The sequence below is a fragment of the Neobacillus camarae genome (assembly GCF_054950115.1).
This window is the reverse complement of sequence record NZ_JBUCKX010000005.1, coordinates 403,700-460,758: the sequence shown is the minus strand read 5'-3', so window position 1 is coordinate 460,758 and position 57,059 is coordinate 403,700. Positions and strand designations below refer to the sequence as shown.

The 57,059-nt window shown below is 42.6% G+C and carries 61 protein-coding genes, 1 tRNA gene and 1 other annotated feature (1 of these 63 cut by a window edge); of the genes, 38 read left to right on the top strand and 24 right to left on the bottom strand.

Translation table 11 applies throughout. The features are described from left to right. The 7 genes from ACY8D0_RS27135 to lepB all read left to right on the top strand — a co-directional run. A protein-coding gene (locus ACY8D0_RS27135; RefSeq protein WP_462413566.1) for a GGDEF domain-containing protein crosses the window boundary here: on the top strand, positions 1-965 show its 3' portion. 118 nt of this gene lie to the left of the window's left edge; only the last 965 of its 1,083 coding nucleotides appear in the window; its start codon lies off the left edge, out of view; its stop codon occupies positions 963-965. A gap of 245 nt (positions 966-1,210) precedes the next feature. Next, a complete protein-coding gene (locus tag ACY8D0_RS27130; protein WP_462413565.1) occupies positions 1,211-2,959 on the top strand; it encodes a DUF4153 domain-containing protein in 1,749 nt (582 codons plus the stop codon). Between the two features lie 496 nt (positions 2,960-3,455). Next, on the top strand, positions 3,456-5,555 hold the full coding sequence (locus ACY8D0_RS27125; protein ID WP_462413625.1) for a transglycosylase domain-containing protein: 2,100 nt from the start codon (positions 3,456-3,458) through the stop codon (positions 5,553-5,555). 119 nt (positions 5,556-5,674) lie between these two features. Continuing rightward, positions 5,675-6,592, top strand: a complete 918-nt coding sequence (locus tag ACY8D0_RS27120; RefSeq protein ID WP_462413564.1) for an aminoglycoside phosphotransferase family protein — start codon at positions 5,675-5,677, stop codon at positions 6,590-6,592. Positions 6,593-6,736: 144 nt separating this feature from the next. Continuing rightward, entirely contained in the window at positions 6,737-7,210 is a 474-nt protein-coding gene (locus ACY8D0_RS27115; protein WP_462413563.1) for a DUF2975 domain-containing protein, read from the top strand. 79 nt (positions 7,211-7,289) lie between these two features. After that, entirely contained in the window at positions 7,290-7,826 is a 537-nt protein-coding gene (locus ACY8D0_RS27110) for a hypothetical protein (protein ID WP_462413562.1), read from the top strand. A gap of 315 nt (positions 7,827-8,141) precedes the next feature. After that, positions 8,142-8,681: a signal peptidase I gene (gene lepB, locus ACY8D0_RS27105; RefSeq protein ID WP_462413561.1), complete on the top strand. Its 540-nt coding sequence runs from the start codon at positions 8,142-8,144 to the stop codon at positions 8,679-8,681. Positions 8,682-8,807: 126 nt separating this feature from the next. Here the strand turns inward: lepB and ACY8D0_RS27100 are convergent, their stop codons facing one another. Together ACY8D0_RS27100 and ACY8D0_RS27095 are read right to left on the bottom strand one after the other, a co-directional pair. Then, a complete protein-coding gene (locus ACY8D0_RS27100) occupies positions 8,808-8,975 on the bottom strand; it encodes a DUF8096 family protein (protein ID WP_462413560.1) in 168 nt (55 codons plus the stop codon). 120 nt (positions 8,976-9,095) lie between these two features. Further along, positions 9,096-9,230, bottom strand: coding sequence for a hypothetical protein (locus ACY8D0_RS27095; RefSeq protein WP_462413559.1), 135 nt, complete (start codon positions 9,228-9,230; stop codon positions 9,096-9,098). Positions 9,231-9,398: 168 nt separating this feature from the next. Between ACY8D0_RS27095 and ACY8D0_RS27090 the strand changes: the two genes are divergently transcribed. The 6 genes from ACY8D0_RS27090 (at position 9,399) to ACY8D0_RS27065 (ending at position 16,469) form a co-directional block, all read left to right on the top strand. After that, positions 9,399-10,427, top strand: coding sequence for a DUF3231 family protein (locus ACY8D0_RS27090; protein WP_462413558.1), 1,029 nt, complete (start codon positions 9,399-9,401; stop codon positions 10,425-10,427). Between the two features lie 224 nt (positions 10,428-10,651). Further along, complete coding sequence (locus ACY8D0_RS27085; RefSeq protein ID WP_462413624.1) at positions 10,652-11,827, top strand: cation:proton antiporter; 1,176 nt, start codon at positions 10,652-10,654, stop codon at positions 11,825-11,827. Between the two features lie 331 nt (positions 11,828-12,158). After that, on the top strand, positions 12,159-12,599 hold the full coding sequence (locus ACY8D0_RS27080) for a MarR family winged helix-turn-helix transcriptional regulator (RefSeq protein ID WP_462413557.1): 441 nt from the start codon (positions 12,159-12,161) through the stop codon (positions 12,597-12,599). 24 nt (positions 12,600-12,623) lie between these two features. Next, a complete protein-coding gene (locus ACY8D0_RS27075; RefSeq protein WP_462413556.1) occupies positions 12,624-13,151 on the top strand; it encodes a hypothetical protein in 528 nt (175 codons plus the stop codon). Positions 13,152-13,188: 37 nt separating this feature from the next. Further along, positions 13,189-13,914 carry a CPBP family intramembrane glutamic endopeptidase gene (locus ACY8D0_RS27070; RefSeq protein WP_462413555.1) on the top strand — a complete coding sequence of 242 codons (726 nt, stop codon included), beginning with the start codon at positions 13,189-13,191 and terminating at the stop codon, positions 13,912-13,914. A gap of 422 nt (positions 13,915-14,336) precedes the next feature. After that, positions 14,337-16,469 carry a heavy metal translocating P-type ATPase gene (locus ACY8D0_RS27065; protein WP_462413554.1) on the top strand — a complete coding sequence of 711 codons (2,133 nt, stop codon included), beginning with the start codon at positions 14,337-14,339 and terminating at the stop codon, positions 16,467-16,469. Positions 16,470-16,543: 74 nt separating this feature from the next. On the opposite strand, the gene ACY8D0_RS27060 is transcribed toward ACY8D0_RS27065, so the two are convergent. Then, positions 16,544-16,843 (bottom strand): BC1872 family protein, encoded by a 300-nt coding sequence (locus tag ACY8D0_RS27060; RefSeq protein WP_462413553.1) that lies wholly within the window; start codon positions 16,841-16,843, stop codon positions 16,544-16,546. Positions 16,844-17,237: 394 nt separating this feature from the next. Further along, positions 17,238-17,636, bottom strand: a complete 399-nt coding sequence (locus ACY8D0_RS27055) for a hypothetical protein (RefSeq protein ID WP_462413552.1) — start codon at positions 17,634-17,636, stop codon at positions 17,238-17,240. A gap of 684 nt (positions 17,637-18,320) precedes the next feature. Here ACY8D0_RS27055 and purT point away from each other — a divergent pair. Together purT and ACY8D0_RS27045 are read left to right on the top strand one after the other, a co-directional pair. Beyond that, positions 18,321-19,502, top strand: coding sequence for a formate-dependent phosphoribosylglycinamide formyltransferase (gene purT, locus ACY8D0_RS27050; protein ID WP_462413551.1), 1,182 nt, complete (start codon positions 18,321-18,323; stop codon positions 19,500-19,502). Between the two features lie 89 nt (positions 19,503-19,591). After that, complete coding sequence (locus ACY8D0_RS27045) at positions 19,592-19,855, top strand: hypothetical protein (RefSeq protein ID WP_462413550.1); 264 nt, start codon at positions 19,592-19,594, stop codon at positions 19,853-19,855. 51 nt (positions 19,856-19,906) lie between these two features. Here ACY8D0_RS27045 and ACY8D0_RS27040 read toward each other — a convergent pair whose 3' ends face one another. Beyond that, on the bottom strand, positions 19,907-20,956 hold the full coding sequence (locus tag ACY8D0_RS27040; protein ID WP_462413549.1) for an ATP-binding protein: 1,050 nt from the start codon (positions 20,954-20,956) through the stop codon (positions 19,907-19,909). Positions 20,957-21,202: 246 nt separating this feature from the next. On the opposite strand from ACY8D0_RS27040, the gene ACY8D0_RS27035 reads away from it, so the two are divergent. Both ACY8D0_RS27035 and ACY8D0_RS27030 read left to right on the top strand, forming a co-directional pair. After that, positions 21,203-22,072 carry a proline iminopeptidase-family hydrolase gene (locus ACY8D0_RS27035; protein ID WP_462413548.1) on the top strand — a complete coding sequence of 290 codons (870 nt, stop codon included), beginning with the start codon at positions 21,203-21,205 and terminating at the stop codon, positions 22,070-22,072. 2 nt (positions 22,073-22,074) lie between these two features. Continuing rightward, a complete protein-coding gene (locus tag ACY8D0_RS27030; protein ID WP_462413547.1) occupies positions 22,075-22,470 on the top strand; it encodes a VOC family protein in 396 nt (131 codons plus the stop codon). A gap of 42 nt (positions 22,471-22,512) precedes the next feature. Here ACY8D0_RS27030 and ACY8D0_RS27025 read toward each other — a convergent pair whose 3' ends face one another. Next, positions 22,513-24,468, bottom strand: a complete 1,956-nt coding sequence (locus tag ACY8D0_RS27025) for a GTP-binding protein (protein WP_462413546.1) — start codon at positions 24,466-24,468, stop codon at positions 22,513-22,515. A 184-nt stretch (positions 24,469-24,652) separates the two neighbouring features. Here ACY8D0_RS27025 and ACY8D0_RS27020 point away from each other — a divergent pair, with 184 nt between their 5' ends. After that, positions 24,653-25,645, top strand: coding sequence for a transglutaminase domain-containing protein (locus ACY8D0_RS27020; protein WP_462413545.1), 993 nt, complete (start codon positions 24,653-24,655; stop codon positions 25,643-25,645). Between the two features lie 260 nt (positions 25,646-25,905). Here the strand turns inward: ACY8D0_RS27020 and ACY8D0_RS27015 are convergent, their stop codons facing one another. The 3 genes from ACY8D0_RS27015 to ACY8D0_RS27005 all read right to left on the bottom strand — a co-directional run bounded on the left by ACY8D0_RS27015 (position 25,906) and on the right by ACY8D0_RS27005 (position 27,181). Further along, positions 25,906-26,334: a spore coat protein gene (locus tag ACY8D0_RS27015; RefSeq protein ID WP_462413544.1), complete on the bottom strand. Its 429-nt coding sequence runs from the start codon at positions 26,332-26,334 to the stop codon at positions 25,906-25,908. Between the two features lie 18 nt (positions 26,335-26,352). Then, on the bottom strand, positions 26,353-26,832 hold the full coding sequence (locus ACY8D0_RS27010) for a spore coat protein (RefSeq protein WP_462413543.1): 480 nt from the start codon (positions 26,830-26,832) through the stop codon (positions 26,353-26,355). 115 nt (positions 26,833-26,947) lie between these two features. Then, the gene (locus tag ACY8D0_RS27005) at positions 26,948-27,181 is read right to left on the bottom strand and encodes a spore coat protein (RefSeq protein WP_462413542.1); all 234 of its coding nucleotides are present in this window, start codon (positions 27,179-27,181) and stop codon (positions 26,948-26,950) included. Positions 27,182-27,341: 160 nt separating this feature from the next. On the opposite strand from ACY8D0_RS27005, the gene ACY8D0_RS27000 reads away from it, so the two are divergent. Further along, positions 27,342-28,571, top strand: coding sequence for an ATP-binding protein (locus ACY8D0_RS27000; RefSeq protein WP_462413541.1), 1,230 nt, complete (start codon positions 27,342-27,344; stop codon positions 28,569-28,571). 53 nt (positions 28,572-28,624) lie between these two features. Here the strand turns inward: ACY8D0_RS27000 and ACY8D0_RS26995 are convergent, their stop codons facing one another. Beyond that, positions 28,625-28,843 carry a PCI domain-containing protein gene (locus ACY8D0_RS26995; protein WP_462413540.1) on the bottom strand — a complete coding sequence of 73 codons (219 nt, stop codon included), beginning with the start codon at positions 28,841-28,843 and terminating at the stop codon, positions 28,625-28,627. Positions 28,844-29,010: 167 nt separating this feature from the next. On the opposite strand from ACY8D0_RS26995, the gene ACY8D0_RS26990 reads away from it, so the two are divergent. The 7 genes from ACY8D0_RS26990 (at position 29,011) to ACY8D0_RS26960 (ending at position 36,158) form a co-directional block, all read left to right on the top strand. Then, positions 29,011-29,841 (top strand): formate/nitrite transporter family protein, encoded by an 831-nt coding sequence (locus ACY8D0_RS26990; protein WP_462413539.1) that lies wholly within the window; start codon positions 29,011-29,013, stop codon positions 29,839-29,841. A 3-nt stretch (positions 29,842-29,844) separates the two neighbouring features. Then, positions 29,845-32,826: a formate dehydrogenase subunit alpha gene (gene fdhF, locus ACY8D0_RS26985; protein WP_462413538.1), complete on the top strand. Its 2,982-nt coding sequence runs from the start codon at positions 29,845-29,847 to the stop codon at positions 32,824-32,826. Then, positions 32,801-33,298 (top strand): helical membrane plugin domain-containing protein, encoded by a 498-nt coding sequence (locus ACY8D0_RS26980; RefSeq protein ID WP_462413537.1) that lies wholly within the window; start codon positions 32,801-32,803, stop codon positions 33,296-33,298. Before fdhF ends, ACY8D0_RS26980 begins: the two co-directional genes overlap by 26 nt. Before the next feature lie 17 nt (positions 33,299-33,315). Beyond that, positions 33,316-33,528 carry a heavy-metal-associated domain-containing protein gene (locus tag ACY8D0_RS26975; protein WP_462413536.1) on the top strand — a complete coding sequence of 71 codons (213 nt, stop codon included), beginning with the start codon at positions 33,316-33,318 and terminating at the stop codon, positions 33,526-33,528. A 33-nt stretch (positions 33,529-33,561) separates the two neighbouring features. Then, a complete protein-coding gene (locus ACY8D0_RS26970; protein ID WP_462413535.1) occupies positions 33,562-33,699 on the top strand; it encodes a hypothetical protein in 138 nt (45 codons plus the stop codon). Between the two features lie 257 nt (positions 33,700-33,956). Continuing rightward, positions 33,957-34,754: a formate dehydrogenase accessory sulfurtransferase FdhD gene (gene fdhD, locus ACY8D0_RS26965; RefSeq protein WP_462413534.1), complete on the top strand. Its 798-nt coding sequence runs from the start codon at positions 33,957-33,959 to the stop codon at positions 34,752-34,754. Positions 34,755-34,832: 78 nt separating this feature from the next. Next, positions 34,833-36,158, top strand: coding sequence for an MDR family MFS transporter (locus tag ACY8D0_RS26960; protein ID WP_462413533.1), 1,326 nt, complete (start codon positions 34,833-34,835; stop codon positions 36,156-36,158). Positions 36,159-36,209: 51 nt separating this feature from the next. On the opposite strand, the gene ACY8D0_RS26955 is transcribed toward ACY8D0_RS26960, so the two are convergent. Then, positions 36,210-36,587 (bottom strand): hypothetical protein, encoded by a 378-nt coding sequence (locus ACY8D0_RS26955; protein WP_462413532.1) that lies wholly within the window; start codon positions 36,585-36,587, stop codon positions 36,210-36,212. A 121-nt stretch (positions 36,588-36,708) separates the two neighbouring features. Between ACY8D0_RS26955 and ACY8D0_RS26950 the strand changes: the two genes are divergently transcribed. Continuing rightward, positions 36,709-36,855: a hypothetical protein gene (locus ACY8D0_RS26950; protein ID WP_462413531.1), complete on the top strand. Its 147-nt coding sequence runs from the start codon at positions 36,709-36,711 to the stop codon at positions 36,853-36,855. Positions 36,856-36,906: 51 nt separating this feature from the next. Here the strand turns inward: ACY8D0_RS26950 and ACY8D0_RS26945 are convergent, their stop codons facing one another. Then, on the bottom strand, positions 36,907-37,359 hold the full coding sequence (locus ACY8D0_RS26945) for a YndM family protein (protein ID WP_462413530.1): 453 nt from the start codon (positions 37,357-37,359) through the stop codon (positions 36,907-36,909). Between the two features lie 190 nt (positions 37,360-37,549). On the opposite strand from ACY8D0_RS26945, the gene ACY8D0_RS26940 reads away from it, so the two are divergent. Genes ACY8D0_RS26940 through ACY8D0_RS26930 form a run of 3 tightly spaced genes read left to right on the top strand, consistent with a single transcriptional unit; the run spans position 37,550 to position 40,122 of the window. Continuing rightward, positions 37,550-38,335: an ABC transporter ATP-binding protein gene (locus ACY8D0_RS26940; RefSeq protein ID WP_462413529.1), complete on the top strand. Its 786-nt coding sequence runs from the start codon at positions 37,550-37,552 to the stop codon at positions 38,333-38,335. Continuing rightward, positions 38,319-39,080 (top strand): ABC transporter permease, encoded by a 762-nt coding sequence (locus tag ACY8D0_RS26935; protein WP_462413528.1) that lies wholly within the window; start codon positions 38,319-38,321, stop codon positions 39,078-39,080. The genes ACY8D0_RS26940 and ACY8D0_RS26935 overlap by 17 nt, the downstream gene beginning before the upstream one ends. Before the next feature lie 34 nt (positions 39,081-39,114). Next, the gene (locus tag ACY8D0_RS26930; RefSeq protein WP_462413527.1) at positions 39,115-40,122 is read left to right on the top strand and encodes an ABC transporter substrate-binding protein; all 1,008 of its coding nucleotides are present in this window, start codon (positions 39,115-39,117) and stop codon (positions 40,120-40,122) included. A gap of 59 nt (positions 40,123-40,181) precedes the next feature. Here ACY8D0_RS26930 and ACY8D0_RS26925 read toward each other — a convergent pair whose 3' ends face one another. Then, a complete protein-coding gene (locus ACY8D0_RS26925) occupies positions 40,182-40,694 on the bottom strand; it encodes a gamma carbonic anhydrase family protein (RefSeq protein ID WP_462413526.1) in 513 nt (170 codons plus the stop codon). 243 nt (positions 40,695-40,937) lie between these two features. After that, positions 40,938-41,189: a binding site (T-box leader), on the top strand. Positions 41,190-41,268: 79 nt separating this feature from the next. Here ACY8D0_RS26925 and ilvA point away from each other — a divergent pair. Beyond that, positions 41,269-42,531, top strand: coding sequence for a threonine ammonia-lyase IlvA (ilvA, locus tag ACY8D0_RS26920; protein ID WP_462413525.1), 1,263 nt, complete (start codon positions 41,269-41,271; stop codon positions 42,529-42,531). 281 nt (positions 42,532-42,812) lie between these two features. On the opposite strand, the gene ACY8D0_RS26915 is transcribed toward ilvA, so the two are convergent. The 3 genes from ACY8D0_RS26915 to ACY8D0_RS26905 form a co-directional block, all read right to left on the bottom strand. Beyond that, positions 42,813-43,703: an IS3 family transposase gene (locus ACY8D0_RS26915; protein WP_462408623.1), complete on the bottom strand. Its 891-nt coding sequence runs from the start codon at positions 43,701-43,703 to the stop codon at positions 42,813-42,815. Beyond that, on the bottom strand, positions 43,700-43,993 hold the full coding sequence (locus ACY8D0_RS26910) for a transposase (protein ID WP_462408624.1): 294 nt from the start codon (positions 43,991-43,993) through the stop codon (positions 43,700-43,702). Before ACY8D0_RS26910 ends, ACY8D0_RS26915 begins: the two co-directional genes overlap by 4 nt. Positions 43,994-44,230: 237 nt before the next feature. After that, positions 44,231-44,743, bottom strand: coding sequence for a DUF3231 family protein (locus ACY8D0_RS26905; RefSeq protein ID WP_462413524.1), 513 nt, complete (start codon positions 44,741-44,743; stop codon positions 44,231-44,233). Between the two features lie 220 nt (positions 44,744-44,963). Between ACY8D0_RS26905 and ACY8D0_RS26900 the strand changes: the two genes are divergently transcribed. Then, positions 44,964-45,686, top strand: coding sequence for a YebC/PmpR family DNA-binding transcriptional regulator (locus ACY8D0_RS26900; protein WP_462413523.1), 723 nt, complete (start codon positions 44,964-44,966; stop codon positions 45,684-45,686). Positions 45,687-45,713: 27 nt separating this feature from the next. On the opposite strand, the gene ACY8D0_RS26895 is transcribed toward ACY8D0_RS26900, so the two are convergent. After that, positions 45,714-46,610: an EamA family transporter gene (locus ACY8D0_RS26895; RefSeq protein WP_462413623.1), complete on the bottom strand. Its 897-nt coding sequence runs from the start codon at positions 46,608-46,610 to the stop codon at positions 45,714-45,716. A 530-nt stretch (positions 46,611-47,140) separates the two neighbouring features. Continuing rightward, on the bottom strand, positions 47,141-47,932 hold the full coding sequence (locus tag ACY8D0_RS26890) for a GNAT family N-acetyltransferase (RefSeq protein WP_462413522.1): 792 nt from the start codon (positions 47,930-47,932) through the stop codon (positions 47,141-47,143). A gap of 331 nt (positions 47,933-48,263) precedes the next feature. Here ACY8D0_RS26890 and ACY8D0_RS26885 point away from each other — a divergent pair, with 331 nt between their 5' ends. Continuing rightward, on the top strand, positions 48,264-48,782 hold the full coding sequence (locus tag ACY8D0_RS26885; protein ID WP_462413521.1) for a YbaK/EbsC family protein: 519 nt from the start codon (positions 48,264-48,266) through the stop codon (positions 48,780-48,782). Between the two features lie 130 nt (positions 48,783-48,912). Then, positions 48,913-50,313: a MocR-like pyridoxine biosynthesis transcription factor PdxR gene (pdxR, locus tag ACY8D0_RS26880; protein ID WP_462413520.1), complete on the top strand. Its 1,401-nt coding sequence runs from the start codon at positions 48,913-48,915 to the stop codon at positions 50,311-50,313. 47 nt (positions 50,314-50,360) lie between these two features. On the opposite strand, the gene ACY8D0_RS26875 is transcribed toward pdxR, so the two are convergent. From ACY8D0_RS26875 to ACY8D0_RS26865, 3 genes are all read right to left on the bottom strand, one after another. Then, positions 50,361-50,861, bottom strand: a complete 501-nt coding sequence (locus ACY8D0_RS26875) for a GNAT family N-acetyltransferase (RefSeq protein WP_462413519.1) — start codon at positions 50,859-50,861, stop codon at positions 50,361-50,363. Further along, positions 50,861-51,757, bottom strand: a complete 897-nt coding sequence (locus ACY8D0_RS26870) for an alpha/beta hydrolase (protein ID WP_462413518.1) — start codon at positions 51,755-51,757, stop codon at positions 50,861-50,863. The genes ACY8D0_RS26875 and ACY8D0_RS26870 overlap by 1 nt, the downstream gene beginning before the upstream one ends. 132 nt (positions 51,758-51,889) lie before the next feature. Further along, positions 51,890-52,294 (bottom strand): hypothetical protein, encoded by a 405-nt coding sequence (locus ACY8D0_RS26865; protein ID WP_462413517.1) that lies wholly within the window; start codon positions 52,292-52,294, stop codon positions 51,890-51,892. 225 nt (positions 52,295-52,519) lie between these two features. On the opposite strand from ACY8D0_RS26865, the gene ACY8D0_RS26860 reads away from it, so the two are divergent. Continuing rightward, positions 52,520-53,068, top strand: a complete 549-nt coding sequence (locus ACY8D0_RS26860) for a cysteine hydrolase family protein (RefSeq protein WP_462413516.1) — start codon at positions 52,520-52,522, stop codon at positions 53,066-53,068. 94 nt (positions 53,069-53,162) lie between these two features. Here ACY8D0_RS26860 and ACY8D0_RS26855 read toward each other — a convergent pair. Next, positions 53,163-53,239, bottom strand: a tRNA-Pro gene (locus tag ACY8D0_RS26855). A gap of 197 nt (positions 53,240-53,436) precedes the next feature. Between ACY8D0_RS26855 and ACY8D0_RS26850 the strand changes: the two genes are divergently transcribed. The 3 genes from ACY8D0_RS26850 to ACY8D0_RS26840 all read left to right on the top strand — a co-directional run bounded on the left by ACY8D0_RS26850 (position 53,437) and on the right by ACY8D0_RS26840 (position 55,179). Further along, positions 53,437-53,874, top strand: a complete 438-nt coding sequence (locus ACY8D0_RS26850; protein ID WP_462413515.1) for a GNAT family N-acetyltransferase — start codon at positions 53,437-53,439, stop codon at positions 53,872-53,874. A gap of 132 nt (positions 53,875-54,006) precedes the next feature. Next, the gene (locus tag ACY8D0_RS26845; protein ID WP_462413514.1) at positions 54,007-54,693 is read left to right on the top strand and encodes a hypothetical protein; all 687 of its coding nucleotides are present in this window, start codon (positions 54,007-54,009) and stop codon (positions 54,691-54,693) included. Positions 54,694-54,876: 183 nt separating this feature from the next. Further along, the gene (locus ACY8D0_RS26840; protein WP_462413513.1) at positions 54,877-55,179 is read left to right on the top strand and encodes a GNAT family N-acetyltransferase; all 303 of its coding nucleotides are present in this window, start codon (positions 54,877-54,879) and stop codon (positions 55,177-55,179) included. 278 nt (positions 55,180-55,457) lie between these two features. Here the strand turns inward: ACY8D0_RS26840 and ACY8D0_RS26835 are convergent, their stop codons facing one another. Further along, on the bottom strand, positions 55,458-56,075 hold the full coding sequence (locus ACY8D0_RS26835; protein ID WP_462413512.1) for an RraA family protein: 618 nt from the start codon (positions 56,073-56,075) through the stop codon (positions 55,458-55,460). Positions 56,076-56,287: 212 nt separating this feature from the next. Further along, positions 56,288-56,965 (bottom strand): SOS response-associated peptidase, encoded by a 678-nt coding sequence (locus ACY8D0_RS26830; protein WP_462413511.1) that lies wholly within the window; start codon positions 56,963-56,965, stop codon positions 56,288-56,290. Positions 56,966-57,059 lie beyond the last annotated feature (94 nt).

The following is a 57,059-nucleotide window of genomic DNA, read 5'->3' as shown; positions in this document are numbered from 1 at the left end:
TATTATCAGGGATTTTGGGATCGGTTTTAATGATTTTCAGTATTCAGATTACGCCTGCGATTATTATGGACCTGCGGCATATTGCTGTTCTTCTCGCAGCTTACTTTGGCGGTTTTACAACGGCTATTATTTCCGTCATCATTATCAGCATTAGCCGGGTTGTGTTTTTTAACGGCACTGTTTCTACTTACATGGTTACGATCAGCATCATGTTCAGCATTGCAATTGTTTCAGCTTTGATCACGAAAAAATTTAAGGGCACAGACTTTATCAAATGGACGTTAATGGGCACCTACAGCTTAGCTGCCTTTACGCTAGGATTCCTCTATTTATTGGGCTTTTCGAGGCATGTATATAATTTGCTGTTTAATTACTGGCTGGTCACAACCATTGCCGGAATCTTAGTTTTTTTCTTGGCAGCCTATATTGTGCAATCCAATACGATGTTCAATGAGATGAAACTGCAATCCAAAATTGACTTTCTCACTGGTTTGAATAATGTCCGGCAATTTGATTTGGCCTTAAATGAGAGCATTAAAAAGGCCCATGACCAGAATGAAAAATTATCATTGCTGCTTATCGATATTGACCATTTTAAAAAGGTCAATGATACGCATGGCCATCAAGCAGGCGATGAAGTGCTGAGGCAATTAGGCGCGATTCTTTCAAGCTGCTCACGTTCACAGGATCTAGTGTCGCGGAATGGCGGGGAAGAATTTACCGTTTTATTACGGAATTGCCACTACTTGCAAGCATTGGAAGCAGCCGAGCGGATTCGTACCGCGGTAGAGAAACATCCGTTTATTTTGCCGAACGGGGATGCCATTAAGGTAACGGCCTCCATTGGTGTTTCTACCTACCTTGAAACTACTCAATCATCTTATGAATTTATCAAACAGGCCGATGATTCTTTATATAACGCGAAAAAGACAGGCCGGAATAAGGTTTGTTCTGCTTTCATTTAATACCAGCACTTGCACATGGAAATAAATAGGGCGATGGAGACCTAATCTTTAGGTTTCCGCCGCCCTTTTTTGGCTATTTATAGTTAGAAGGTCGTAATCCAAAATGATTATGGTATATGTAATTTGTTTCAAATGGTATAATTTGTATGAAGGGAAATGAATAAATTTAAAGTAAGAAATTTGAAACGGCAGTACGGTGTTCATAAGTTATCATGACTATATTATAGAACAGGGGATTGAAGATCATGAAATGGATGACCAAACTAACCCAAAGGCTTTCCGGTCTGTATAAGGCGGTTGCGCGCTTTCCGTTAACAACCCTCTTTCTTTTGGCCGCTGCCATCGTGAATGCAAATAATATCGGTTCAGGCAAGGACGTTTCGAAGTTCCTGTTAACTTGTGTGGTGGGTGCCATGCTAAGTGCCGTTGCACAGACTGTTTTTGAACGATTTTTTGCCAAGTGGTCCTCCCGTTTAAGTTTAATGACCATTGTGGTTTTGCTTACGGCCGGCTATTACCTCATCCTTATGAATGCCCCCAAACTCGGTATGGAAATAGACATAAAAACGGCTGTTGCCTTGTTTGCCCTGCTTATTTCGTTTATTTGGGTACCTGTTATCAAAAGTCCGATTAATTTTAATCAAAGTTTTATGATTAGCTTCAAATCCCTGTTTGTTTCCCTGTTTTTCTCCGGCGTGATTTTTGCTGGTGTCAGCATGATCCTTTTTGCGTTCGACCAGTTAATCACCACGATTGATCAAAACGCTTTTCCGCATGCCGCCAATCTCGTGTTCACCTTGTTTGCCCCGATGTATTTTCTCTCGCTTATTCCGGTGTATCACGGGAATAACCACTCAGAGGAAGTTGAAAAAGCATCATCAAGTCCTAAGTTTTTAACCATTTTAATCTCCTATATCGTAATTCCTTTAATTGCGGTGTTTACTTTGATTTTAGTGGCTTATATCGTAAAAAATATCGGGGGTAAGTTTTGGACTGATAATCTGTTAGAGCCGATGCTGGTTTCTTACTCCATTACTGTCATTCTTGTTTACATTTTAGCTAGTGAGATTGATAACAAGTTTACGCTATTGTTTAGGCGGGTATTTCCAAAACTGCTTGTTCCGATTGTCAGTTTTCAGATTGCTTCTTCTATCATATCGGTCACGGAGTCAGGAATCACGCATACCCGGTATTTCGTCATCCTGTTCGGCATTTTTGCGGTCATCACCGGAATTTTATTAAGCGTGATTCCGGTTCGGAAAAATGGACTGATCGCACCGATTCTATTAGTGTTTGCCTTGGTATCCATTTTACCTCCAGTGGACGCGTTTACTGTCAGTAGAATCAGTCAGAGCCGGATGCTCGAACAGGTGCTAGTGAAGAATGATATGCTAAAGGACAATCAGGTGGTTCCCAAGGACTCGATACCTGACCAAGACAAGAAGAAGATTACCAATGCTGTGCAATATTTGAATATGATGAATTACACTAAAAAGCTGGCCTTTTTGCCGAAGGATTTTAATTTTTACGAAGATTTCCGCGATACCTTTGGATTTGGGGAATATAATCAACCGGATAAATTTAATAACTACACTTTCATTGCTGTAAAGCAGCCGACTCCTTTACGAATTACCGGGCATGATTTCTTTATTCAAATGGATCTCTCCGGTACCTATAACAATGGTGATGAACGGTATGAGATAGAAAAGAGTGGGCAGGCATATATTTTATTAAAAGATGTCAGTGACGGAAAAGTGGATATCAAGTTATTAAGCAATGATAATAAAGAGGTTATTGTGTTTCACACGGATGAGATTTTTGATAAGTTTTCCGATTACCAGGGGGAAAATATCATTTCAACGGATGAAGCCACTTTTACCGAGGAAAACGGGCAGGCGAAACTGACTGTCTTTTTGCAATCGCTTGATTTTCAACGGGATACCCATACACCTGGCAAAAGCGCTATGGCGTATGTGTTTGTGCAGATAAAATAATATAAAGGTTACGCGGAGCCTCTAATTTTTCCATGCCGATGAAAAAAAGGCCTAGGGTCTTTATGTTACCCAACTAGGAGATAACAGGGTCTCATGGTAACGTAGACGGACTCTACGTGCCCCAAACCGAATAAAAAGCCGGGGTCAGGGTAGCGTAGACGGATTCTACGTTCCCCTGATCTTATAAAAAACCAGTGTAAAGTAACGTAAAAACAGGAACTGCATCACGATGTGCCATTATAATAATGTAAGTTTAATAAGGAAATAGGTTATGGTAAATATTAGTACCAAAACCAAGGCCTTTAAACCATGAGGATTGTTAGAAAAAGACTATCCAGTGCTGTCTGCATAAAATGTAAGTCTTATTCCTCATTGACTTTACAAGGTTTCGCTATAAAATAAATCAGTATGTATTAAATAGCAAACTAGAGTCATAGAGGTGGAATTAGACGTGGGAAGAGCAGAATTACGACAGCAACAAAGAGCGTCTAAACGGGTGTGGGGACAATTTTTATCAAAAGGCTGGATAAAAAAGCTTCTGTTGGCAGCCATCATTGCTGCAATATGCTGTCTTCTGATTGTCAATATTTTAATATGGAGAACCGATGTCAGCAAATTGAACACCCCAGCTCCACAGCCAACGATTATTTACGATCAAAAGGGCGAGATTGCCAGTAAAATCTCTATATCCAATATAGAAGGTGTCGGGTTCAAACAAATTCCTAAAAACATGGTAAACGCGGTGATATCAACCGAGGACCAGCGCTTTTACCAGCATGGCGGGATTAATTATGTTGCGATTGCCCGTGCGTTTATTAGAAACTTGTTTAGCGGACAGATTGTCGCCGGAGGCAGTACGGTTACCCAGCAGCTGGCTAAAAATGCCTTCTTGACACAAGAACGGACGTACACAAGAAAAATCAAAGAACTGATTATCACCAAAAAAATCGAACGTACCTATTCTAAAGATGAAATCATGGAAAGATACCTGAACCAAATTTATTTTGGCGAGGGTGCATGGGGAATCCAGCGGGCGGCCCAGACTTATTTTGGCAAGGACACTAGTGAATTGACGCTAAGCGAATCCGCCATGCTTGCCGGCTTAATCAAAGCCCCGTCGATTTTGTCGCCATTCAAGAATATGGACAAGGCGATTGAACGACGCAACGTGGTCTTATCCTTAATGAAACACGAAGGCTACATTACCCAAAAGGACGTAGAAAAAGCGAAGGATCAGACCATCGTCCTAAACAGTAAAAAATCGGATGACGAGTATGACGGCAAGTACCCGTATTATGTGGACAACATCATTCAGGAAGCCATGAAGAAGTATGGCCTGACCAAAAGTGAGGTTTTATCTGGGGGACTCCGTATTTACACGGAATTAAATCCTAAGCTCCAAACGGCGACAGAGCAGGTATATCAAAATGATAGTCTGTTTCCGGCAAGTCAGTCCGACCAACTGGTTCAAAGCGGGGCGATTTTTATCAATCCAAAAACGGGTGGGATTCAGGCACTTGTTGGCGGCAGGGGCGAGCATACCCTTTTAGGGTTTAACCGGGCCACCCAATTGGTACGGCAGCCAGGTTCGACGATGAAGCCATTGGCGGTATATACACCTGCGTTGGAACAAGGCTATGATATTTTTGACCAACTGGAAGATAAGCCAATCAATCTAAATGGTTATCAGCCGGAGAATTATGACAAGCAATACCGCGGAACGGTGACCATGTATGAGGCGGTCATTCATTCCTATAATATTCCTCCGGTATGGTTATTACATGAAATCGGGCTGGAAAAAGGCACAAAGGCGGTCGAACGCTTTGGCATTCCACTAGAGGAGGCAGACTACGATTACGGGATTGCCCTTGGCGGAATGAACAAGGGTACCTCGCCGTTAAAGATGGCGCAGGCCTACTCCACATTCGCCAATGATGGATTGATGGTGGAGGCCCATTCCATCCAAAAAATTGAAGATGCAGACGGTAAAGTAATTGGAAAATGGGCAAAAAACGCCAGAAAAGTCATCGACAAAGATATTGCCCAAAAAATCACCTTCATGCTAAAAGGCGTTATAGATGAAGGGACAGGGATCAAAGCGAAAATAGCAGGGGCTGATATCGCAGGAAAAACGGGGACCACTCAGTTTCCCTCTGCCAATAATGACGGTGCAAAAGACCATTGGTTCGTGGGCTATACCCCTAACCTAACGGCAGCGATTTGGTTAGGCTACGACAAAACCGATGAAAACCATTATCTTACCAATTCAAGCGGCGGAACGGCACCTGTCCTCTTTAAAGAAATACTCTCAAAAACCGGGTCAGAGTTTACCCAACAAAAATTTGAAGTATCGTCGATTACGAAAAAATATCAGGAAGAGCTTCAAAAGCGAAAAGAAGCCGAGCAAAAGGCAAAAGAAGAAGCAGAGAAAGCCAAAGAACAGGCAGAGAAGAAAGCCAAAGAACAAGCAGAAAAGGCCCAAAAAGAGGCGGAAAAGGCCAAACAAGAAGCCGTGAAAGCCCCAGGTAAAGGAAAAGGAAAGGGGCAGGAAAAGGAGAAAAAGGGAAAAGATAAAAAGAAAGATAAAGAAGATTAGGACGGGTAAGAAATAGGAAGCTGCCAAAATGGCAGCTTTCTTTTTTTGAAAAGGAATATAAAGAATAATCTCGAAATTAAAGAAACAAACCATTCAGCGAAAGGAAGATCTAAAGACCGATGTACATTCCAACTTCATTCGAACAAAAGATTGCCGGTGCCTTTGGAGAGGAAGGCAGAGACTGGCTGAAAACTTTGGAGTCAAGGGTTCAGACATGCGCAAATAAATGGGAGCTGAAGCTTAACGGACCGGTCCATAATCTATCATATCATTATGTGATAAAAGCAGTGGATGCAAAAGGTATTCCGGTCATATTAAAAATGGGTGTACCGAACTTTGATTTTCAAAACGAAATCATGACGCTGGAAGCATACAATGGGGAAGGTTGTGCGAGACTGATCAATTCCGACCCTATAACGGGAGCGATGGTTTTGGAACAGATGATTCCAGGAACTATGTTGTCAGACGAAGCAGACGAAAACCAAGCCATTATCCATTATGCAAAGGTTTGGAAAGCGATTCGCAGGCCATTACCGGTTAACTCCCATTATCCATCCATTCTTGATTGGGCTGCAGGACTTAAACGGTATCAAAATCAGTTTCCCAACGATCAAGGCCCAATCCCTAGTGAAATGGTACATATTGCCCAAGGCTGTTTTGACTTCCTAACAAAAACATCGGAGGGCAATGAACTGCTTCATGGAGATTTGCACCACGAGAACATTCTCTACTCGAAAAATCATGGCTGGATAGCCATTGATCCGAAGGGAGTAGCCGGCGACCGGTATTTTGATCTTATTTCCTTTTTAATCAATCAACTGCACCATCAGCCCAATCCAAAAGAAGTATTGAAGCAACGTATCGAATCATTAGTTGACCTGTTGGAACTGGAACGTGAAAGATTGCTGAAGGCTGGTATCGCCATGTCCATCCTTTCTGCCTGTTGGGGACTGGAGGATCAGTCAGAGTGGGAAGACACTTATCAATGCGCGCTATGGTTTTATGAGTTTCATAAAGGGTGTAAGTTTCACAATTAATTTATTTTATTAAAAAAGTCTGGCCCAATGAGGTCAGCTTTTTTTGATAAACAATAATTAAAATATAAAATATGATAAAAATTTATTGAAAAACGATAAATAAGATTGTAATATTAACATAACAAAGAAACAGTGAGGTGCTTTATGAAACGGGGATCCATCCTGACATTAAAATCAGCTATTTTTATTATTGGAATGATTGTACTTGCGTTTTGCTTATTTTTGCCCGGCTTGGCCGAGAAAGCGGCAGAGCTGAATCCGGAGTATGGCTATTTGCAAATTCCTGTTCTTGTCGGTATTTTCCTTACCGCGGTCCCCTTTTATTTTGCATTAGTTCAGGCGTTTAAGTTATTAAGGTACATAGAGGCTGACGATGCATTTTCTGAACCAGCCGTACAGTCCCTTGGAAAGATTAAGAATAGCGCGATAGTCATTTTGATTTTGTACGTGATCGGAATGGTCTTTCTGTCCTTTCTAAACGCCTTGCACCCCGGTATCGCCATTATGGGATTTGTCATCGTTTTTGTCAGTTTGGTCATCGCCTTGTTTACCGCCATTCTCCAGGAACTCGTCAGAAATGTGTTGAAATATAAAATTGAAAATGATTTGACCGTTTAAGCTGGTTCAATGGCAATGGCTGCCTCTATCGGTTTCATGCTGGCTAAAAGGGGAATCTTTTGAAAATGGGGGAACTTTCATGTCTTTGATATTTGTCATCGGGTTGTTCGGGATCATCACGGTCTTGTTTCTAAAAAAGCCTATAATCGGCATGCTTCAGGAGAATAATCGTATGCTCCAAATGCTGGGCCGTGCAAAATGGTATCAAAATCATTGGTTTGCCGGGGCCTTTTTATTTGGGATGAATGCGGCCCTTTTCGGTTTAACCATTCTGATTCTGCTTCTTTTAAGTTATTTCATCATCCCATTCGTTCATTTGCTGGTCCTATTTTTCGCCGTGTGGGGCAGCATCATGTTGTGGGTCATCATCAATAAATCCTGGCAAGGCACAAAACCCAATCGTTTGAAACTAGCCACGGTCGGCAGCAGCTTTTATGTCCTGGCGAATTTATCGTTTGTATATTGGCTGGTGACACTGGAGCCGGCCTATCCCGGTGAAGATACATTTATGAGATCAATAGGCTTGGTTTTGGCAATCGTAGTGACAGCCGTTGCATTTATTGCCTGTTTTATTTTCACGGGTTTTACTAAAAATCTAGGCTCTGTTAAACGATAAGGCTGATTTTTTAACTCTGTGATTGGAGCGGATAAGCTCGAATCCTGTCGGAGTACGGGGTTAGGGAGGCTTCCCGGCACGCCCGCGGGTTAGCTGAGTGTCTTTCACTGCCATCAACAGCCAAATTTAACACAGTCAAAATCTAAAAAACTAGTAAATATTCTTATTTTTTGTAACCTTATCATTGCGGGCGCCGTCCAATTCTATAACTACTGATTTCTTTCATTGATAGGCGAATCGTTTTACAATTTCCGGAAGGATTTTTGTTAATCAACAGAGAAATCTTAATAAAAGGAAATTTATGGAGTTGATGGGATGAGTTCGAAAGTCAAAAAGGAGTTATTTAGCTGGGGAAAATCACTGTTGGTTGCTTTAGGTATCGCATTTATTGTCAGGACCTTCGTATTTGCTCCCTACATCGTGGAAGGAGCTTCCATGGAACCGACATTACATAATCAAGAAAAGATTTTTGTAGCGAGATTACCAGTCACTGGCGGTATTGACCGGGGAGAAATCATTATTATTAAAGGGGAAGAAGAAAACTATGTAAAAAGAGTCATCGGACTTCCTGGAGACACCGTCGAAATGAAGAGTGACCAGTTGTTTATCAATGGAGAAGCAGTAAAAGAAAACTACCTTTCAGAGAATCGTGAAATCGCGAAACAAAAGGGAAGTCTTTTAACGGGTGATTTTGGGCCGTTAACGGTTCCGCAAGATAAATACTTTGTCATGGGAGATAACCGGCTATTCAGCAAGGACAGCCGCAACGGTTTAGGATTAATAAATAAAAGTGCGATTATCGGAAAAAGTGAATTTGTCTTCTATCCGTTTTCCGATATAAGAGATACAGAGTAATCAAAGGGCTGCTGCGGCAAGCCCTTTTTTGGCCGATAGGAAAGTAAGGCTTTCTTATCAGGCGTAAGTGCCGCTACGCCTCTGTCAAAAGCCCTCTGAGCTCGCCAATCGGCGAGTTTTCTTTATTCAAATTATTTTTTTCATTCCACATTGGCGGCACTCCCTGATAAAATTGCCTTCTTTGACCGATGATTTGAATAATGTGTTTCCGCAGTTGTCGCAGCGGCCGTCTTTTATATCGGGATTTTCTTTGTAATCATAGATTTGGTCTAAATCGTATTTTTTCTCTTCCAACTGTTATCACCTGCGAATTATTTTTTTCCTATTTCATCATAACAAGTTTGAGGCCATATGAAAAGTCAAAGTTCCATGAAAAACCGCACCGAACCAGCGTGGTCTTATGAATGAAAAGCTTTATGATTCATCGGTCTTCGCTTCGGCGGATTGTTCAGTCTCAGTCTCAGGGAACCCGTATTGTTTGTTAATTTCTTTGACCAATTCATTAAAAAATTCAGCCGTAAATAGGGGCATATTTTCTTCTGGCATCATGAGACCCTCCCAAATAGGTATTTTATATATAGTATTCTCTTTTAGGATATGAAACACACCAAAAAAATTGGGCCCAAGTAGAAAATGTTTCCTTTTTATAAACGATCAGGGAATATTATTTTCGAGTATTGGGAAAATAAAACCATATTATGCAAAGGATTGAATGATATGGACCCTACCCGAATTCGATTAACCGCCCCGGAAATTTCCAGTCTTTGGACACAATATATGTTTGAAACGATGTCTATTTGTTTTATTAAATATGCGCTCAAACATATAGAAGATCAGGATATCATTGAAATTTACCAAAAATCACTGGATCTCTCCGAGAGCCATATCCAAAGGGTGAAGGAATTCTTTAAGGGGGAGGATTTTCCGATTCCTATGGGTTTCACGGAGGAAGATGTCAATATTCATGCCCAAAGATTGTTCCAAGATCCTTTTTATTTGTACTACCTATATATTATGAATCTGCAAGGTCTCACCGGGTATGCGCTTTCTGTCAGTACCTCCATTCGGGCGGATCTGCGACAATATTTTATTACTGTGAATACCGAGACCATGATGCTTTATGAAAAAATCATGGATACGATGCTCAATAAAGGAATCTTCAATCGGCCGCCCGTTATCACTCCGTCCGAACAAATTGATTTTGTAAAACATAAGAGTTTTATAACCGGCTGGTTTGGAGAGCGCCGCCCGTTAACAAGCGCGGAAATCGGTGATATTACTTTCAATATGAATAAGATGCATATGCATGTTGCACTAAAGGTGGGGTATAGCCAAGTCGCTTCGTCTGAAGAGGTGAGGCAATATATTAATAGGGGGATGGAGATATCAAACAAACACATTGCCACATTTGAAAAAATTTTCCGGGAAGAAAAGCTGAATTCTCCTGTATCCTGGCAATCGTATGTGACCAATTCAACCGAATCTCCCTTTTCTGATAAAATGCTTATGTACCAAATCCAATTATCCACACAGGTAGCAATTGGTTTTTATGGTACGGCCTTAAGTGTCACTTCGAGAACGGATCTTGCGGAAAAATACCTGGGCCTCACAGCGGAATTGATCAGATTTGCCGAGGATGGAGCCAATCTTTTAATCAAAAATGGCTGGTTGGAAGAACCCCCAAAAGCCAGTGACCGCAGGGCGTTAACCAAAGGGAAAAAAGAAGGTCTCGGCCGCAATGATTAGCCGCAGGTGTCCATATTAAAACGGAAGCACGCCTACAAAAGTAGAAGAATATAGGAAGAACAGGACTATCATTTTGATCCAAAATATGATATAGTTATTTTATAATTATATAGCAACGAAAACGGAGGAGTCTGTCACCAAGGGGTTTTTATGCCCTTTGGTGGCAGGCTTTTTTTGTTTTTATTCGTTGTTTCATTTCCTAAGGGAGAGGTGGAAGTTTATTGATTATCATTCTTCAATTGGCGATTATTTTAGTTGCAGCAAAGCTTGCGGGACATTTAAGTGTTAGGTTTGGCCAGCCATCGGTTTTAGGGGAACTCATTGTTGGGGTTTTGCTGGGGCCGTCAGTCCTAGGATTCATTCATGAAAGTGATACCTTATCGGCCTTCAGTCAAATCGGGGTTATTTTGTTAATGTTTATGGCCGGTTTGGAAACCGATCTGGATGAATTTAAACGGTCAGGAAAAGCATCCACCCTTGTTGGGTTTGGCGGAATCATTGCCCCGCTGTTTCTGGGTTATGCTGCAGGAATCTTGATGGAGTTATCCTCCTATCAATCCTGGTTTTTAGGATTAATGCTGGCAGCCACAAGCGTGAGTATCTCGGTTCAAGCATTGAAAGAGATGAACCAATTGAAAACTTCGGAAGGAACGGCCATTCTTGGGGCCGCCGTTCTCGATGATGTGGTCGTTATGATCCTTTTAGCATTCTTAATGAGTTTTGCAGGCGGGGAGGTCAGTTTAACCACTGTTGTTCTGAAGAAGGTGCTATTTTTCGGCGCGGCTATCTTGGCTGCTTGGAAAGCAGTCCCGTGGTTATTAAAAAAAGCGAGCTCATTAAAGGTAAGTGAACCGGTTATTTCTGCTGCCATGTTTATTTGTTTCGTATTTGCCTATTTTGCGGAATACACAGGGGTTGCCAATATTATCGGGGCTTATATAGCTGGTGTCGCCATTGGTGTGACTGGGTTTAAACAGCAAATATTTGAAAAGGTGGAGACCATCAGCTATTCCATCTTTGTTCCGGTATTCTTTACCTTTATCGGCATTTCCGCCGAGTTCACCGGTATTCTCAGCAATTGGGGATTCATTGTCGGGTTAAGTATCCTTGCAATCCTAACTAAGTTTATTGGAGCGGGGGCAGGTGCCAAGCTGGCCGGATTTGGCTGGAACAGCTCGATGGGAATCGGGGCTGCGATGGTCTCCCGCGGTGAGGTGGCCTTAATTGTCGCCGCCCTCGGACAGGAGGCCAATTTAATACCTGAAGAGTTATTTGCCAGTATCATAGTGGTCGTGATTGCCACGACTCTCGTCACACCGCCAATGATCAAATGGTTTTTTCATTCCAAACCGAGGAGAGATCAATCCCATCACGCAAAAGCAAGTGAACAAATCATGTAATCATCACAAAAGGAACGGCAGGTATCTGTCGTTTTTTTTTATGGTGATTTGTTAAACAATATTTTTGATTTTATTAACACTCTGTTGATGGGTACGGAGGTCGTTCGACTCCTGCGGGGGTACTGGGCCGTGAAGGCACCCCTAATCCGCCCGCGGGTTTGTTTATAGACTGAGGCGGAAATAAACAATCCTATTTAAAACAGCCTTTTATTTTAATTTTTCCTTACTTTCCATTGATTTACAATGGTTATTCCTTTACAATATAGTTAAGAAGGCTTAAATGTTTATTTAAATTAAATATTAACGAAATTTAAATGTAAGGTGTGTTGAAATGGATTTGAAGAGAATTTTAATCGAAGCCAATCAGTATTCAGAGGAAATTAAGTCTATTTTTATAAAAGAGTATAAGAAAATCCTGGACGAGCATGATTTATCATCGAAACAATCTCTCGTATTGAACATCTTGGAAAAGAAGAAACGGCTGAATATGAATGAGGTAGCTGAGATCATCAATGCTACCCCAAGTGCTGCCAGTCAGTTTATCCGTAAATTTGAAGCCAAGCAATATGTGAAACGGGAAATCAATAAAGAAAACCGACGAGAGGTATTTGTTTTATTAGATGCAAACGGCGAGCAGTTTTTCAAAGAATTAACCACTACGGATGAAATGGTGTTGGAAAAGTATTTTATGCGGCTTCCAAAAGAAGATATTGTAAAATATCACGAGATCTTAAAAAAGCTCCACGATATTGTCAGTTCGATAGAGGGTTAAATATTATTGGGGAGGGGAAGAGAGTTGAAAACAAAGTATGCAAGTGAAGAAGTGGTTTATTTTACGTACCACAAACAAAGTGGGTATAGCGGTTTTATCTGGGCCATGCTAGCGGTTACAGCCTTGGAATCTGTCGGGGTATCATTTCTATTGTATAACTGGAACCCCATTATCCATTGGATTCACTTAGTCTTAGGCATCTCCGTTATCGTTTTTCTGATTGCAGACTTAAAAGCGGTTTCAACCAACCCCATAGTTGTCAAGAAGGAGGAACTGTTATTAAAAATTGGGGTTCGGCCAAGAATCGTGATCCCGACCTCCGACATCCAAGAGATCATGAACGGAAACCTCCACTATGAAACAGACCGGAAAAGTAAAGCTGTTCTAGACCTGTCACTATTAGCGTTTGATGGTCCAACCTTCGAAATAGTATTAAAACAACCACTCGAGTATAGACGTCTATTTGGAAAATCTCGTTCGGTCAGCAGGATCTTTTTCACGGTTGACGATAAAGATGGTTTCCACGCTTTAATAAAAATGAAGCAAGCGTAAGGAGGCGGAAGAAACGGAAGTTTGGTATTGGCTGCTGTTGATATTTCTGGTTACGTACGAACCAATTTATGGGTACTTTGATTATCAAAAATTCAAAGCCAAGGTGCGGCTTAACTCAAATGAAAGAGTCAGCTATTATAAGAAAGTCATGGCAGGTCTTTGGATCCCCGCCTTATTGATTCTAAGTTTGATTGGATTTGGACCGTTAACCTTAAAAGATATCGGATTATCGGGTATACATGTTGATCCTGCCCCCCTAGGGAAATGGGTAACCTATCTTTCGTTTGGTCTTGGGATTGGTTATGTACTTGGCCTGCTATATTATTTGATAGGCTCCAAGGTTAGCCAAAAAGTGAAAAGGGAAATGGTGAAGATTCAAAAGCAACAGATAGAAAAAACTACATTCGCGGATATCATGCCAAAGACAATAGAGGATCGGAAAATGTGGACCTATGTTTCCTGGACAGCCGGTATCACTGAAGAAATGATTTACCGCGGATTTTCTATCTTTGCCCTTTCACAATTGTTCCCTGATGTTTCCTTGTGGATAATATTGGTGGCCTCCTCCGTTTTATTCGGCTTGGCTCATACCTATCAAGGTGTCTCGAATGTGGTTAGGACTTCCCTAGTCGGTTTGTTCTTTGCTCTAATATATATAGGATTAAACTCAATTATTCCGCTGATCGTTCTTCATTTTCTAATAGATTACGTGGGGAAAATCGGCGACACTGAGGATATCATGAATCAAGAGAAAACAGGTTGATGAGGCTGATCGTTCCGGTCAAGCCTTTTCTTATTAAAAAAGGTAGTGTCGATAGGAGTAGGAACTTGGTTGATAAAAGGTTCCCATTGGTTGATAGAGCCTTGAAAAGTGTTGATAGAAAGGCGAAGTGCGTTGATAAACGGGTAAGTTGGGTTGATAAACTAATAAAAATAAAAAATACCTCTTATGAAGAGCAATATAAGCGATAAATCAAACTTTATAAAGAACAAATCAGCTGTATAACATGAACCAACTAGCAGCCAGTCCGGGCCATGTATTTTTTTTCAAAAGTCCAACCTTTTTTTGATAAAGGCAGCAAGGAAAAAAGAACATTCAAATACCCGCTTGAATATCCTTCTATTAGTAGATTATACTTTATCCATTAAATACTGCTTTTGTTGACGTAAGGGGGGGAAAAAGGTATGTCTGAACAAGCCGCAAAGGTGATGGAGCAAGAGACTAAAACCTATCGTGTCCAAGGCCTGTCATGAGCAAATTGTGCCAAAACGTTCGAAAAGAACGTGAAACACCTGGATGGTGTTGTGGATGCAAATGTGAATTTCGGCGCCTCAAAAATAACGGTTAGTGGAAACACCACTATTGAAGCACTTGAAAGAGCTGGAGCGTTTGAAAACTTAAAGGTGCGCCCCGAGCATGAGAAAAAGGTGAAACGCGCCCCTTTTTGGCAGCAAAAAGAAAACATCAAGGTCTATATATCGGCCATCTTGCTTGTCATAAGCTGGTTTCTGGGGACACGTTATGGGGATGGGCATCCCTTATCCATAGGGGGTTATGCTTTAGCCATACTTATTGGAGGGTATTCATTATTCTTAAACGGAATGAAAAACCTATCCAGATTAAGGTTTGATATGAAAACCCTTATGACCATTGCGATCATTGGAGCGGCGATCATTGGCGAATGGGGCGAAGGAGCCACGGTGGTTATTCTTTTTGCGATTAGTGAGGCACTTGAACGCTACTCGATGGATAAGGCTCGTGGTTCAATTGAGTCCCTTATCGATATGGCTCCAAAGGAAGCCTTGATTCGCCGTGGTCCGGAAGAAATGGTCGTAGAAGTAGAAGATATTAAAATCGGTGATATTTTGATTGTCAAACCAGGACAAAAACTGGCTATGGATGGTTTGGTTGTAAAAGGCACCTCCACCATCAATCAAGCATCGATTACAGGGGAATCGGTTCCGGTTCTGAAGGCCATCGGTGATGAAGTATATGCCGGCACTTTAAATGAAGAGGGCTTGTTGCAGATAGAAGTAACAAAACGAGTGGAAGATACTACTCTATCAAAAATTATTCATCTTGTGGAAGAAGCCCAGGCAGAACGCGCGCCATCCCAAGCGTTCGTCGACCAATTTGCCAGATACTATACTCCAGCCATCATAGTGTTAGCTTTCCTTATTGCTGTCGTTCCACCACTGTTTTTTGGAGGAGACTGGAATGATTGGATTTATGAAGGATTGGCTGCCTTAGTGGTGGGCTGTCCATGTGCCTTGGTTGTATCTACTCCGGTTGCTGTGGTAACCGCTATTGGTAATGCAGCGAAAAATGGAGTCTTGATTAAAGGCGGTATTCATCTAGAGGAAGCGGGTTCCTTAAAGGTGATAGCCTTTGATAAAACGGGGACTTTAACAAAAGGGATGCCGACCGTGACGGATATCGTGGCGTATGGCGGTAAGGAAGATGAAATCTTGCGGATTACCGCGGCCATTGAGAGCGGGTCGCAGCATCCTTTGGCTTCCGCCATCCTAAAACGTGCGGAAAATAAAGGGTTAAATTATCATGAACTATCCGTTGAAGACTTTCAATCGGTCACTGGGAAAGGTGTCCGTGCCAACGTAAATAACAACGTATACTATGTGGGCAGCCCAGCGCTTTTTGAAGAACTGCATCAAAAAATTGGCCATGGGACCAGCCAACAAATCACAGGCTTGCAATCGGAAGGCAAAACGGTGATGGTTCTCGGAACCGAAAAGACGATTCTGGCATTAATCGCTGTGGCAGATGAGACGAGAGAATCATCAAAAGAAGTGATTCGTAAACTCCATCAGCTCGGAATTGAAAAGACGGTCATGTTGACAGGGGATCATCAGCGGACGGCCGAAGCAATCGGAAAACATTTGGGAGTATCTGATATAAGGGCAAATTTGCTGCCGGAAGACAAGCTGAATTTGATCAAAGGGTTAAGGGCCCACCATCAAAAAGTAGCAATGGTTGGCGATGGTGTCAATGATGCGCCTGCACTTGCTGCTTCTACGGTGGGCGTGGCCATGGGCGGGGCAGGTACCGATGCTGCACTTGAAACCGCTGATATTGCCTTAATGTCTGATGATTTAACGAAATTGCCGTATACCATTAAATTAAGCCGCAAAGCCTTGGCGACCATCAAACAAAATATCACATTTTCTTTGGCATTGAAAGCCGTCGCATTACTTTTAGTCATACCCGGTTGGTTAACCCTATGGATTGCGATTTTTGCCGATATGGGTGCAACCCTGATTGTTACCTTAAATAGTTTGCGGTTATTGAGAGTGAAATAAAGCATGTGGTTTCATTGTGAAATAACCAAAAAACTAACGGCCTAGACTCCAATGGCCGTTAGTTTTCTTTATTATTAAAGCCATCCTTCATCAATTGAACTGTTATCTGCAAGCGAGTAGGCGGCATTCGTAATCGCTTCAGCCAATGAATGACCGGTAGAGCATATGTCATTGAAGCATACTTGGTATTCCCCTTTTGCGGTATACGAAAACCCCAAGCTTTTAAGTCTTTCCACAATTATCATGGAATGCTCAAGGTTTTGCTCAGGTTGAAAATCATGAATGAACATGTTCTTTTCATAATCATACCATTTATCCCAGCCGTTTAATTTCCAGCCCAGTATTCTACGTGCGATGACTTCGATTTTATTCATGTCACAGTTGGCTCCTTTTAATTCGCTTTGTTAATTTTAACATGAGTTTAAGAAAGGTGTACGGCATGTTTTTTAATAAATTTTGAAAATGCAATGAAATGGAAGGATTTAGATAAAACAAAACAGAAGTACACATAGTTGAACGATATCAACTCAAAGAGGTGAGTATAATTAAAAAGATTCATGAGACCCAGCCAATCGAAAATCAACCCAACCCGGAAAATGATCAAATATATACACCCATAGAGAACCTTCAGAGGATTGAAGGAGGAGGAGTTTTTAGAAGGACCAAAGTCAATTTGCATTCCCTGCCCAAAGGCATCCGATATATCGGATATTTTATGATTGGCTTTTTAATCATGACGTTTATTTTTATGTTCGTTACCCACTTATTTTAATATAGAAAGCGGCCGTGCTCATGCCTGGCCGCTTTCTTCTCTCTATTAAGGAGATGATTCAAATATCTCGAAAGTATTTCCATTAATGAATGCATGGAAAAATACATGGGGTAATCTTTCCATTTAATCTTCAATATCTTTAACTTAATTAATACCAAATCAATGACCACGGTAATAGACAGACGCTGCAGGCGATAAACCAAACCGGGCTTAGCGGTAGCAAAAACAGATAGACACGTCAGTAAGAGACTATAGAGAGGGGCAATGAGGAAATGTTCTCTCCACGAGTGAATACGCCCAAATTCAAACCGGATTTTCTTTTTGGCGGCCAACACAAACATAAAGGTAATCCCAATGACTTCTACTGATAAAAATGGGAACTCTTTTGAACCCATTTGTTGGAGCTTTTAATCCTTTGAAGAAAAAATCACTAAGAATAAAATAACATAGGATTAAAATAAACGTATAAACAGGACTCCACCAATTTTCTTTGTATATTTTTAAACGCAAAAAAAGTTTTTCAATCAAAAAATAAAATAAAGAAAAACAGGCTTTCCATTTCCAATCTTTTTGGAAAACCGTTAAAAAGGTCGAAGCAATAGGAACGAACACACCCTGTGATAGGATTGCCCCAAAGATGTTATCAAAGTAGCGTTTTTTGAAAACAGAGGGTTTATATCTGTAGGCCTTAAATAAATTTAAAACGAAGTACTCGAATAAGTAAGCAAACCCAATATTTGACAACAGTAAAATCCACGTGTTTTTGTTCCTTTTCTTTTGTATTAAAGGAAATAGCAGGATGAAATGAATCAGGGCTAAAATTAGAAAAGGGACTGAATTTCTATTTATAAGATGTCTGCGCTTCTTCATTTTTACCACCATTTGTTGTTGGATTATCTCTTTATTATCTGTCTTTTAATGAAAAAAATAACCAATAAATATTAGAATAAATAAACGGATATATACGAACAAAAACATGGATTTTAATATCATAGTTCGTGTTAAAGCGAATAATATTTCTTGATGAACCTTGGAAATTGCGTTATTATAGAAAAAACACAAACATTAGGGAGAGAATTATGTCTTTTAACATGAATGGCTGCCAGACAAAGAAAATAATGCTGCTAGGATCAGGGGAATTAGGGAAAGAGATTGTTATGGAGGCACAGCGCCTGGGGCTTGAGACAGTTGCGGTGGACCGTTATGCTAATGCACCGGCCATGCAAGTGGCGGACCGCTCTTATGTGGTTAATATGCTCAATGGGGAAGAGCTTCGCAAGGTGATCGAGTTGGAAAAACCGGATTCAGTCATTCCAGAGATTGAAGCCATTGCGACCGAAACATTAGTGGATCTTGAACGAGAAGGCTTTCACATCGTCCCAACTGCTAAAGCCGTGAACCTGACAATGGACAGGGAAGGGATTCGGCGTTTGGCTAGTGAAGAACTAGGGCTTCCCACTGCCAAATATGCTTTTGCTAACACACTAGAAGAATTGCAGACTGCTGTCAGGGAGATTGGGTTGCCATGTGTCATTAAACCGATCATGAGCTCTTCAGGTAAAGGGCAAACCATTTGCCGTTCACTGGAAGATATTGAAAGCTGCTGGAATGCGGCCATCACCGGAGGACGCGCCCAAAAAATGCGGGTCATTGTCGAGGAATTTATCCACTTTGACTCGGAGATCACTCTATTAACTGTCCGTTCTGTGTCCGGCACTACTTTTTGCCCGCCCATTGGCCATATCCAAAAAGATGGGGACTATATTGAATCCTGGCAGCCGCATCAAATGCCAGAGTCACAGCTTGTGGAAGCAAGGCAAATTGCCAAAAAAATAACAGATGCCTTGGGTGGTTATGGACTATTCGGAGTTGAATTGTTTCTTTCAGAAGAAGGAGTTACCTTTAGCGAAGTTTCGCCGCGTCCACATGATACGGGCATGGTGACGATGGTTTCCCAAGACCTCTCCGAGTTCGCCTTGCATATTCGGTCTGTTTTGGGATATCCCATTCATGAAGTTCAATTATTGGCACCTGGCGCTAGCCATACCGTAAAAGCGGCAGAAGAGTCTCAATCTTATCACATAACAGGCATTGCAGAAGCACTGGCCAGTCCTCATACGCAAGTCCGTGTTTTTGGAAAACCTGAAACAAAACCCGGACGCCGCATGGCTGTTGCGCTGAGTACCGGTGAATCCATTGATATGGCCAGGGAACGAGCCGATAAAGCCGCTTCAGAAATTACGATTGTTCTAAATAAATAAATGGCGGAGAAGACCTTTGAAATGAAGGTCTTCTTTATTTTTGGATATCCTACTTATTAAGACAATTCAGTAACGGAGGGAGTAATTCTATGCAACTGGAGGGGAACCTGATTTCGGGTGAATTTGATGAAAGTATGAATGAGTTTTCCTTAAAGAGTTTCAAGCATTTCTATACAGAATCGACCATTAATTCAGCCCAATTCACAAGGCTTTATAGTTATTTAACCAAACACGCTAGTGACCCTGAAGGACAAATTATCACCCTGTATGACCAAATTCCAATTAAATTAAGCCAAGCAGAGACACAGCTTTTACTGGGCGACCTCAAGAAAATCCAGTCGATGTATCATTAAAAAAGTGTTTTGCAGTAATCGTATAAATAAGTCTGTTCCGATGGAGCAGACTTATTCAACGAACATTTTTGGCAAACGTATGGTTACCGTCGTGCCCTCATTCAATTTTGTTTGGACATCAATTGTGCCATGGTGGTTTTCGATGATCCGTTTGCAAACCATCAAACCCAAGCCTGTTCCTTTTTCTTTGGTCGTATAAAACGGTTCAAATAATCGTTGTTGCCTTTCCTCTGAAATTCCGCAGCCATAATCTCTTATCCTAATCATAAAACTTTCTTGACTGGCATTAATTAAAGAGATATCAATGGTATGATGCACAGTAGTTGCCTCAATGGCATTCTGAATCAGGTTAATTAATACCTGTTTTAGTTGATTTTGGTCGCAAAAGGCCATAACCGAATCTTCAAAATAAGTGGTTACTCCGATATTCATTAAGGTTAATTGTGGTTTCATAAAATTTAAAACACTGTTGATTAACGGAACCACACTCGTTTGTGTAAAATGCAACTGGTCGTTGGGCTTCGCGATGACCATAAACTCGCTGACAATCGAATTAATTCGGTTCAATTCCTCCAGCATGATTCCAAGATAGCTTTTTAACGTAGTATCCTCGATCGTTTCATTCATCATTTGGGCAAAACCAGTAATTGATGTTAATGGGTTTCGTATTTCATGGGCGATCCCTGCGGCCAGTTCCCCTATAAGAGAAAGTTTTTCCATTTGCAGCAGCTTCTGTTCGGTTGATTTTTCCTCCGTGATATCGATAGCCGTTCCTACGACTTCAACCGTTATACCGTCCACGATATAAGGATTTAAGGAAGCAAGATAATAATGATGATCTATCTTGCCTTCATAAATGACCGGTGTCCCATTCCATGCCATTTCATAATAGGCGGTTTTCGGGATGGCGACCTCCGATGGAAAAAAGTCAAATAAGCTCCTCCCAACAATATAAGCAGGGTCCAAACCGGCTTCCACTAGGAAATCCCCTTCTGCAAATGTATGGATAAACTGGTTGTCTTTTTTGACATATTTGAATAAAAATCCATTTTGTTTTGGAATTAAATTTCGATAATCAACAGGGCTTCTGTTTGTTTCCATAGGCACAACATCCTTAAAAAGCAATTATTGGATATATAATTCTTTTCTCTCGATAAAATTCCTTCAACTCATACAAAAGTTTTAGAAAAATCGTGATTTTATCATTAAAAGTGGTAAAAAATGACTGCTTGGTGTCAAAAAAGGCGATAAACTGTTCAAGGTCTATGTTAACATTGTAAAATAATTGCATAATCCAAGCTAGGATTTTGCTAGATTCTTTAAGAGAAACGGAAGGGAGTACATAACATGTATGAAGAAGGCTTAGTCGACGTAACCGGGGGAAGGGTCTGGTACCAAAAATATGATGAAGGCACAGGACGGATACCGGTCATCATCTTACATGGGGGGCCTGGTTCTTCTTCCTATTCGCTGCAGGATTTAAAAGCCTTAAAAGCAGACCGGCCGGTCATTTTATACGATCAACTGGGCTGCGGCCGGTCCGATAGGCCGACAGATTCCTCGCTATGGCGTCTTGAGCGGTTTGTGGAGGAAGTCGGTCAATTACGGGAAGCGCTCAGCCTTGAAGAAGTCCATATTTTGGGCCATTCTTGGGGAACCACACTTGCGGCTGCCTATTGCTTGACCCAGCCGGAAGGTGTGAAGAGCGTTGTTTTTTCAAGTCCTTGCCTCAGTGCCCCATTATGGGAACAGGACCAAAAACGGAACTTGAAAAAACTGCCTGTTGAGGTCCAGGAAACGATTGAGCGCTGCGAGGAAAACGGGACAACAGACTCGGAAGAATTTAATCAGGCCATCGAGGTATTTAGCCAACATTTTGTCCGGAGAATCCCTAAACCTGAGCATTTGCAGAATGGTGACCAATACCGAAACCCAGAGATTTATAATCTCATGTGGGGCCCGTCTGAATTTACCGTAACAGGGAATTTAAAGACCTTTGATTGTACCTCACAACTAAAAGAAATCAAGTGCCCAACACTATTTACGTGCGGATTCTATGATGAAGCAACACCGGAAACCACCCAGTACTACAGCAGTCTGACTCCCGGTTCCAAGTTCCACGTATTTGAGAATAGTGCCCATATGGCATATATGGAAGAGCCTCAGGAGTTTTTAAGAGTCATCGGGGAGTTTTTAAAAAGGGTGGATGGAGAGTAAAGTTGGCAAAAGGACTGGTTCACCATATTGAAATCAATGTATCAGATTTATCAAAGTCGACAAGGTTTTGGGGTTGGCTGTTAGAAGAATTGGGTTACACGGCTTTTCAGGAGTGGAAGGGCGGAAAAAGTTGGAAGTTGGGTGAGACGTATCTGGTTTTTGTGCAAGCAGACAGTCAATTTCTCGAAATCCCCTATCATAGGAGCCGTGTTGGACTAAATCATTTGGCGTTTTATGCGAGTTCCCGGCAGCATGTCGATGAAATGACCCAGCGGTTAATCGACAAGGGCGTCTCCATTCTATACCAAGACAAACACCCATTCGCGGGCGGCCCGCAGCATTATGCGGTTTTCTTCGAAGACCCGGACCGGATTAAAGTAGAATTGGCTGCTCCATAATGCAAGTGGGAAAAGCAAAAAGAGATGGCTGTGAGACCATCTCTATTTTGCGTGCATTTGAATTTCGGCCTCTTCCCAAGGGACCGTGTAGGCTTGCCCCTTGGAGCAAAAAATGGAAGAGGATGAATACTCGGGGTCGGCGGCTTTATTGTAGTTGATTTTTTCGATCACTTCAGTTGCGTTATGGCAGGGGCCATATCCACCAAAGAACAGGTTTAATGTACCTTTTCCTTGGGTTAAGGAGGCAAACTGCGGACCATAATCCATAAAAGTAGCTACTGGCACTTTTCCGGTTAGTACGGCTTTTGTGCCTTCAGTCATGGGAGGGTCAAAGGTGCCATGGGCCGTTTGAATATCGGTCAGCACTTTCCCCATCAGGTCTAGTTCAAGCCGGATTTTAAAATTATAATACGGCTCCAGCAGGGTGTTGCTCGCTTTTTCAAGTCCTTGTCTTAGCGCGCGGTAGGCGGCTTCTCGAAAATCACCGCCGGAGGTATGCTTATTATGGGCCCGTCCGTTCAATAATGTGATTTTAACATCAGCTAGTGGCGATCCTGTCAGCAACCCATGGTGCTCCCGTTCAAAAAGGTGATGGCGGATTAAGTTTTGGCTGCCAACCGATAAATCATCGGCATGGCACCGGTTTTCAAACGAAATCCCGCTTCCTCGTTCGGCGGGTGAGAGCTTGAGATGGACCTCCGCGTAGTGTCCCAAAGGCTCAAAGTGTCCATATCCAATTACTGCACTTTCAATCGTTTCTTTATAGATAATCCCCGGTTCACCGAATGACACGTCCACAGCAAAACGTTCCTTCACGATTTGCTTTAATATTTCCAACTGGATGACCCCCATCACATGGACATGGATTTCTTGCGTTTGTTCCTCCCATGTGACGTTAAGAGAAGGGTCTTCGGCATCCAGTATCTTAAAAAAACGCAGTACCTCTTTTATGTTGATGGAGGGGAGGACGTTTACTTTCGCTTTCAAGGCCGAAAAGAGTTCATAGGAGGCTTTTTCGATTAACGTCCCAAGCCCGTCACCCGCTGCGGCAGCAGACAGACCTGTGACCGCAAAAACATCACCTGCAAAAATTTCATCGGCAGGCTTGAATTTTGTTCCGTTGTAAGAGCGAATCTGGGTTATTTTTTCGTAAGAAGACTGATCATCCTTTTTTGGGTACCGGATTTCATCACGTACCTTTAAAGTTCCGCTCAACGCTTTTATAAATGTCACTCTCGTCCCTTTTTCATCATAACGGATTTTATAAACGCGTCCCGAAAACGGCATGTCTGTCGGATAATGGGTAGAGGTTAACAAGTCCAGGCTTTCTAGAAAATGGTCGATCCCGATTCCCTGCAGCGCTGAACCATAAAAACAAGGATACATTTCTAGTTCTTGGATCTGCTTGACCATCTTATCCAGCCACAAATCCGGCTGATAACCTGTTTCCATATAATGTTCCAGCAAAGCCTCGTCCCGCTCAGCAACAAATTCAATCAAGTCTTCCGATAGTTTCCGGCAATCCATGTTTGGGGGAATCCTGCATACTTCGGCTGTTACAGTTTCCTGTATTTCCTGGATCACTCTGTCCACATCAGCTCCGGCCCGGTCGATTTTATTAATAAAGAAAAACGTAGGTATCCGGTGATTTTGCAACAATCTCCACACAGTTTCCGTATGGCCCTCGACACCTTCCACCGCGCTAATGATGACAATGGCATAATCCAGCACTTGAATGGCTCGTTCCATCTCCGGCGAAAAATCAATATGGCCAGGTGTATCAATCAAGTAATATTCGGACTCCCCATAGGTAAACACGGCTTGATCGGCAAACACTGTGATGCCCCTTTGCTTTTCAATGTCATGGCTGTCTAGGAAGGTGTCTTGATGGTCGACTCTTCCTCGATGTTTAATACTATGGGTAGAATATAGAATTTGCTCGGCCAATGTGGTTTTTCCGGCATCTACGTGGGCAAACAGCCCAATTGTCTTTTTCATTTTTCACCTCTTGTATACTTATTTCCTTAAAGTCTATTATATCAAAATAACAACCTCATAATCTAATGGGGCAAATAGTATTCCGGACCCAGCATTCCCCAATTCATTTTGTTCTATTTTCCTGTTGAGAACACCCAATAATTGGTTTATATTTGGAATGATAGGCAATTCGGAGGTGAATGTTTTGAAGAGACTGATTGTGTTCTTTATAGCTGTTTTTGCATTTATTTTCTTGTCCCATCAAGACATGCTTCCATCCACAGCCCAGATTCAAAGCTTCCTTGCCGGATTGGGAGGCGAGAAGTCAACGTCGCAACCGGAACAGGAAGTGGAAGTGGAAAAAAATGCCGTTAACTTGGCAGCTGACACCCCTTCAGAAGAGGCGGCCAACCCTGGGGCATCCAATGATAAATATAAGCCTGTCAAAATCCAAACCTATACGGTCTCCATGGAAAATGGAAAACTCGTGGTAGAAGGTAAACCCACACCTTATGGAAAATTACATAAAGCAGAAGGGGTGGTTTTAGCGATCCAAGAGGGCCGGTCCAACAAGAACGAGACGCTCCAAGTGCCATTTAGCAAAGGGAAATTTCATTATGAGTATCCCCTTGACTACGCCGTTGGGGAAGTGGTGTTAAACCTTGACGAATATTATCCAGGGAAAAAGGATGATCCGGAAAAGGTTTTGGGGTATGCTGTCTACGATTTGACTGATTCCGATCCGTATTTAACTCCGAGTTATATGGTACAAAGCAGTGATCCTACGATTCTATCACTTGCCAATAGTATTACTGCCGGAAAGCAAACGGACTCTGAAAAGTCGAAGGCGATTTTTTACTGGGTGGCTAAAAACGTGGCCTATGATGCGAAACTGGTCGATAGTCCCCAGCCGCCGCTGTATTCGGCCTTGCAAACGTATCAAACAAGACTCGTGTTATGTACAGGCTATGCGGATTTAAGTGCCGCGCTTCACCGCGCCATCGGGATTAAAGCCAAAGTGGTATACGGGGAAAATCATGCCTGGAATGAAATTTTATTGAATGGGGCGTGGCAGACCCAAGACCCCACCTATGCATCCGGTTTTATTGACTTGAACACGAAAGCATTTGTCAGAAGCTACCACCCCGATTATTTTACCAAATCCGATAAACATAAAGAAGGGGAGTATCCTTGGTAACCATATAGGATTTCTTGATTATGCAAAAAGGACGAAATACGGGATTTCGTCCTTTTGCATGATCTTCTATTATGATAAAAAAGGAGAGCCCAAACGCCGATTTTGATTTCTCCTTTTTTATAGTCCTTTGTAATGAGGATTCATGGCCATTCATGTCTATTTTAAAAGCATTAAACGCTGTCGAGGGGTTTCAGTGTTTTGGTCTTTAGAGTTTTGATAGAGTATTAAGAACAAGCGGCTTTTAAAAAAGCCGCTATTAATTATAAGACATCAATTTTAGCGACGATAGCTACAAGGATTTGCAGTAATGCTTGGATATTGACGGCAACTTGAGTATCAGTGGTGGTGACATGAACATGTTTAGAACCTTTAATAACCGTTTTTTGCGAGTTTCGTTGTTTCAATGAGAAAAACTGTTTCATATCTTGAACAACCTTATCCGCCTGGTCAGAGTCACCAATCGTGATGCTGATGACAACGGCAATCGCTACTTGCAAGGCTGCTTGTAACGATACAGCTGCTTGGGTATCGGTAGTGTGTACTTCGACATCTTCCGAATCCTTTACAATAATCCATTCCAGCGATTGTTGTTTTGTTAAAGCGACTTGATTTGCATCTTGTGCGACATCTGTACCGTGGTTACTGCTTTCGTCACAATGGTCCAATGCTCTCCATCTATTCTCACTCATTTTTTTATCACCTCTTTTTTATGCAATATCTAACTTAGCCACTAACGAAAGCAGCACTTGCAATAATGCTTGAATATTAACGGAGATATCCGTATCTGTGGTCGTGATTTTAACGTCTTTAGAGTTATCAATCACGATTCTTTGCTTGTTCTTTTGTTCCGAATCGAAAAATTGAACGAGATCCTGTACAACCCCATTGGAATCATCTGAATCAAGGATGGTGATCCTGATTACAAGTGCAATGGCTAATTGTAGCGCAAGTTGAATGGAAACGGCTGCTTGAGTGTCAGTGGTGTGAACCCAAATATTGCAAGAATCCTTAATGAAAATCAATTCATCAGAGTCTTGTTCCATAATGTCGACTTGGTCAGCATCTTGTGCCACTACCGCATCGTTGTTGTTGTTGTTGTCTTCGAAGCTTTGTTCAGGACTCTCAAAAGTTGGTGATTCTTCAAAATCACGGCAAAATTTGTTGTTGCTTCTTCTTCTGGTTGACAATTCTTTTCACTCCTTTGTTCTAGTTTCAATCTATAATATGGAAGTGGGTATTGAATAGTAATGGACAACATCCCAGTGATTGGAAATTATTATTTAAAATGAAAAAAACGCCTAATTAGGCGTTATTCTTATTATTTTTCTTTTTCTCTTCAGGTGGATTGGGCGGCTTCATGAATTGGTTCACTTGTTGAGTCAGGTCGTTGACCAATTCTTTAATCTGCTGCTTTTGCTCTTCGGACAGCCTGCCCTTGGCACTTGCCAAATCCACACCATTTTTCCGTAAAATATCATTCACTAATAAATCAATCATTTTATTATTAATACTTTGGTTTTTGGAAGAATCATCCATTATTAGTGTGCCTCCTTATAAAAAAATCTTAGCATTATAGCATATTCAAAACCCAGATGGTTTTCCTGTGCTATTGACACAGATTTTGGATTTATGGATGAAGGAAAATCAATCATTCTGTCGAATTTATTACTAAATTCCTATTTAAGAGGTCATGTTTATGAAGCGTAGTGGTCAAGTCATCTTGGTTTTGGTTTCCATTCTCTTTACTCTATACCAAAAAATCGCCCATCAAAGGGAGTTCTTTACATTTGATTTCTTTCTGTTTACCATCATTGCTTGGTTCGTCGGCTGGCAATACGATAAGGCCAGATACTATGAAAAAACCGCACGCGCCAGCGAAGAAAATTATAAAAAATTGCTGGACTCCTTACCTGAATCGGTCGCCATACACAGGGACCACCACATTATTTATATAAACCAATCGGCTGTTATGATGCTGGGCGCAAATCACAAAGAGGAATTAATTGGTAAATCCATTCATGAGTATATACACCCTGAGTACAACGGGCGATTGGAGGAACGGATCAAGCAGGCGAAAAAAGAAAATAAACCATTGAATAATATTGTTTATAGATTGAGACGCCAGGATGGAACACAATTTTTCTATGAGGTGTCTTCCATAACGATTCAATTTGAACATGAGGCTGCAGTCCTTACGATTGGAAAAGACATTACCAAATCCAAGGAACAAAATGACCTGATGCTACAAAAATCGGAAAAACTGGCATTGCTGGGTCAAATGGCCGCCGGGATTGCCCATGAAATCCGCAATCCGCTCACGTCCATTAGGGGGTTTATTCAACTGTTTAAATACAATCAGATGAATGAAGAATATTATGATGTGGTGTTATCCGAGCTTGATCGGATTAATGCCATTGTCGGGGAATTTTTGGTTCTTGCCAAACCATCTGCGGCCGTGTTCGTGGAACAAGATGTCAGTGAGTTGATTAAAGAAGTGATCACCCTGTCGAACACCCAATCGATATTGAATAATGTGGAAATTGAAGTGGATTTTGATGAAGGTCTGCCTAAGGTTTTCTGTGAAGAAAATCAAATCAAACAAGTCATTTTAAACTTGATAAAAAATGCGATGGAAGCTATGCCAAAGGGCGGAAAGATATTTGTGGCCATTAAAGCCATGCAAGAAGGGCAAATCAGCATCCGAATTCAAGATCAGGGCATAGGGATTCCCAAGGAACGAATCCCCACACTAGGGGAACCGTTTTACACAACCAAGGAAAAGGGAACAGGACTGGGGCTGATGACCTGTTATAAAATTATTGAAAATCACAATGGAAAATTGTCGATTCAAAGCGCGGTCAACGAGGGCACCACGGTAGAGATTATTTTACCTACCGTTACCCAGCCATTATTAACTCATAATTAATGAACGAAAAGGGGCTATCCAACAATCATTGGATGGCCCCTTGGTTGTCCGGATTAGCCCAGCAAATAAATATCATAATAGGGAGGCTCTGTCATCTGCCTTTTTTCAAGCCGGCCCTCACTGATCAAAGCTTGAAGGTTTGCTTCAACCTCCGTTTGTGGAACCCCCAGCAAATCCGCAATTTTAACCGTTGACAGTGTGATGTATTTCGGGTCTTTGGTGACAGAAGAAATCATCGTTCTGACCCGCTCGTACAAGAGCTCTTTATCCATGGAAGTCACTTCCTTCTTCCTCTCATTTTTGGTTATTTTCTACCGGTGTGTTTATTCCTATGCCAGAATCCCCTAAAGACATTTTCCTTTGATTACCATGCCACACAAGACAATACATTTTCCAAAAAAGTAAATAATAATCGGCAAAAGAAAAAGGAGGGAGCAAAATGGGATTTCGTCCTCCACAGCAAATTGCCGAATTGGCTGTAGAAGCAGGAATGAAAAAAGCTGGGCTGCCATTGCGTCATATGTTGGTTTTAGGGTTCCTGGGCGGGGCATTTATAGCTTTAGGGTATTTATTGGATTTACGGGTTGTCGCGGATTTGCCGAAAGAGTGGGGAACCTTTGGGACCTTTTTAGGCGCCGCCGTGTTCCCCTTAGGGCTGATCCTGATAATTATCGCCGGCGGAGAATTATTGACAGGCAATATGATGGCCGTCTCGATTGCTTGCCTATCCAGGAAAGTCGCCCTTAAGCGTTTGCTTTGGAATTGGCTTTGGATTACTGTCAGTAATTTTATAGGGGCCGTGTTTGTGGCGTATTTTTTTGGCCATATTGTCGGACTAACAGAAACAGGCCATTATCTTACAAAAACCGTTGCAATGGCCCAAGCCAAGCTGGATTCCGCTTTTTGGCCAAGCTTGGTTTCCGGGATCGGCTGCAATTGGTTAGTCGGTTTAGCCGTATGGCTGTCCTACGGTGCCGAAGATGTCGGCGGTAAAATTTTAGCGATTTGGTTCCCGATTATGGGATTTGTGGCCATCGGTTTTCAGCACGTGGTCGCCAATATGTTCGTGATACCGGCGGCTATTTTTGCAGGGTATTTCAGCTGGGGCGGTTATTTCGTCAATTTTGTGCCCGTGTTTCTAGGGAATGCCATTGGCGGGGCCTTGTTTGTTGGCTTTATCTATTGGTCCGCGTATTTAAGTGATGCCAAGCCGTCACCGGCGGCAGGTAAAAATCTGTATCCGATTGCATCTCGGAAAGTAAGGAGGTAAGCCATGGAAGAGAATTTATTCTCCATCCAAATTAATGGAAAAGAATACTCTGTCCAGCCTGGCCAGACCATTTTGCAGGCGGCACAGTCGCATGATTTGTTTATTCCGAGCATTTGCTATCACCCGAACCTGGGTACCATCCAGACGTGTGATACATGCTTTGTGGATGTGGGTGGTGAACTGGTCAGGGCCTGCACCACAAAGGCCGAACCTGGGATGATGGTGGATTACCAGGCCGGCAATGTGAAAGACGCCCAGTATGAAGCCATGTCAAGAATTCTAAAAAATCACGAATTGTATTGCACGGTTTGCGATAACAACAACGGTAACTGTGTGGTTCACAATACGGCGGAATACTTGGAGATTGAACATCAGAAGTATCAATTTGAATCAAAACCATATCCAGCCGATAACTCCCATCCATTTTACCGCTACGAACCGGACCAATGCATCCTTTGCGGAAGATGCGTGGAAGCCTGCCAGGACTTGCAGGTGAACGAAACCCTGACGATTGATTGGAGCAGGAAGGCTCCTCGGGTCATTTGGGACAACGATGTTCCCATCGACCAGTCCTCCTGTGTTTCGTGCGGCCATTGTGTTACTGTATGCCCTTGCAATGCTTTAATGGAAAAATCGATGCTCGGTGAAGCCGGGTTCTTAACCGCGATTCCGACAAAAATCCTGGAGCCGATGATTGACCTCACTAAAGAAATCGAGCCGGGCTATAAGGAAATCTTTGCGATATCGGAAATGGAAGCGGCGATGCGCGAGAACCGGATAAAACGGACGAAAACCGTTTGTACATATTGCGGTGTCGGCTGCAGTTTCGAAGTCTGGACAAAGGGCCGGCATATTTTAAAGGTGGAGCCGCAAGCCGATGCGCCTGTGAACGGCATTTCGACGTGTGTCAAAGGGAAATGGGGCTGGGATTTTGTCAACAGTGAGGAGCGGCTAACCAAACCGCTTATCCGAAAAGGGGATGAATTTGTCGAAGCCTCCTGGGATGAAGCCTTAAACCTCATTGCCTCAAAGCTTACGGGAATTAAAGAAAAAGACGGGCCCGATGCCATTGGTTATATCGCTTCTTCTAAATGTACAAATGAAGAAAACTACTTATTTCAAAAATTGGCCCGAGCCGTCATGGGAACCAACAATGTCGACAATTGCTCTCGTTATTGCCAATCACCGGCCACCATGGGATTGATGCGGACAGTGGGAATCGGCGGGGATTCCGGCACGATGCAGGATATCGAACAATCAGACTTGGTGATGGTCGTTGGAGCCAATCCGGCAGAATCCCATCCGGTTTTGGCGACGAGAATCAAGCGGGCCCATAAATTGCATGGCCAGAAGCTGGCTGTCATCGATATCCGGAAACATGAACTGGCAGAGCGGGCTAATCTCCTCCTGCATCCTAAGCCGAGTACCGACCTCATTTGGCTTTCGGCGGTCACGAAATATATTCTTGACCAAGGCTGGGAAGACAATGATTTCTTGGCCACCCGTGTCAATGGGTTAGATAAATATGTCGACTCACTTGATAAATTCACTTTGGAATACGCCGAAGAAACTACTGGGTTAACTAAGCAAGAGCTCATCAGTTTGGCAGAAATGATTCATGAGGCCAAATCGGTTTGTGTTTTATGGGCTATGGGCGTTACCCAACATATGGGAGCGACCGACACCAGCACGGCGATTTCCAATTTATTGCTGATCACTGGGAACTATGGACGCCCTGGTACAGGGGCCTATCCATTGAGGGGTCATAATAATGTTCAAGGGGCATGTGATTTCGGGACGATGCCGGCATGGCTGCCAGGCTATGAACCAGTACAAGACGAGGAGGTTAGGGGACGTTACGAGAAAGCTTGGGGCGTCCAGCTTCCGCAAGAACCGGGCTTTAATAACCATCAGATGGTGGAAGGAATCCATACCGGAAAAATCAAAGCCTTGTATCTATTCGGTGAAGATATGGCAATTGTGGATTCTAACTCCAATTTTGTGGAAAACCGGTTTGAAGAACTAGAATTTTTTGTGGTGCAGGATGTGTTCTTCACCCGAACCGCCCAATATGCGGATGTCGTTTTGCCAGCGGCGCCAAGCCTTGAAAAAGAAGGGACGTTTACCAATACGGAGCGCCGAATCCAGCGCTTTTACCAAGTGTTAGAACCGCTGGGTGACAGCAAACCGGATTGGCAAATTTTCCAGGAGTTAGCCAACCGGCTTGGGGCTAACTGGAACTATCAGCATCCTAGTGAAATCATGGCAGAAGCAGCATCGTTGGCCCCGATTTTCGCAGGGGTCAGCTACGAGCGGTTAGAAGGTTTTCATTCGCAAGTCTGGCCAGTTAAGAAAGACGGTTCCAGCACCCTGTTGCTCTATACCGAAAAATTCGGGTTTCCAGATGGAATGGCCCGGCTGCATCCGGTTGAATGGACTCCGCCGTTTATAGCCGGAGAAGAGTTTGACCTTCATTTAAATAACGGCCGTTTATTGGAGCATTTCCATGAAGGGAATATGACGTACAAATCGGAGGGGCTGACTCATAAAGTGCCTGAACCTTGGGTGGAGGTATCGCTGGGATTGGCAAAGGAACGCGGTCTTGAGGATGGCTCCTTGGTGCGGTTAACCTCTCCGTATGGTGAAGTTGAGGTTCGTGTCATTGTGACGGACAGAGTAGAGGGCAATGAACTGTATCTTAGCATGAATACGAGCGATGAGCGTAAAGCAGTCAACCGGTTGACCAGCAGTTATCATGATAAATATACGCATACACCAAACTACAAGGAAGCGGGTGTCAGGATGGAAGTTCTCGAAGTGAAGGGCGAGCCGCCGCTTCCAAAGGTGAATTACCGGTTCGGCAACCGGATTCCACAAATTAGTGTCCGTGTTGAGGATAAATGGAAGCGGGCCGATTTTACACCTATTCCTAATCTTTTTGAAGCAGGGGGGAATGAGTATGGCAAAACCGATCAGGCAAATTAACAAGAGTGTTCCCAACCCAGTTGAAGAACAGGCCCAGGCCTTGTCGGACGTGCTAAAAGCAATAACCGATAACCGTGAGGCAATTGTCACATCGTTAGATATTTTAAAACAACTGCAGGATATGGGGGCCTTAACGGCCATCCAATCCTTGCTGGTGAAGCGCACCGAAGTGGGGGCGATCGCGATTGGCCAAATCAATCAACCCACGATGCAACACGCCATTAAAAATGCCATGAATGCTTTTAAGTTTTTTGGATCATTGGACCCCGAGCAAGTGCAGACGATGATCCAAAGTGTAAGCGGCGGTTTGGAGCGCTTTACGGAAACGATGCAACATGGCGAGTCCAAGAGTTTGTGGAAATTAAGTACCAGTTTGTTTAATCCGGAGGTTCGGGCCTCGTTAACCACGATGATGGAATTTCTTCATGGGATGGGTGAGTCGATTCATCATGACCAGCAGCCAATACATTAACAGGAGGAGTGGTTGGGATGCAAAAGGGGAGTTTGAAGGTAGAAGGGATGCACTCACAAACCGATGCGGATAAAGTCCTTCATGCCATCAATGAGGTTTGGGGTGTGCGTGAGGCGGAGGTCAACTTAAGCCGGAAGGAGGCCATGTTCAGTTTTAATGAGCAGGCCGCTTCCCATCAGGATTTCGAACAAGCTGTCAAGGATTTGGGGTATCAAATTGTCCGGCAGTAAACTAGATTATGTGGTACTAAAGAGGGTGATTGGATGAAGATTTGTGAAGTGTGCGGGCAGGAAGAGGAGCTAGACAATCAAGAAAGTAACGTCATGCAGTCTTCCTTGATCCATGTTTGCGAAAACTGCCGGAGTGACCGGAAATTTCAAATATTTGAGGAAGAAACTTGATTGGCGTATGCGATAGTTAGAAAAAGTTATCCGCTAGTTGGAGAGGAGTGCCCGACAGTTATCAGGTATCATCCGCCAGTTGGAGAGGTTCATCCGACAGTTGGTATATAAATCGACAGTTAGAGACGGTTATACGACAGTTGGAAGGAACTATGCGACAGTTGGCGGTGATTATCCGACAATTGCTGTAAGTTATCCGAAAAAGGGTAGTCGGTTCTCATAAAGACGACCTCTCATTATAGGAAGGAGGTATAGAGATGAAGCCAATAGAGGTGAAGCGCACGACTCTTCGATATGAAAACGGCCACCCGGAACACACCGAAGAGGTTATAGTGACCGAATACCCGGTCACTATTAAATTAAACGGTCAAGAGCTTGTCACCATGGTTTGCACCCCCGAGTACATCGATGACATGGTCATTGGCTATCTCGCGTCGGAAGGGATTATCCGGTCGATGGAAGACATTAGCGACATATGGATTCAAGAAAAGGAAGGCTATGTCCATGTAAAGACAAAGAAGGTAAACCCCTACTATAGTCAATTTCAAAGCAAGCGTTATATTACCTCCTGCTGCGGGATGAGCAGGCAAGGTTTTGTGTTTGTGAATGATGCGATGACCGCGAAAAAAATCGATGGCATGCGGGTAAGAATTTCGGTAGAAGACACTTTTAAATTAATGGAAGAAATGCAGAAATCCGCCACCGTCTTTCAAAAAACTGGCGGCGTCCATAATGCCGCCCTTTGTGACAGAAACGGAATGATCTTAAGCCGGATGGACATTGGCCGGCACAACGCCCTTGATAAAATCTATGGCTACTGTTTAAAAAATAAATTGCCTATCCAGGACAAAATAATTGTCTTCAGCGGTCGGATTTCCTCTGAAATTTTATTGAAAGTCGCTAAAATTGGCTGCGAAATGGTGTTATCCAAATCGGCTCCCACAGAACTTGCCCTGCAGCTGGCGGACCAGCTCGGGATTACCACCATTGGCTTTGTGCGCGGCCGGTCATTGAATGTGTATACCTATCCGGACCGTCTTCTGAATAATTTTTAAAAAGAATATATAAACCGGTTCTGGTTTGCTATAATCATGGTTGATGCATTGTGTTAGAAAGAGAAATAGGGGGAAACTATGAATAAAAATACGTATGTGCTCTGGGGGCTGGTCATTACCACTCTTATTTCGGCACTTGATGCCAATATCATGCAAACGGCAAGTCCGACTATTGTGAAACATCTTGGCGGGATGGATTTGTTTGCTTGGATTTTTGTTGTTTATATGCTGGCCAGTACAGTTACGGTCCCGCTTTTCGGAAAATTATCCGACATGTACGGGAGAAAGAAATTGTTAATGATCGCCGTCGGATTCTTTATCCTTGGTTCAATTCTTAGCGGCCTGGCCAACTCGATGACGGCTTTGGTTATTTTCCGGGGAGTGCAAGGCCTGGGGGCAGGCGGAATGCTGCCTTTATCGATGATTATCGTGGGCGATTTGTACACCATTGAAAAGCGCGGGAAAATTCAAGCCATCTTTAGCAGTATCTGGGCGATTTCGTCCATTGTCGGACCGGTGTTAGGGTCTTTTTTTGTGGAAGCTTTGACGTGGAGATGGATTTTCTTCATTAACATTCCTATTGGGATTGCTACGATTCTTTGCTTGCTTCCCTATCAAGAACAGGCTGAATTCAGGAAGACCCATATTGACTATAAAGGATTTTTCTTGTTCAGTGTGTCGATAACGGCTTTACTGCTGGCTACAAATGTGAATCATCCTTTATGGTATGTGGTGGTCGGTGCACTCGGGCTGGTGGTATTTATGTTGGTGGAACGGAAAGAAGCCTCGCCCTTTTTACCGGTTTCGTTATTTAAAAACAAAGGAATTTTTAGAACCAATCTTTTCATGCTGATTTACTGTTTGTCTTTTTATGGGACTTCTAATTTTATTCCATTATATCTCCAAGAAGGCAGCCATATGAGCATTTATAAAAGCGGCCTGATTTTGTTAAGTATTGCGCTTGGCTGGATGTTTGGCAGTACCCCGGCAGGAAAATGGATCATTCGCTTCGGGTATAAAAATTTATTTATCATTGGCAGTTTTATCACAGCCATTACAGGACTGGCACTCTTTTTATTTATTAAGGACTTATCGTATGCGGCTTTATTTGCTATTTTGGCCTTCCAAGGTTTTTCATTTGGTCTATTATTTGCGGTCGGTACCATTGCCGCTCAAGAGTTTGCCGATACGCAAATCAAAGGGATCTCCACCTCGTTGCAGGTGTTTTTAAGAAACATCGGGGCATCGGTTGGGGTGACGGTTATGGGTGTCATTATTAACAAAACCGCAGACATCGGAAACGGGATGCAAAATGTGTTCCTGTTTGCCTTGGTTTTTAGTGTGATTACTGTTATAGTAAGCTTCTTCATTCCGGCCCAAAAAACGGAGCCAAGCAATAGTTAAACGGAAAAGGTGTCGTGTCCATGCTGGTTCATGCTTGGCGGCCGACATCTTTTATTGTTTATATTCGGCATTATAAGAGTTTTCGCCGGAATGGACCGATAACAGGGTATCGGCATAGCCGACCAGACGGTTGATGATTTCATCCGCTGCTGCATACACTAAGCGGTGGTTTTCGTTTTTGTGCAGCGCCGGGTCGTCTAAGATAATTGTCGTATTAATGAAGATGTGTTTTGTATCATAAAGGTTATAATGAATAATCGTTTTACCGGCCGCTCCTCCTGTTACCGGATCCTTAAAGCCGGGCAGGAAGATGTACCATTCCTCTGCAGTAGGTGAACGAAAATTTTTTGTAAAGGTCATGCCCCGGATGACCGTATCTATTTGTTCCTTCAAACGGTTATCGACTAAATCGACGATATTTTCTTCCAAATCGTTCCCTCACCAACATTAAGATTTCCAATAAATTTATGTTTTCCAAATAGATTCTGTTTTTATCCCAAACAGGTTATTTTCCATCGGATTGCAAATACTCTACATAGAGGTGGTCATCATGGACAAAAATCAATTATTTACAGGAAAACAACAGGAAGAGGTACTGGAAATAAGCCCGACAGGATACGGCCTTGAATCAGTGAAGAAGGAAAACGAAGAAGAGACAAAGCAAAAGGTTCAGGGCCCTTCATGTGGCGGCCTGTAAAAACAAGCAAAAAATCCTCATCCACCTAGATTGGAATGAGGATTTTTGCATTTATTCGTCCTTAGGGCTTCTGACATCGGGTTTTACTGGTATTAATTCTTCAGAAGCTTCTGTTTGAAATTGGGGACGGTTTTGCACTTGGCTTGATTGGGTCGTGATGTGCTTGTTCATGTTGTTCATGAGGAACTGATGGAAAAAGTATTCAAATAAGGTGACGGCAGCAGCGGAAATGAAAGCAGCGGGCCACAGATTAACTTCGTACGTGAGCACCATTCCCATCAGCCATACCAGCAAAAAGGCCAGCCCGAGGTCTGCTGTGGAGGCAATGATGTTATTCGTCGATCTTAAGACCAACAAGTCACCTAAGATGTAAGAAACCACAACTAAAACAGCCGTAATCCAAAACACATCGGCAAAACTAAAATTATAGAACATTCCAAGAATGATACCCAACACAACCAAAGTTGCGATAAACTTTAAGGCCAATCTGTATACATGCTGCATGGTAATACCTCCTTTTGCCGTTAGTTTGGCATGAATTTTATGAAATATTCTTTGGGAATCATTCGCAAGAACATGCTGTTTTTTTAATAAAATCATTGACAACAAGTCCTGATAATTTATAATTATTGTTAATGTTATTATTCCGATTAGTTTTATGTGAATTGTAGGGAAAGTAGGTGCAGGTGAGTCGATGTTTCTTTCAATCAAAAATATTGAAAAACAATTTGTGAACCAAAATACGGCAAGCAGGGTGCTTTCAGATATCAATATGAATATCTCGGAAGGGGAGTTTGTTTCCATCCTTGGTCCATCAGGCTGCGGTAAATCAACGCTTCTTTCGATCGTAGCGGGATTAACCAAACCGACCAGCGGAGAGATTTTGCTAAATGGCCAGCCAATTACTAAACCGGGCAAGGACCGCGGCATGGTGTTTCAACAGCCGGCATTGTTTCCTTGGATGACCGTCGAAGAGAATGTCATGTTCCCATTACGGAAGGAAATGAAAAAAAATCAAGCCAGGGAAGTTGCTCAAGCCTTTCTTAAAATGGTGCAGCTAAGCAATTATGGCAAGCACTCGCCACATGAATTGTCCGGTGGCATGCAGCAGAGGGTATCCATTGCCAGGGCATTGTCGATGAATCCAAAGGTTTTATTAATGGATGAACCATTTGGTGCTCTGGATGAACAGACACGTTCAATTCTGCACCATGAACTCGAAAAGATTTGGCTCGAGACGCGTAAAACCATTCTATTTGTTACCCATAGCATTCATGAATCTATCAAGCTCTCGGATCGAATCGTGGTAATGGGGACGAGGCCGGGTGTGATTTTAGAGGATATTAAGGTAGACATCCCGAGGCCAAGAGAACAGCACCCTGATAAAACAGCTAAATTAGAGAAAAAAATTATGAGTTTACTAGAATCAGAAATAGAGAAAGTGGTAAAAGAGGAACTAGCCTATGCGGTCAACCATTAAACGTTTACTATTTTTTATCATATTGATTGTGGCCTGGCAGGCAGCTGTGAAGTTGTTGGAGGTTTCACCTTCCCTGATGCCGGCACCGACAAATGTTTATCAAGAATTGGTTAAAGGATTTGAGGACAAGACCTTAATCTATGATATCCTTGCAAGTTTTCGTCGTCTGCTCATCGGCTTGGCTGCTTCCATTATCATTGGAATCGGTATCGGGATTCTGTTAGCGAAAAATAAAACGGCGGATGAAACTTTGGGGGCTTTAATATTGGCCTTGCAAAGTGTCCCTAGTATTGTTTGGCTGCCAATCGCGATTATGTGGTTCGGCCTAAACGAGAAATCGGTTATTTTTATCGTGATCCTGGGTGCTACATTGGTCATTGCGATTAATATGCGAATGGGGATTAAAAATGTTCCGCCGCTATATATAAAAGCGGCACAAACGATGGGGTCCAAAGGGATTGATTTATTCGTTAAAATCATTTTTCCTGCCTCCATCCCTTATGCGGTAACAGGCATCCGTCTTGGCTGGGCTTTCGCTTGGCGGGGATTGATGGCTGGGGAAATCTTAAGTACTGGACCAGGACTTGGCTACACATTGAAATACGCATCTGATTTTGGAAACATGAGCCTTGTGATTGGTATTATGATCATTATTGGTTTAGTTGGAACCATTGTTGACTTGTTATTCTTCCAGCGTATAGAAAAAAACGTTATTCGCCGTTGGGGATTAGACACAACAAACTAAAATATATATAAAAGGGTCAAGAGGAGAGAGAATCATGAAAAAGAAAGCTTCACTTATCGGGTTGTCATTATTTTTATCTGCCGGGGTATTAGCAGGATGCGGAAGCGACAATGCGAGCTCCGGAAAAGCAGATCAAGAGGGTAAAAAGGTTGTTATCGGATATTTTCCAAACATTGACCATGCCCCTGCCATGATTGCCAGGGAAAAAGGCTATTATGAAAAGGAACTGGGTGATGGCGTCAAGGTAGAATACAAAACCTTCCCGGATGGAGGAGCCTTTATGACGGCCTTAAAAACCGGGGACATTGATGCAGGACTTGTCGGCCCTGGACCGGTCATGAACAACTTTACCAATGGAGCGGACGTGAAAATTATTGCCGGTGCTTCTTCAGGCGGTACAGCCATCGTTGCTTCTAAGAAAAGCGGCGTGGATTCTGTTGAAGATTTCAATGGGAAAACCTTCATCACTCCTGGCGTAGGCTGCACCCATGATGTTCAAATGGAAACCTTCTTGCAAGACTATGGTATTTCTTCAGCACGGATTGGCGGTACGTTGAAGCATGTAACAGGTAACCCTGCTCAATACGCCAGCATGTTTGAATCCGGTAAAGTGGACATTGCAGCAGTACCAGAGCCATGGGCTTCCCAATTGGTCAAAGAGGCTGGAGCAAAAATCATTGTTGACAGCTCTAAAATTTCTTATGGTGAAACGTTGCCAAATACGATTTTAGTATCAAGCGGTAAGAAAATTAAAGCAGATAAAGACGTAATCGCTAAAATTGTCAAAGCCCAAGAAGAAGCGATTGATTTTATTGAAAAGAATCCAGAAGAAGCCAAAACCATTACTTTAAACAGCATTAAGGACATTACCAAGCAAGAATTGGATAAGGGTGTCATGGACCAAGCTTGGAACAACATCCGCTTTACAGAAGATGTGAACAAAAAAGTCATCCAACAGTTTGCCGACTCTTCTGTTGATTTGAAATTCCTAAAAGAAAAGCCTGATTTTGCAGCATTAATTGATACCGAGTTTATTAACTAAGATACAAAGTTCTTCTTTAAAAAGACCCCACCTGTTTCCTATTGGGTGGAGTCTTTTTGTTATTTCAGGATCCCCATGAAATCCTTTCCTTTTTGCACATAATGAAGGCTTGACATTCTTAGCAATTGCAAGTCTTCTTCGGATAATTCCCTTACAACTTTACCGGGGGAACCTAAAACCATCGAGCGGGGAGGTATTTTGGTCCCGCCGGTGAGCAGAGTGTTGGCGCCAATCACGCATTCTTCGCCGATTTCGACATGGTCTAATATCGTGGAACCCATGCCAATTAAAGAACGGTTTCCAATTTTACAGCCATGCAGGATGACATTGTGCCCGACCGTTACATCGTCTCCAATGGTGACGGGGGACCCCTCATACAAATGGATGGTAGAATTATCTTGGATACTTGTCCGTTCACCGACCATAATGGGTCCATCATCAGCCCGTAAGACAGCATTGAACCAAACAGTGGATTCCTTGCCAATTTGCACGTCTCCAATTAAATAGGCCCCAGGTGCCACAAAAACCGTTTCATGAATGGAAGGGGATTTTCCCTTGTATGGGATTTTCATTCACTTGATCTCTCCTTTAGTATTTATAATTTTCCGGCTATTCCTATAATTATAGCGCAAAAAACGGTTAAGAGCCATTTGGTTCCGATTTGAATCCCAGTATTTGGTTCAATGGTAACGTTACAAGAACAATTTTTGGCTATTGAAAATTGAAAGCGCTTTTATATTTATCTAAATATATAAAATAGTCAAAAAATATTGACTTGTAACCGTTTCGGTGGTACCCTAGTTAGGAATTAATCATGAAAATCTGTGAAGAGAAGAGTAGGACTTGTTTCTTGTCCTTAGAGAGTCGGCGGCAGGTGGGAGCCGATGGCGGGACTTGTCTGAATATCATCTCTGAGATGTATGGCTGAACCAATCAGTAAGCTATACCGGAATGTCCCCCGTTAGGAAGGAACCTGTATCGAAGTCAGGTACATTGGATCGAGAGCCGCAGCTTGTTTCTTTTTGCTGCGGAAGTAGGGTGGTAACGCGAGCCAACTCGTCCCTATATCATAGGGGCGGGTTTTTTATGTTTATAAATGAATCATTCCCGCTTCGGGATGGAACAAATTGAGGAGGTACAAGAGTGATGAGTCAACAAGTCGATAAACAAGCGTTAAATGTGGAGGACATCATTATTGCCAGTCATACCATTAAGGATGTCATTTCCCCCACGCCTCTGCAATACAACCATTTACTATCGGAACGCTACGGTTGTCATGTGTACTTAAAACGGGAGGATATGCAAAGTGTCCGCTCCTTTAAAATTCGTGGCGCCTATAATCGGATCAAAAAACTGGAACCCGAAGAAGTACAAAACGGGATTATTTGCGCTAGCGCTGGTAACCATGCCCAAGGGGTAGCCTATTCCTGTCATTTGTTAAACATTCATGGGAAAATCTTCATGCCTAGCACTACACCGAAGCAGAAGGTAAATCAGGTCAAGTTCTGGGGGAAAGACAGTGTCGAGATTGTATTAACGGGCGATACATTTGATGATGCTTATGAAAAGGCGATGGAATGCAGCCGCGAGGAGCAGCGGACTTTCATACACCCGTTTGATGATTTCGACGTTATTGCCGGCCAAGGGACCGTCGGGGTTGAATTGCTTAATGATTGCCACGAAATTGATTATCTGTTTGCAGCCATTGGCGGCGGCGGATTAATGGCTGGGGTGGGAACCTACTTAAAGCATTATTCCCCCATCACCCGATTGATTGGTGTGGAGCCAGAAGGCGCCGCTGGAATGAAGGCATCCATCCGGAAAGGGGAAGTGACAACGCTTGAATCGATTGACCCGTTTGTGGATGGGGCCGCAGTCAAAACAGTTGGCAGCAAGACGTTTGAAATTTGTAAGGAAATTGTCGATGATATCGTGGCTATCCCCGAAGGCAAGGTCTGCACCACGCTCTTGTCTTTATACAATGAAAATGCGCTTGTCGTGGAACCAACAGGGGCGTTATCGGTTGCCGCGCTGGATACATATGCTGAACAGATCAAAGGGAAGACGGTGGTTTGTGTCATCAGCGGCGGAAACAACGATATCGGCCGGATGCAGGAAATTAAAGAGCGTTCCAAGCTTTATGAAGGCTTGCAGCATTATTTTATTATCCAATTTCCACAGCGCCCCGGTGCATTGCGGGAATTCTTGATGGAAGTCCTCGGCCCGAACGATGATATCAGCCACTTTGAATATACGAAAAAGAATAACCGGGAGTCTGGCCCAGCTCTGGTCGGGATTGAATTGAAAGACAAAGAGGATTATTTTCCTTTGATTGAGCGGATTAAGACTAAAGGGTTCGGTTACCGCGAAGTCAATAAAGACAGCACTTTATTTCAAATGCTAGTATAAGCTGGATTATCTAAAAGACCTTTCTTCTCATTAGAAAGGTCTTTATTTTTTGAAAAAATTAAGTTCCAAGGAAAAGTCTCCCAATAAGCGCTATGGGACAAAAGCAGATAAGAAAATGAAGAAATGTCTCATATAAGCTGTCTATTGGTCTTCTGTCAAGAAAGTGGACAATAAAATTTGAGACATTATTAAACAAAACCACTACCGCACTTCGTTTGGTCCGTATTAGAAATAGTCAATCGAAAAACATGATTGACTATTTCTAACACCAAATGGCTATATTACGAGATTTTTTCTACTTCATTTTGTTGGTGACTTCTCTCAAATTGATTCGGTGATTGGTTTCCTAAGGTCGAATGCTTTCGTCTTTCGTTATAAAAACCACTAATATAATAATTAATGGCTTTTATAGCTTCAGCCCTTGTAGTAAAGCGTCTCCTGTAAATTAGCTCTTTCTTGATAGTTGCGTGAAACGATTCAATACAAGCATTATCGTACGGGTCGCCTTTTTTACTCATACTGATTTGCAATTTTTTCTCTTTCAAAATATCAACATAATCATGCGAACAATACTGAGAACCACGATCCGAGTGATGAATTAAGCCTTCTCCAGGCTGCCTTGAAACAATCGCCATATTTAACGCTTGAATGGATAACTCTTTCTTCATGTGTGAAGCCATACTCCACCCTACAATTTTTCTAGAAAATAAATCCATGACCGATGATAAATAAACCCATCCTTCAAGTGTCCAAATATACGTAATATCAGCTACCCAGGCTTGATTAGGCTCCTTTACGTTGAATTGGCGATCTAAAAGGTTAGGATAAATATTTAAGTCATGATTGGAATCCGTAGTAACCACAAACTTTTCTGTTGGAATGGCTTTTAATCCCATTTCTTTCATCATTCGAGCGACCGTTTTTTGGGAAATGATATATCCCCAGTCCAGAAGATCAGAATGCACTCTAGGACTACCGTACGTTCCAAAACTTTCATGATAGGACTTACTAATCTTCTGCTGGAGCTCTAAACGATAGTCCTCCTTCTCAGAAAGAGGATTGTTCAGATTTTTGACCCATTTATAGTAGCCACTTGATGATACTTTAAGAACTTTGCACATCTTCGCCACAGTGTGTTCATCAGAGTGGGCTTGAATAAATTTATAAATCACGCTTGGTTTTTCGTGAAGATGTGCATGGCCTTTTTTAGAATTTCATTCTCCTCTTTTAACTGTTGAAGCTCTTTCTCATGTTGCTTTTTTAGTTTTTCTAGTTCTGTGGGTGTAATATAGTTCTCACTTGTCTTCCCAGCATTTATTTTCGCTCTATAAACTGTCACCCACCGGCTAATCGTCTTAGTGGATATTTCAAGCTCGTATGCGACATCTGTAGCTTTCCTGCCTTCTTCAACAATTAATTTACAAACATAATCCCTGTATTCTTGAGTATGGTGCTTACCCATAGTGAACACGTCCCTTATTAATGATGATTGTATTATAAACTAAATCTCATTTTAACGTGTCCACTTTTAAGACTAACCTCACTATGGGACAAAAGGTACAATGAAAGCTGGAGTAATGTCTCATAAAAGCTTTCTATGAGACAAAAGGAACATTAAAAACGGAAGAAATGTCTCATATAGGATTGGAAAAAAGTGGAGTAGAAACCTGTTCTACTCCACACAAAACAAATATACCTATTAACAATCCTCAGCTTTTAATAGGTGCAATGGCGGCGGCACCAGCCAGCCTTTTTCCTTGTTGAGCCTTAAGACTTTGGCTCCTAAGGCGGCTTTTTTTACATGGAATTGTCCAAACATTGTCGCGATATCTTCACGAATGGCTTCGCCGATCATTTTACTGCAGGCCACCAACCCAGCTGCCATATTAGTCGACAGCATAGCGGAAATTTCCGGGTCCATAAATCGAGCTCCCGGAGGAATATCTTCTAAGCAGGCCTTCGGCCGTTCGGGAGGCGTTGGCGGTAACCCGACGCCATTTTCCTTTAAGAGATTTTCAATTTGCTCTACTTCATTCTGACAATTCTCAATGGCTTCTATTAAAATCTTTTGCAAATCATCATCGCCGGCATGATTCAAATGCGTTTGATAACCGGCAATCAACCCCTTGGCAGCCATCAAAAAAGACCACGCACCAAATACTTCGCCATAATGCAAAGGTTCATTTTTAGGATTCCCACTTAAAATGCCCATTTTTGCCCTCCTCTTAAATTTCGCAAAGTTACATCACTAGATTTTGCTGTTTTTTTAAAAAAATACAATCAGATGTCAAGAATATAGGAGTTTAAGTCCACCTAAATATGAAAAATGCGGTATAATATTTTCTGTCCATCATTTTTGTGTTAAGATAGTTTTGCTTAATACCTTCAATTTAACAGTAAATTAAGATTTAATCGGGAAAGAGAGTGTTTATATGGGTCGTAAGTGGAATAACATTAAAGATAAAAAAGCGGAAAAAGATAAAAGCACGAGCCGGGTTTATGCCAAATTTGGCCGGGAAATTTATGTTGCCGCCAGAAAAGGCGTACCGGATCCCGAGGGAAACCAAGCATTAAAATTCGTTCTCGAACGCGCGAAAACGTATAATGTGCCTAGACATATCATTGACCGCGCTATTGAAAAAGCAAAAGGCGGCGCTGATGAAAACTTTGATGAACTGCGCTACGAAGGTTTTGGTCCAAACGGTTCCATGATTATCGTGGATGCCTTAACCAATAACGTCAATCGTACTGCATCAGAAGTTCGTGCTGCTTTTGGTAAAAACGGCGGGAACATGGGTGTCAGTGGTTCGGTTGCTTATATGTTCGATTCTACTGCTGTCATTGGTGTGGAAGGAAAAACAGAGGAAGAGGTTCTTGAGCTGTTAATGGAAGCGGATGTCGATGTTCGTGACGTAGTAGCTGAAGACGATGAACAAGTGATTGTCTATGCTGAACCAGATCAGTTCCGTGCTGTTCAGGAAGCATTTAAAAATGCCGGTATTACAGAGTTTACTGTAGCAGAGTTATCGATGTTAGCACAAAACGATATCACTTTACCGGAAGATGTAGTACCAAAGTTTGAAAAATTAATTGACGCTCTAGAAGATTTAGAGGACGTTCAACAGGTTTATCATAACGTTAATCTAGAGGATTAAAAAAAGCAGACACATCGTCTGCTTTTTTTATGATCTTTTCCCAGCGGATAAAATAAAAATAGTAGCAATAATGGCTAACGAGCCAATCCATTCCGCCAGTCCAAACGAAACCTGGAGCCAAGCGACCGCCAAGAAAGCGGCTGATAAAGGCTCGGCGCAGGCAAGCAGGCTTGCCTCGGATGCTTTGATATAATTCAAACTCTCCATATAGCAAAAAAATGGGATGATCGTACCGAAAATAATTACAAAAATAACAGCAACGAAAGCAGGCAGCGACCAATCCCCTTGGAAACTCCAGGGTGGATGGACGAAGGAAAATGCTGCTCCCCCAATCAGCATGCCCCAGCCCACTGTTACCAGTGAACCGAATTTTGACAGCAGGTTGGCTGGATATAGCGTGTAAAAAGCTAGTGCAAAAGCCGAAAGGATTCCCCAGCCAAATGCTGGTACAGAAATAGAAAGGGTCTGAAGGTTTCCTCTGGTCACGAGTAAAAAGGTACCGGATAATGCCAGCATAATCGCAATCGTCTCAAGTTTTGTTGGCAGGCTCTTGGACCGCATGCTGAAATAGCAGGCAATGAGGACGGGAGCAAGATACTGCAAGACGGTTGCTGTGGCCGCATTACCGTGTTCAATGGCTGCAAAATAGGTATATTGAACACCAAGCATCCCAACCAGCCCAAAAAATGTCAGCTGAAAGATATCCCGTTTCGTTTTCCAAACTGCCCAGATATTTTGCTTCCCGGAGGCTTGAGCAAACATTAGCATGCCGATGCCGGCCAAAAGCAGCCTGACAACCACAAGCCAGCCCGAGCTAAAGCCTTGCTGGTGAAACAAGAACTGGGCAATTGTACCGGAAACGCCCCATAAAATAGCCGCAATTAATACGAAAATAATGCCCTTTGTCCTTGGATAGGACAGCATGGCACCATGTGAATTCAACAGAATCCCTCCCTGTGCAGATATCCGAAATGATAAAATTAACAATATAGCAAAAATTATAACATTGATTTTAGGAAAATTCTAAATAATAATTCTATTATTCCAGCCATTATGCGATTTTGGGTCAGAATTCTGGCATTTTTTTTGAAAACCCGATAGGATAAGAAGGTAAATTGTTAGAAGGGTGAGGGAGAAATGCAAATCACAGATCAGGCTCGCGATGTATTGAAGCAATTGTTCCAAAACCGTGAAGCCAAACATGTTCGTGTCTTTTTTGCAGGCTATGGCTGAAGTGATCCGGAGGTAGGACTGGCTCTGGAGGAGCCGGCTGAAAATGATATTTTAGTAACAATCAATGAGATTCAGGTCGCCATTGACCCTGACATCGAATTTTTTACCGAGGGGCTTGTACTCGATTTTGACCAGGACGGCAATGGACTTATGTTATTGGGACAAGATAGTTGTTGCTAGACAAGAGAAAGGGAGTTTCGTTATATTGAAACTCCCTTTTATTATTGTTCTTGAATTTCTTTGATGCTCTTTCCGGATAAAAACGCATGTCCGGTGTTGATTACTCCGGCCGTTTCAAATCCATACCTGGCATAGACTTTTTCGACCCGCTCATTAATCGGAAACACCCAGAAGTTTTCAATTCCGCGCTTGGCCACTTCTTCTTGTAAAAAATATATCAGTTCCCCAATAAGTCCTTTGCCACGATAACCTTCCATTGTGGCAACACTCTCCATACGGGCCTGACCGTCATGTGAAAATATGCTGGCGGTCGAACAAGGAATCCCTTCATACCGGAGAAGATAATGGGTATAGGAGGGATGCTGAAATTCTTCAGCAAATGCCTTTTCTCTTACCGCTTTCCCTCCGAACTCCTTTATACTGCATTCGATGTCCAGAGCTTTGTGATAATTGGAATTTGTCACGGTTTCAATGGTGACTTTGTAATTAGGGGCATGCTGTGGTTTCTGCCCGTTCCAAATCTGTATTGGATGCACTAATTCTTCAAATCGAAAATGATTTGCAGCTAATTCCTCCCTAAACGGTGACAAATTTTCCAAGTTGTAGAGATAAAACCGCGGTATAATGTTTTTTTGCTGATAAAAAGTGATCACTTCGTCAATAACCGCTTTTGCTCCTTTAGGATTTTCACTTATTTCCGCATGATTGGCATCATAATAAATCGGTTGGTTTTCGTTGTAAAAAAGCTTGCCCCAAGAAGTATTGATTCGGTTAGCAAATGTATCAAGGTAAACGGTTTCCAATTCCAATACCTTTTGCAGTAGATTTTTCAAAGTAGTATCCTCCATAAATTGATTATTTTCCTTAGGTAAATGTAGATTTATCCAACATCTAGCAGCACTTCCTTTACTATACCAGAAAGACAAGTTATTAGATTAGCAAGCTGTAGATATATTTAGCAAACGAGCTCAATGGCTTTTGCTAGTGATAAATCAAACGCAGCTAAATGTAAGATATCATAACGCTAGCAGTATGCTAAAGAAATTCTAGGATGCAATAGTCCTTAACGCTTTACAACGGAAGAGAGGTAAAGTGTTTTTGTTGTATTTCTACGGTATAATTGTTATCATACTTGATAAATTGGACTGGGGAAGGATGAAAATCATGTCATTGGAAAGTGTAAAAGCCCATTTCCAACAATGGGATCGGGAAAAAGATATTATGGAATTTGAAACCTTGAGTGCCACTGTCGACCAGGCAGCCAACACGATTGGTGTCATCCCGGCCCGAATTGCGAAAACCTTGTCATTTAGGGGCGAAGATGAACGGGCCATATTAGTAGTTGCCGCAGGAGATGCCAAAATCGATAACAAAAAGTTTCGGCAAACGTTTGGTTTCAAGGCTCGGATGTTGTCACCGGAAGAGGTTTACGAACAGACAGGCCACTTGATTGGAGGAGTATGTCCGTTTGGCTTGAAAAACAACCTCGTTGTTTATTTGGATGTGTCCATGAAACGGTTTGAGACTCTGTTCCCGGCATGCGGCAGCCAAAATTCTGCCATCGAATTAACCTGCCAGGAAATTGAACAATATTCCTTTGCGAAGGAATGGGTGGATGTTTGCAAAGGTTGGGAAGAGACCGAGCACAAGGAAGAAGAAGCGGTTAGCCAGACCCAAAATTAATCAAATACATAAAAAATAGCAATCGCTTGTGATTGCTATTTTTATTTAAGGACTTTCTGGCAATGGCGCTATATAATGAAACTAATGATTGTGCGCTAAAGGTGCCAACAAATTCAGGGAGAAGAAACACATGATTGAGATCACTCCGATTTTGGATCCCTCAAGCAGGGAACCTTTGTATATGCAGCTGGCCGATTATTTAAAAGATGAAATCTTTACGGGAAGAATTAAACCACAGGAAAAGCTGCCGTCCAAAAGGCATTTGGCCGATTATTTAGGCTTGAGTATAAACACCATTCAGGCTGCCTATGACCAATTGAGCGCAGAAGGTTTTGTGGTAAGCAGGCCGCGCCAGGGATCATTTGTGGCTGTCCTGGAAGAGGATTTTTTAAAAAGGAAAATTCCTCACTCCGAAGCCATTACAAGAGACATTACAAAGAATGATATAAAAATAGATTTTAATTCTGGCAGGGTGGACTTGGGGCATTTCCCGTTTGCAGTTTGGAGAAAACTAACCATACAGTCTCTTTATGAGGACCAATCGGGTATTTTTTATAATGGTTCTCCCCAAGGGGAAAGGCATCTGCGGGAACAAATAGCCAATTATCTATTTGCTTCAAGAGGGGTCAAATGTACGGCGGACCAAATTATTATCGGTGCCGGCACCCAAGTTCTCATGGGACTTTTGGTTTTATTGATTGGCAAAGAAAATGTATATGCACTGGAAGATCCAGGTTTTCATCGTGTCCGTACCGTTTTGGACCACCACGAGATTCCCTTTGTGCCCGTTCCCCTGGATGACGCGGGAATGGAAATGCGAACACTAAAAGAGAGCTCTGCCACTGTTGCCTATGTGACCCCATCGCATCAATTTCCAATGGGGATTGTCATGCCGATCGCCCGAAGAATCGAACTCCTCAAATGGGCAGAAGAGATGGACGGCTATATTATTGAAGATGATTATGACGGGGAATACCGTTATAAAGGGAAGCCGATTCCTTCGTTGCAAGGACTCGATACAGAAGGAAAGGTCATCTATTTAGGAACATTTTCTAAATCGTTGATCCCCTCAATCAGAATCAGCTATTTGGTTTTGCCGACAAAGCTTCTCAAAATCTATCAAGAAGGTTTTACCGTTTATAAACAAACCGTGTCCCGGCTTCATCAAGAAACCCTATTCCAGTTTATGAACGAAGGATATTGGCAAAGTCATTTAAATAAAATGAGAACTCTTTACCGTAAAAAACATGGGACTTTGTTGGGAGCTGCTGGGAGATTATTTGGTAATCAGGTTGAGGTTATAGGTGAAAAATCAGGTCTCCACGTCGTTTTAGCAGTAAATAATCATATGTCTGAAGACGAACTGATCCAGTCCGCATTGAAATTAGGGGTTAAGGTATACCCTTTGTCGATTTACTATGCCAATTCACCTACAAAAGCTGGACCGAAAGTGGTTGTTGGTTTTGGTGGTTTAACGGAACAACAAATTGAAAAGGGAATGGAACTTTTATGTAAAGCATGGTTTATTTAGTACAAAAAGGCATCAGGTTGTTCCCTGATGCCTTTTATTTGAAAAAGCTATGAAAGTAATTTACCCATGTAGTATTCGTCAATATATTGTCCATCAATGATTAAAGAGTGCCGTTTCACTCCTTCTACCTCAAAGCCCATTTTTTTATAAAGGCTAACGGCAGCCTCGTTATGGCACATGACGGTTAGTTCTAGCCGGCGGACATGGTTTGCAGCTGCCCAGTTTTCCAACTCGGTAAATAATTGGGTGCCAATTCCTTTCCCTGTGTAGTCTTGAAGAATCCCAACGACAATATATGCACTGTGACTAATTCTTTTTTTACCTTCACGAAAGGCCCCCAGATATCCGATCAGTTTTCCCTCTGTCTCACAAATCAGTATCGTGGATAGGTTCTCCTCCAATATGGCTTTGATTCGCTGGTTTTGCTGTTCTAATGTGGTCTTTCGTTCCCCAGGCTCAAATAGCATAAATCTCGTTTCTGTATCCAGTTTCCTGCATAATTCGAGATAATTCTCCGCATCGGAAGGTTTTATTTTTCTAATGATCATTAAGACTCAAGCCGCTCTTTCACAAATTCACCAATTTCACTAATAGACTGTTGTCCTTCTGGTATGGCGAACGTTTGGAACACGTGCCACATGCCATCCCAAACTTTCAAGACTGCGTCTCCGCCGGCAGCGTTGACTCGATCGACAAGCCGCTCCGAATCACTTAGAAGAATCTCATCGTTACCCACATGTACAAGCATTGGCGGCAATCCACTTAAGTCCGCATAAATAGGGGAGACAATCGGGTTTTTCGGATCCAGATCACGAATATACAAGGCCGGGGCCACACGCGTTTGAGCCGGTTTCAACCACGGATCGGCTTCCGAACGTGTTTCCATTGATTCTCCGGTTACGGCCAAATCTGTCCATGGAGACAAGAGAACCGCCAAAGCAGGAAGCGGATCACCCGCATCCTTAAGAGTTAGTAATGTGGAGAGAGTTAAACCGCCGCCGGCAGAATCCCCTCCGATGATGATTTTTTCAGTAGCCACACCGGTTGATAGCAGCCAGCGGTAGACGGTCATGGCATCCTCAAGGGCTGCTGGATATGGATGTTCGGGTGCGAGCCGGTATTCAGGTACTAACACACGAGCGCCGGTGGAACGTGATAATTTGGAAGCCAAGTACCGATGCGTATTGCAGCTGCCCATTATGTATGCACCGCCATGCAAGTATAAGAAAACCCGGTCACTCTCAGCCGTTGGAGCTGTAACCCATTCAGCCGGTATGTCCCCAATAAACAGCTTTTCGATTTTAATATCCGCTGCCACAGGGGTTAAACCGGATAATGCCTCCAAGCCTTGCCTTGCTGCGGCAATGTCCGTTGCGGATGAAGCTTGGTTACTCATGGATGCTTTTAAAAATTGTTTTATCATGATACTTTCTTGACTGGCCATGATTCCATCTCCTCATAATCTAAGTGTGTTCAATCATATAATAATTCGATGTTGCACTGGGATATCCTCCAAGGTTTTTCGATACCTATATTATTTCAAAAAAAAATCCCCTCAATATGGGGGAGTTAACAGCTATCTTGGCGTTAATGGTTTGACTGAGATAGCAGGGGAGATGGTGGTCACGATGCATCCATCTAATTGGTCGGGGCTGACCAGCCCAAGGCTTAAAGCAGCTTTGATCTTCTGATCATCAGGCTTTTTTACGACTTGGATCAGGTCATTTAATTGCATCTCTTCCAATTTTTTAACAGTTTCTTCCTCTTTGTATTTTTCTGTTTTCCTGATTTGTCTTTGAAGTTTATAACCGCTTATGGTGATTTCTGCTTTTTGGTCGAATCCTGCCAAATGATTCAAATAGTCTTGAAAGACCTCTTTGAGCCCGTTCATTTCCAGTTCAATTTCTTTTTTTCGTTTATTTAGTTCATAATACCTAACTAGCATATCCCCAGTAATTACGGTTTGTTCATGGTTTGGCATGTGACCGCCTCCTTAGCGAACGTACATTCCATTTTATGGTCTCTATGAAAAAAGTAGTACATATTTTGAAGAAACCAATTGGAAAATTTTTCGTCAATTAACTTGAAGACCAAAATTTCCAGTAATTGTCATATTAATAGGTGGCTAATACAGTCATTTGATTCCGATTAGTGGAAATTAAATAGCTCTTTAAAACTATAATTCTATGAAGTGGGAGTGGTGGAAATGAAGCAAAAGAAATCGGCTTTAATACTTATTGACCTGCAGGTGGGTCCCCTTTATGGCGTGTATAAACGGGAAGAAACGCTGGCAGTGATTCAGGATGTAATTAGGAAAGTAGAAGAGGAGGATATTCCGATTTTTTACATTCAACACGAAGAACAACCTGGAGGGTTCTTGGAAAGGGGAGCACCGTTCTGGGGCTTTGCTGAAGGAATTGCTCCAAGAGAATCTGATTTCGTAATACATAAACAAAGCACCGACTCCTTCTTTGAAACGCCATTGCATCAGGAGTTAACCACACTCGGTATTACCGACCTAGTAGTCGCGGGGGCGAGGACAGAGTACTGCGTCGACACCACATGCCGCAGAGCCATAACCTTAGGCTATGATGTCACACTCATAGCAGATGGCCATACAACCGCCGATGGAATCATCCCGGCCGAAAAGATAATCCAACACCACAACCATAACCTAAGCACCATAAAAACCACAGCCAACGAAATAAAGGTAATCCCAAGACAGAACCTTTCCCCCAGTGCTTTACAGCGTTAATGGAACGGGGGCCTGTCCCCCGGCGCTTTACAGCGCTAAACCAATTGGGATCATAAAAAGCCCATCTGTGTAAGATGGGCTGAGTTATGATTTGTGGTCGGAAAGACAGGATTCGAACCTGCGACCCCCAGTACCCCATACTGGTGCTCTACCAAACTGAGCTACTTCCCGATTATGGCAAGTTTTATTTGATTAGTATGTTTATTAAGATTATACAGAAAACTATTATCTCCTTCAAGAAAAAATCGCTTACAGGATTGTTTTTTATTTCAGGTTGGCAAGGATTTGTGCAATTTGTGTCGAATTATTGAATTGTGCCTATTATTCATGTTAACTAGATCTAACAATAATGGCAGGGGGATTTTATATTGACTATTCAATTAGCAACACTTAAAGAATTGGATCAAGTGGCTGAACTGCTTGATTTATACAGACAGTTTTATAAGCAAGAGCCTGATGTGGCCGGCGCTAAAGAGTTTTTAAGGCAGCGGATGGTGAACAAGGAATCGGTGGTTTTTGTCGCTTTTGATGGGGAAGAAGCGGTAGGTTTTGTCCAATTGTATCCCTCTTTTTCGTCTGTCAGCATGAAACGCTCGTGGATTTTAAATGATTTGTATGTGAAAAAGCACGCCCGCACCCAACGCTACGGAGAGAAATTAATCAAACGTTCAATTGAATTTGCCAAAGAAACGGGAGCTAAAGGAATTTCACTTGAAACGGCGGATGATAACTATCCGGCCCAGCGTCTTTATGAAAAAATTGGATTTAAGCAAGAAACTAACTTTTTTTATTATTTTTCCTTATAAAATCACTTGATGTTACAGCAGGTTCCTCACCTTAACTTCCGTTGATTTTGCTTAATATAGGGAATTTGCCTAATCCTTATTTTCAGTTTAGTCATAGTCTAGACTGTAACCTATATAAGGAGAGATGCTCTGATGTTTAATCAACAACCTACTGGTGGTTTTAGTAGTTATGGGGAATCACCTGATATGAGCGGACATGAGACAATGATGACTCCCGGTATGCCGGGTACCAGCGGAATGGGAATGAGTCCTGGCATGGGAGGAACCGGCGGAATGGGAATGAGTCCTGGCATGGGAGGAACCGGCGGAATGGGAATGAGTCCTGGCATGGGAGGCCACGGCGGGATGGGAATGAGTCCTGGCATGGGAGGCCACGGCGGGATGGGAATGAGTCCCGGCATGGGAGGAACCAGCGGGATGGGAATGAGTCCTGGCATGGGAGGAACTGGCGGGATGGGAATGAGTCCCGGCATGGGAGGAACCAGCGGGATGGGAATGAGTCCTGGCATGGGAGGAACCAGCGGGATGGGAATGAGTCCTGGCATGGGAGGAACCAGCGGGATGGGAATGAATCCTGGCATGGCCGGTTTTGGAGGAATGGGAGGATATCCCGGCATGACCGGATTTGGAGGAACAGGAGGATTTCCGACTAGTTATAGTGGCAGTCTGGGGGGACATCCCTTTATGCATGGATTGGGAAGTTATCCTGTTACAAGCGTTTTCGGAGGGACATCGGGCTTCCCAGGATATTGGGGACATCCTGGTCATCCCGGATATGGGGGCTATCCTGGTTACCCCGGCTGGTTTGGAAGGTATTAAACCATAGGCGAAAAGAACATCTGAGTTTAAGCACAACAGAAAAGGATGCTGCTCTGCATCCTTTTCAAATCAAACCATTTTAAAAAGTAAAATAGATTCAAAGACTACATAGAATGGAAAAACGGTCAGTATCAACCCAAACAGTGTTGGAATTTTCGTATAAAAGGCGGGGGAGGAATGATTTTGCCAGATCCAGTCCGGTTGGGATTTTATCAGCCAACCTATAAACAGCAGATGGTGAATTACATTTTAACTGACGAACAAACCCAATTTACAGCCCATCCTAAAGCCGCATTGGCTGCTTGTGAAAAAGATGACGAAAGGTTCCCTGTTATCATTTTCTATCATGACACTCCTGCAGGATTCTTCGTTCTCCATGGGTGGCGGGGCGTACAAGAGTACTGCGATAATGAAAACGCCCTTCTGTTAAGAGCTTTTTCGGTCCAGTCATCCTATCAGGGAAAGGGTATCGCCCAACATTCATAAAAATTGCTGCCAGAGTTTGTCCGGACCCAATTTCCCGACAAAAACGAAGTGATGCTTTGCGTCAATTTGAACAATACAAGGGCGCAGTATGTTTATAAAAAATTAGGGTTTCAGGACAGAGGCTTAAGGGCAATGGGAAGAAAAGGGGAAATGTTCATCTATCACATGAATCTCTCTGATTAAACCATCCAGTTCTTAACGTAAAAAAAAGCAAGAGAGCAGGTGTTGAAACCCGCTCTTTTGCTTTTTTATGTATATCCCAATGCGTGTAATGACTTTTATTTAGAAAATAATTGATCAAGATGTTTCCTAACCGCTTCAGGATTCCCCGAAATGTTTGCTTCCCGGTCTTCGTCTCTTTTTAGTATTTCCTTTGCTTTCATCAAGACTTCATGTTCTATGGCCTGAGGAACCACCACTACGCCATCGGCATCCCCGACAATGAGATCTCCAGGGTGTACGGTCATGCCGCCGCAGGAAATCGGAATATTGATTTCGCCAACCCCGGCTTTGCCGCTTGCCGCCACAGTCGTTCCCTTACAAAAGACAGGATAGTTTAGTTGTTTGATTCCAACGATGTCCCGAATCACACCGTCCACCACTAATCCGCCAATTTCAAGGGTCTTCATCATCCCGGCAACAAAATCACCGGCAATCGCCCTGTACGAATCCCCTTTGGCATCCACCACTATGATATCACCCGGTTTTGCTTCCCTGATGGCTTTTAAAACAGCCAGGTTGTCTCCCACCGGGATTTGAACGGTAAACGCTCTGCCAGCAAGTTTGAATTCTTCCTTTAATGGTTTAATAGTAGGATGGAGGTTGTTTAAGCCATTCATACTATCCGAAATACACGTTGTCGGCAGCGAACTAAACTGGGTTACCATACTATCCATCAAAATTCCCCCTAATATCTATTTGTCACTTCTATTATATAATAGTTTTAATCTTTTAAAAAATCTAAAAGAAACAAAGTTGGGGGAGGTAGGGATAAAAAAGAAGCGGCTAACAGCCGCTTCAAAGAAGGAAAAACTAAATGGGTAATATAATCTATGCCATGGCTTGTTCAACCATGTAGTCAACTTGTCCTGCCTGAACAAAAATGGGCTTAACAAATTTTTTGGATAAGTTCCACGGAATTATTTTTAGGCGAATTGACCATGGGAGAGACTTCGTATGCCTCCATTTCATTCTGATCAAACGGGACTAACAAGCTTTGTAAAACGTTGAAATCAGTTGTGGAAGGACTTAACCAGGTTTTTTCATCTTCTGGCTTTAAAATAACAGGCATACGGTCATGAATACCCGACATTAACCCGTTAGGTACAGTCGTAACCACCGTGCAGGAAAAAACGGATTCTCCTGCAGGAGATTTCCAATGCTCCCATAATCCTGCCATGCCAAATAGATTTCCTGTTTTCATTTTTATCCGCATGGGTGTTTTGGTTTGATCCCCATGCCGTTTCCATTCATAGAAACTATCGGCAATGATTAAACATCGCTTTTTCCGATAAGATTGACGGAAACTCGGTTTTTCTGCCAATGTTTCCGCCCTTGCATTAATCAATTTGTTGCCAATGGACGGATCTTTTGCCCAAGAAGGAATCAGCCCCCATTTTAAAAATCCCATCCGGTTTGCGTGCCCATCGTTAATCACGGCCAAAACTGAATGCGATGGGGCTATGTTATAGCTTGCGGCATAGCTCTCCTCATCCAGAAAAGACTCTATGTCAAATCGGTCAATCAGTTCATCCACTGTTGCAGTTAAGGTAAAACGGCCGCACATTCTCATCACCTCAAGGTTTAAACGATATTCCTATTGTAGCAAAAATAGATATTTTTGAAACCTTTCTTCCTATCTCTGCGTATGTAACGTATAG

Coding starts and splice junctions, on each gene's coding strand:
- ACY8D0_RS26945 (WP_462413530.1), bottom strand. CDS start 37,359: ATGCAGCATGTATACAGATTGGCCTTAAAGTTTATCGCAACTTTGGTT.
- ACY8D0_RS26990 (WP_462413539.1), top strand. CDS start 29,011: ATGGGATTTCGTCCTCCACAGCAAATTGCCGAATTGGCTGTAGAAGCA.
- ACY8D0_RS26905 (WP_462413524.1), bottom strand. CDS start 44,743: ATGGGCATTTTAAGTGGGAATCCTAAAAATGAACCTTTGCATTATGGC.
- ACY8D0_RS26835 (WP_462413512.1), bottom strand. CDS start 56,075: ATGGATAGTATGGTAACCCAGTTTAGTTCGCTGCCGACAACGTGTATT.
- ACY8D0_RS26875 (WP_462413519.1), bottom strand. CDS start 50,861: ATGATCATTAGAAAAATAAAACCTTCCGATGCGGAGAATTATCTCGAA.
- ACY8D0_RS27055 (WP_462413552.1), bottom strand. CDS start 17,636: ATGGGTTCAAAAGAGTTCCCATTTTTATCAGTAGAAGTCATTGGGATT.
- purT (WP_462413551.1), top strand. CDS start 18,321: ATGTCTTTTAACATGAATGGCTGCCAGACAAAGAAAATAATGCTGCTA.
- ACY8D0_RS26925 (WP_462413526.1), bottom strand. CDS start 40,694: ATGAAAATCCCATACAAGGGAAAATCCCCTTCCATTCATGAAACGGTT.
- ACY8D0_RS27130 (WP_462413565.1), top strand. CDS start 1,211: ATGAAATGGATGACCAAACTAACCCAAAGGCTTTCCGGTCTGTATAAG.
- ACY8D0_RS26970 (WP_462413535.1), top strand. CDS start 33,562: ATGAAGATTTGTGAAGTGTGCGGGCAGGAAGAGGAGCTAGACAATCAA.
- ACY8D0_RS26980 (WP_462413537.1), top strand. CDS start 32,801: ATGGCAAAACCGATCAGGCAAATTAACAAGAGTGTTCCCAACCCAGTT.
- ACY8D0_RS26895 (WP_462413623.1), bottom strand. CDS start 46,610: ATGCTGTCCTATCCAAGGACAAAGGGCATTATTTTCGTATTAATTGCG.
- ACY8D0_RS26935 (WP_462413528.1), top strand. CDS start 38,319: ATGCGGTCAACCATTAAACGTTTACTATTTTTTATCATATTGATTGTG.
- ACY8D0_RS26860 (WP_462413516.1), top strand. CDS start 52,520: ATGAAGCAAAAGAAATCGGCTTTAATACTTATTGACCTGCAGGTGGGT.
- ACY8D0_RS27060 (WP_462413553.1), bottom strand. CDS start 16,843: ATGAATAAAATCGAAGTCATCGCACGTAGAATACTGGGCTGGAAATTA.
- fdhF (WP_462413538.1), top strand. CDS start 29,845: ATGGAAGAGAATTTATTCTCCATCCAAATTAATGGAAAAGAATACTCT.
- ACY8D0_RS26950 (WP_462413531.1), top strand. CDS start 36,709: ATGGACAAAAATCAATTATTTACAGGAAAACAACAGGAAGAGGTACTG.
- ACY8D0_RS26900 (WP_462413523.1), top strand. CDS start 44,964: ATGGGTCGTAAGTGGAATAACATTAAAGATAAAAAAGCGGAAAAAGAT.
- ACY8D0_RS27095 (WP_462413559.1), bottom strand. CDS start 9,230: ATGATGCCAGAAGAAAATATGCCCCTATTTACGGCTGAATTTTTTAAT.
- ACY8D0_RS27090 (WP_462413558.1), top strand. CDS start 9,399: ATGGACCCTACCCGAATTCGATTAACCGCCCCGGAAATTTCCAGTCTT.
- ACY8D0_RS27080 (WP_462413557.1), top strand. CDS start 12,159: ATGGATTTGAAGAGAATTTTAATCGAAGCCAATCAGTATTCAGAGGAA.
- ACY8D0_RS27025 (WP_462413546.1), bottom strand. CDS start 24,468: ATGAAAAAGACAATTGGGCTGTTTGCCCACGTAGATGCCGGAAAAACC.
- ACY8D0_RS26870 (WP_462413518.1), bottom strand. CDS start 51,757: ATGGCCAGTCAAGAAAGTATCATGATAAAACAATTTTTAAAAGCATCC.
- ACY8D0_RS27035 (WP_462413548.1), top strand. CDS start 21,203: ATGTATGAAGAAGGCTTAGTCGACGTAACCGGGGGAAGGGTCTGGTAC.
- ACY8D0_RS26975 (WP_462413536.1), top strand. CDS start 33,316: ATGCAAAAGGGGAGTTTGAAGGTAGAAGGGATGCACTCACAAACCGAT.
- ilvA (WP_462413525.1), top strand. CDS start 41,269: ATGAGTCAACAAGTCGATAAACAAGCGTTAAATGTGGAGGACATCATT.
- ACY8D0_RS26865 (WP_462413517.1), bottom strand. CDS start 52,294: ATGCCAAACCATGAACAAACCGTAATTACTGGGGATATGCTAGTTAGG.
- ACY8D0_RS27005 (WP_462413542.1), bottom strand. CDS start 27,181: ATGGATGATTCTTCCAAAAACCAAAGTATTAATAATAAAATGATTGAT.
- ACY8D0_RS26995 (WP_462413540.1), bottom strand. CDS start 28,843: ATGGATAAAGAGCTCTTGTACGAGCGGGTCAGAACGATGATTTCTTCT.
- ACY8D0_RS26845 (WP_462413514.1), top strand. CDS start 54,007: ATGTTTAATCAACAACCTACTGGTGGTTTTAGTAGTTATGGGGAATCA.
- ACY8D0_RS26885 (WP_462413521.1), top strand. CDS start 48,264: ATGTCATTGGAAAGTGTAAAAGCCCATTTCCAACAATGGGATCGGGAA.
- fdhD (WP_462413534.1), top strand. CDS start 33,957: ATGAAGCCAATAGAGGTGAAGCGCACGACTCTTCGATATGAAAACGGC.
- ACY8D0_RS26960 (WP_462413533.1), top strand. CDS start 34,833: ATGAATAAAAATACGTATGTGCTCTGGGGGCTGGTCATTACCACTCTT.
- pdxR (WP_462413520.1), top strand. CDS start 48,913: ATGATTGAGATCACTCCGATTTTGGATCCCTCAAGCAGGGAACCTTTG.
- ACY8D0_RS26930 (WP_462413527.1), top strand. CDS start 39,115: ATGAAAAAGAAAGCTTCACTTATCGGGTTGTCATTATTTTTATCTGCC.
- ACY8D0_RS26830 (WP_462413511.1), bottom strand. CDS start 56,965: ATGTGCGGCCGTTTTACCTTAACTGCAACAGTGGATGAACTGATTGAC.
- ACY8D0_RS27110 (WP_462413562.1), top strand. CDS start 7,290: ATGTCTTTGATATTTGTCATCGGGTTGTTCGGGATCATCACGGTCTTG.
- lepB (WP_462413561.1), top strand. CDS start 8,142: ATGAGTTCGAAAGTCAAAAAGGAGTTATTTAGCTGGGGAAAATCACTG.
- ACY8D0_RS26940 (WP_462413529.1), top strand. CDS start 37,550: ATGTTTCTTTCAATCAAAAATATTGAAAAACAATTTGTGAACCAAAAT.
- ACY8D0_RS27015 (WP_462413544.1), bottom strand. CDS start 26,334: ATGAGTGAGAATAGATGGAGAGCATTGGACCATTGTGACGAAAGCAGT.
- ACY8D0_RS27115 (WP_462413563.1), top strand. CDS start 6,737: ATGAAACGGGGATCCATCCTGACATTAAAATCAGCTATTTTTATTATT.
- ACY8D0_RS27040 (WP_462413549.1), bottom strand. CDS start 20,956: ATGGAAACAAACAGAAGCCCTGTTGATTATCGAAATTTAATTCCAAAA.
- ACY8D0_RS27045 (WP_462413550.1), top strand. CDS start 19,592: ATGCAACTGGAGGGGAACCTGATTTCGGGTGAATTTGATGAAAGTATG.
- ACY8D0_RS27120 (WP_462413564.1), top strand. CDS start 5,675: ATGTACATTCCAACTTCATTCGAACAAAAGATTGCCGGTGCCTTTGGA.
- ACY8D0_RS27000 (WP_462413541.1), top strand. CDS start 27,342: ATGAAGCGTAGTGGTCAAGTCATCTTGGTTTTGGTTTCCATTCTCTTT.
- ACY8D0_RS26910 (WP_462408624.1), bottom strand. CDS start 43,993: ATGGGTAAGCACCATACTCAAGAATACAGGGATTATGTTTGTAAATTA.